General features: G+C 61.1%; 50 protein-coding genes and 2 tRNA genes (2 of these 52 only partly in view). 23 read left to right on the top strand and 29 right to left on the bottom strand.

The annotated features are described in order from the left end of the window. Both JFT58_RS18625 and JFT58_RS18620 read left to right on the top strand, forming a co-directional pair. Positions 1-109: the final stretch of an LTA synthase family protein gene (locus JFT58_RS18625; protein WP_054897667.1), read on the top strand. 1841 nt of this gene lie to the left of the window's left edge; the window shows 109 of its 1950 coding nt (coding positions 1842-1950); the start codon falls outside the window, past its left edge; the stop codon is at positions 107-109. Between the two features lie 50 nt (positions 110-159). Continuing rightward, positions 160-873 (top strand): phosphatase PAP2 family protein, encoded by a 714-nt coding sequence (locus tag JFT58_RS18620; RefSeq protein ID WP_054897668.1) that lies wholly within the window; start codon positions 160-162, stop codon positions 871-873. 174 nt (positions 874-1047) lie between these two features. Here JFT58_RS18620 and groL read toward each other — a convergent pair whose 3' ends face one another. The 5 genes from groL to JFT58_RS18595 form a co-directional block, all read right to left on the bottom strand. Then, on the bottom strand, positions 1048-2694 hold the full coding sequence (gene groL, locus JFT58_RS18615) for a chaperonin GroEL (RefSeq protein WP_034128624.1): 1647 nt from the start codon (positions 2692-2694) through the stop codon (positions 1048-1050). Between the two features lie 50 nt (positions 2695-2744). Then, positions 2745-3041 carry a co-chaperone GroES gene (locus JFT58_RS18610; protein ID WP_017846112.1) on the bottom strand — a complete coding sequence of 99 codons (297 nt, stop codon included), beginning with the start codon at positions 3039-3041 and terminating at the stop codon, positions 2745-2747. Between the two features lie 245 nt (positions 3042-3286). After that, a complete protein-coding gene (locus JFT58_RS18605; protein WP_003193941.1) occupies positions 3287-3763 on the bottom strand; it encodes an FxsA family protein in 477 nt (158 codons plus the stop codon). Between the two features lie 66 nt (positions 3764-3829). Further along, on the bottom strand, positions 3830-4561 hold the full coding sequence (locus tag JFT58_RS18600; RefSeq protein ID WP_054897669.1) for a HugZ family pyridoxamine 5'-phosphate oxidase: 732 nt from the start codon (positions 4559-4561) through the stop codon (positions 3830-3832). A 102-nt stretch (positions 4562-4663) separates the two neighbouring features. Then, positions 4664-5671, bottom strand: coding sequence for a DUF481 domain-containing protein (locus tag JFT58_RS18595; RefSeq protein WP_034128627.1), 1008 nt, complete (start codon positions 5669-5671; stop codon positions 4664-4666). Positions 5672-5865: 194 nt separating this feature from the next. On the opposite strand from JFT58_RS18595, the gene JFT58_RS18590 reads away from it, so the two are divergent. From JFT58_RS18590 to JFT58_RS18575, 4 genes are all read left to right on the top strand, one after another. Then, positions 5866-6180, top strand: a complete 315-nt coding sequence (locus JFT58_RS18590) for an MGMT family protein (RefSeq protein ID WP_054897670.1) — start codon at positions 5866-5868, stop codon at positions 6178-6180. A 43-nt stretch (positions 6181-6223) separates the two neighbouring features. Further along, positions 6224-7756 carry an AmpG family muropeptide MFS transporter gene (locus JFT58_RS18585; protein WP_014719771.1) on the top strand — a complete coding sequence of 511 codons (1533 nt, stop codon included), beginning with the start codon at positions 6224-6226 and terminating at the stop codon, positions 7754-7756. A 185-nt stretch (positions 7757-7941) separates the two neighbouring features. Next, positions 7942-9657 (top strand): proline--tRNA ligase, encoded by a 1716-nt coding sequence (locus JFT58_RS18580; protein WP_034128629.1) that lies wholly within the window; start codon positions 7942-7944, stop codon positions 9655-9657. A 20-nt stretch (positions 9658-9677) separates the two neighbouring features. Further along, the gene (locus tag JFT58_RS18575; protein WP_054897671.1) at positions 9678-10631 is read left to right on the top strand and encodes a hypothetical protein; all 954 of its coding nucleotides are present in this window, start codon (positions 9678-9680) and stop codon (positions 10629-10631) included. Between the two features lie 129 nt (positions 10632-10760). Here JFT58_RS18575 and dinB read toward each other — a convergent pair whose 3' ends face one another. Next, the gene (gene dinB, locus JFT58_RS18570; RefSeq protein ID WP_003193948.1) at positions 10761-11819 is read right to left on the bottom strand and encodes a DNA polymerase IV; all 1059 of its coding nucleotides are present in this window, start codon (positions 11817-11819) and stop codon (positions 10761-10763) included. Between the two features lie 277 nt (positions 11820-12096). Between dinB and JFT58_RS18565 the strand changes: the two genes are divergently transcribed. The 4 genes from JFT58_RS18565 (at position 12097) to JFT58_RS18550 (ending at position 16619) form a co-directional block, all read left to right on the top strand. Then, positions 12097-12173, top strand: a tRNA-Met gene (locus JFT58_RS18565). Between the two features lie 166 nt (positions 12174-12339). Further along, positions 12340-12416, top strand: a tRNA-Met gene (locus JFT58_RS18560). Between the two features lie 280 nt (positions 12417-12696). Further along, entirely contained in the window at positions 12697-15339 is a 2643-nt protein-coding gene (gene mprF / locus JFT58_RS18555) for a bifunctional lysylphosphatidylglycerol flippase/synthetase MprF (protein ID WP_014719775.1), read from the top strand. Next, a complete protein-coding gene (locus tag JFT58_RS18550) occupies positions 15339-16619 on the top strand; it encodes a virulence factor family protein (protein ID WP_103299583.1) in 1281 nt (426 codons plus the stop codon). Before mprF ends, JFT58_RS18550 begins: the two co-directional genes overlap by 1 nt. Before the next feature lie 135 nt (positions 16620-16754). Here the strand turns inward: JFT58_RS18550 and recJ are convergent, their stop codons facing one another. Both recJ and JFT58_RS18540 read right to left on the bottom strand, forming a co-directional pair. Further along, on the bottom strand, positions 16755-18464 hold the full coding sequence (recJ, locus tag JFT58_RS18545; RefSeq protein WP_054897673.1) for a single-stranded-DNA-specific exonuclease RecJ: 1710 nt from the start codon (positions 18462-18464) through the stop codon (positions 16755-16757). 156 nt (positions 18465-18620) lie between these two features. Next, positions 18621-19163 (bottom strand): YaeQ family protein, encoded by a 543-nt coding sequence (locus JFT58_RS18540; RefSeq protein WP_003193952.1) that lies wholly within the window; start codon positions 19161-19163, stop codon positions 18621-18623. A gap of 137 nt (positions 19164-19300) precedes the next feature. Between JFT58_RS18540 and JFT58_RS18535 the strand changes: the two genes are divergently transcribed. Continuing rightward, positions 19301-20500: a CaiB/BaiF CoA transferase family protein gene (locus JFT58_RS18535; protein ID WP_020301356.1), complete on the top strand. Its 1200-nt coding sequence runs from the start codon at positions 19301-19303 to the stop codon at positions 20498-20500. A 172-nt stretch (positions 20501-20672) separates the two neighbouring features. Here the strand turns inward: JFT58_RS18535 and JFT58_RS18530 are convergent, their stop codons facing one another. Next, the gene (locus JFT58_RS18530; RefSeq protein ID WP_020301357.1) at positions 20673-20957 is read right to left on the bottom strand and encodes a DUF3509 domain-containing protein; all 285 of its coding nucleotides are present in this window, start codon (positions 20955-20957) and stop codon (positions 20673-20675) included. A 207-nt stretch (positions 20958-21164) separates the two neighbouring features. On the opposite strand from JFT58_RS18530, the gene JFT58_RS18525 reads away from it, so the two are divergent. Next, complete coding sequence (locus JFT58_RS18525) at positions 21165-21827, top strand: response regulator transcription factor (protein WP_034128635.1); 663 nt, start codon at positions 21165-21167, stop codon at positions 21825-21827. On the opposite strand, the gene JFT58_RS18520 is transcribed toward JFT58_RS18525, so the two are convergent. From JFT58_RS18520 to xerD, 6 genes are all read right to left on the bottom strand, one after another. Continuing rightward, positions 21796-23040: an EAL domain-containing response regulator gene (locus JFT58_RS18520; RefSeq protein ID WP_054897674.1), complete on the bottom strand. Its 1245-nt coding sequence runs from the start codon at positions 23038-23040 to the stop codon at positions 21796-21798. The two genes, JFT58_RS18525 and JFT58_RS18520, sit on opposite strands and share 32 nt — an antisense overlap. 268 nt (positions 23041-23308) lie before the next feature. Continuing rightward, positions 23309-26881 carry a transporter substrate-binding domain-containing protein gene (locus tag JFT58_RS18515; protein WP_054897675.1) on the bottom strand — a complete coding sequence of 1191 codons (3573 nt, stop codon included), beginning with the start codon at positions 26879-26881 and terminating at the stop codon, positions 23309-23311. Positions 26882-27146: 265 nt separating this feature from the next. Beyond that, a complete protein-coding gene (thrC, locus tag JFT58_RS18510) occupies positions 27147-28556 on the bottom strand; it encodes a threonine synthase (protein ID WP_003193958.1) in 1410 nt (469 codons plus the stop codon). 67 nt (positions 28557-28623) lie between these two features. Further along, entirely contained in the window at positions 28624-29928 is a 1305-nt protein-coding gene (locus JFT58_RS18505; protein ID WP_003193959.1) for a homoserine dehydrogenase, read from the bottom strand. Positions 29929-30056: 128 nt separating this feature from the next. Beyond that, complete coding sequence (locus tag JFT58_RS18500; protein WP_005791088.1) at positions 30057-30788, bottom strand: thioredoxin fold domain-containing protein; 732 nt, start codon at positions 30786-30788, stop codon at positions 30057-30059. A 148-nt stretch (positions 30789-30936) separates the two neighbouring features. After that, complete coding sequence (gene xerD, locus JFT58_RS18495) at positions 30937-31833, bottom strand: site-specific tyrosine recombinase XerD (protein ID WP_020301360.1); 897 nt, start codon at positions 31831-31833, stop codon at positions 30937-30939. A 107-nt stretch (positions 31834-31940) separates the two neighbouring features. Between xerD and JFT58_RS18490 the strand changes: the two genes are divergently transcribed. After that, on the top strand, positions 31941-33749 hold the full coding sequence (locus JFT58_RS18490; protein ID WP_034128639.1) for a cation:proton antiporter: 1809 nt from the start codon (positions 31941-31943) through the stop codon (positions 33747-33749). Here JFT58_RS18490 and JFT58_RS18485 read toward each other — a convergent pair whose 3' ends face one another. From JFT58_RS18485 to ffh, 6 genes are all read right to left on the bottom strand, one after another. Then, on the bottom strand, positions 33750-34163 hold the full coding sequence (locus tag JFT58_RS18485) for an acyl-CoA thioesterase (protein ID WP_003193963.1): 414 nt from the start codon (positions 34161-34163) through the stop codon (positions 33750-33752). It lies immediately after the preceding gene. 82 nt (positions 34164-34245) lie between these two features. Continuing rightward, positions 34246-34596 carry a 50S ribosomal protein L19 gene (gene rplS, locus JFT58_RS18480; RefSeq protein ID WP_003175895.1) on the bottom strand — a complete coding sequence of 117 codons (351 nt, stop codon included), beginning with the start codon at positions 34594-34596 and terminating at the stop codon, positions 34246-34248. 45 nt (positions 34597-34641) lie between these two features. Continuing rightward, positions 34642-35415 (bottom strand): tRNA (guanosine(37)-N1)-methyltransferase TrmD, encoded by a 774-nt coding sequence (trmD, locus tag JFT58_RS18475; protein ID WP_169918755.1) that lies wholly within the window; start codon positions 35413-35415, stop codon positions 34642-34644. Then, entirely contained in the window at positions 35397-35933 is a 537-nt protein-coding gene (rimM, locus tag JFT58_RS18470; RefSeq protein WP_003175898.1) for a ribosome maturation factor RimM, read from the bottom strand. Before rimM ends, trmD begins: the two co-directional genes overlap by 19 nt. A gap of 5 nt (positions 35934-35938) precedes the next feature. Beyond that, positions 35939-36190: a 30S ribosomal protein S16 gene (gene rpsP / locus JFT58_RS18465; protein ID WP_003175899.1), complete on the bottom strand. Its 252-nt coding sequence runs from the start codon at positions 36188-36190 to the stop codon at positions 35939-35941. 251 nt (positions 36191-36441) lie between these two features. After that, entirely contained in the window at positions 36442-37818 is a 1377-nt protein-coding gene (gene ffh, locus JFT58_RS18460) for a signal recognition particle protein (RefSeq protein WP_003193965.1), read from the bottom strand. Between the two features lie 232 nt (positions 37819-38050). Between ffh and JFT58_RS18455 the strand changes: the two genes are divergently transcribed. From JFT58_RS18455 to JFT58_RS18445, 3 genes are all read left to right on the top strand, one after another. Next, complete coding sequence (locus tag JFT58_RS18455; protein ID WP_034115853.1) at positions 38051-38863, top strand: cytochrome C assembly family protein; 813 nt, start codon at positions 38051-38053, stop codon at positions 38861-38863. A gap of 12 nt (positions 38864-38875) precedes the next feature. Then, a complete protein-coding gene (locus tag JFT58_RS18450) occupies positions 38876-40114 on the top strand; it encodes a transporter associated domain-containing protein (RefSeq protein ID WP_054898904.1) in 1239 nt (412 codons plus the stop codon). A 365-nt stretch (positions 40115-40479) separates the two neighbouring features. Beyond that, a complete protein-coding gene (locus JFT58_RS18445) occupies positions 40480-41790 on the top strand; it encodes an MFS transporter (protein ID WP_003193968.1) in 1311 nt (436 codons plus the stop codon). Between the two features lie 121 nt (positions 41791-41911). Here JFT58_RS18445 and purT read toward each other — a convergent pair whose 3' ends face one another. The 5 genes from purT to JFT58_RS18420 form a co-directional block, all read right to left on the bottom strand. Next, positions 41912-43093 (bottom strand): formate-dependent phosphoribosylglycinamide formyltransferase, encoded by a 1182-nt coding sequence (gene purT, locus JFT58_RS18440; RefSeq protein WP_054898906.1) that lies wholly within the window; start codon positions 43091-43093, stop codon positions 41912-41914. 70 nt (positions 43094-43163) lie between these two features. Then, positions 43164-43631 carry a preQ0 transporter gene (locus tag JFT58_RS18435; RefSeq protein ID WP_198834488.1) on the bottom strand — a complete coding sequence of 156 codons (468 nt, stop codon included), beginning with the start codon at positions 43629-43631 and terminating at the stop codon, positions 43164-43166. Positions 43632-43779: 148 nt separating this feature from the next. Beyond that, entirely contained in the window at positions 43780-43995 is a 216-nt protein-coding gene (locus tag JFT58_RS18430) for a DUF1289 domain-containing protein (RefSeq protein ID WP_054898907.1), read from the bottom strand. Continuing rightward, the gene (locus tag JFT58_RS18425) at positions 43992-44516 is read right to left on the bottom strand and encodes a gamma carbonic anhydrase family protein (RefSeq protein ID WP_054898908.1); all 525 of its coding nucleotides are present in this window, start codon (positions 44514-44516) and stop codon (positions 43992-43994) included. Before JFT58_RS18425 ends, JFT58_RS18430 begins: the two co-directional genes overlap by 4 nt. Before the next feature lie 35 nt (positions 44517-44551). Continuing rightward, on the bottom strand, positions 44552-45154 hold the full coding sequence (locus JFT58_RS18420; RefSeq protein ID WP_017736785.1) for a CoA pyrophosphatase: 603 nt from the start codon (positions 45152-45154) through the stop codon (positions 44552-44554). A 147-nt stretch (positions 45155-45301) separates the two neighbouring features. Between JFT58_RS18420 and JFT58_RS18415 the strand changes: the two genes are divergently transcribed. The 7 genes from JFT58_RS18415 to nagE all read left to right on the top strand — a co-directional run bounded on the left by JFT58_RS18415 (position 45302) and on the right by nagE (position 53799). Further along, positions 45302-45850 carry an NUDIX hydrolase gene (locus JFT58_RS18415; protein ID WP_034128643.1) on the top strand — a complete coding sequence of 183 codons (549 nt, stop codon included), beginning with the start codon at positions 45302-45304 and terminating at the stop codon, positions 45848-45850. A gap of 36 nt (positions 45851-45886) precedes the next feature. Then, complete coding sequence (locus JFT58_RS18410; protein ID WP_014719790.1) at positions 45887-46390, top strand: L,D-transpeptidase family protein; 504 nt, start codon at positions 45887-45889, stop codon at positions 46388-46390. Between the two features lie 262 nt (positions 46391-46652). Next, positions 46653-47399, top strand: coding sequence for a GntR family transcriptional regulator (locus tag JFT58_RS18405; protein ID WP_032895423.1), 747 nt, complete (start codon positions 46653-46655; stop codon positions 47397-47399). A 22-nt stretch (positions 47400-47421) separates the two neighbouring features. After that, complete coding sequence (gene nagA, locus JFT58_RS18400) at positions 47422-48528, top strand: N-acetylglucosamine-6-phosphate deacetylase (RefSeq protein ID WP_054898909.1); 1107 nt, start codon at positions 47422-47424, stop codon at positions 48526-48528. Beyond that, a complete protein-coding gene (locus JFT58_RS18395) occupies positions 48509-49531 on the top strand; it encodes an SIS domain-containing protein (RefSeq protein WP_087149524.1) in 1023 nt (340 codons plus the stop codon). Before nagA ends, JFT58_RS18395 begins: the two co-directional genes overlap by 20 nt. A gap of 30 nt (positions 49532-49561) precedes the next feature. Next, positions 49562-52075 (top strand): phosphoenolpyruvate--protein phosphotransferase, encoded by a 2514-nt coding sequence (ptsP, locus tag JFT58_RS18390; protein ID WP_054898911.1) that lies wholly within the window; start codon positions 49562-49564, stop codon positions 52073-52075. A 26-nt stretch (positions 52076-52101) separates the two neighbouring features. Further along, positions 52102-53799, top strand: coding sequence for an N-acetylglucosamine-specific PTS transporter subunit IIBC (gene nagE / locus JFT58_RS18385; RefSeq protein WP_054898912.1), 1698 nt, complete (start codon positions 52102-52104; stop codon positions 53797-53799). 115 nt (positions 53800-53914) lie between these two features. Here nagE and JFT58_RS18380 read toward each other — a convergent pair whose 3' ends face one another. The 3 genes from JFT58_RS18380 to purL all read right to left on the bottom strand — a co-directional run. Next, positions 53915-54208, bottom strand: coding sequence for a DUF6124 family protein (locus JFT58_RS18380; RefSeq protein ID WP_229999976.1), 294 nt, complete (start codon positions 54206-54208; stop codon positions 53915-53917). A 309-nt stretch (positions 54209-54517) separates the two neighbouring features. Further along, complete coding sequence (locus tag JFT58_RS18375) at positions 54518-54829, bottom strand: hypothetical protein (protein WP_054897795.1); 312 nt, start codon at positions 54827-54829, stop codon at positions 54518-54520. 4 nt (positions 54830-54833) lie between these two features. Beyond that, positions 54834-57671, bottom strand: partial view of a phosphoribosylformylglycinamidine synthase gene (purL, locus tag JFT58_RS18370; protein WP_054897796.1) — the 3' portion only. It continues 1059 nt past the right edge of the window; the window shows 2838 of its 3897 coding nt (coding positions 1060-3897); its start codon lies beyond the right edge, outside the window — the gene reads right to left on this strand; it ends in the stop codon at positions 54834-54836.

The following is a 57671-nucleotide window of genomic DNA, read 5'->3' as shown; positions in this document are numbered from 1 at the left end:
GATTCAACGGGCGATCACCTACTACCAGGCCGCCAGTTACGACTACAAACAGCAACTGCTGAACTGGAAAGCGCCCAAGGAAGAGGCACCAGTCTTAAGCAAACGCTAATCAAAAAGCCCCGCGCAGGTGAGCGCGGGGCTTTTTTACCAAGGTTCGAGATGAAATCCCCCTCCTCTTTACCGGTTTCCAAACCGCTTGATTTTTGGCTGTGCCTGGGCCTGCCTGCCAGCGCTGCAGTGGCCTTGCTGTTGCTGGAGCTGACGTCACTGGACATGGACCTGGCCAGGCTTTTCTACAGTGCAGAGGCTGGCGGCTTCATTGGCCGCTATAGCTTCTTCCTTGAAGACATCCTGCATGACCGTGCCAAGCAACTGGTGATCCTGTTTTCGGTGCTGGCGATTCTGGGCCTGGTCGGCAGCTTCATGCTGCAGCGACTCAAGCCGTACCGCCGTGAACTGGTGTGCCTGGTGCTGTCGCTGGGAATGGCGACGGCGTTCGTGTCGCCATTGAAAACCATCACCGCCGTGCAATGCCCCTGGAGCCTCAAGGAGTTCGGCGGCCAGGAAACCTACAGTGAACTGCTCAGCCCGCGCCCACCTACCGATAAACCCGGCCGTTGCTGGCCCGGCGGACATGCCGCCACCGGGTTCGCCTTGTTCGCCTGGTTCTTTGCCTTGCGGGATCGACGGCCGCGGCTGGCGCGCTACGCGTTCATCTTTGCAGTCAGCCTGGGCAGCGTGTTTTCAGTCAGCCGTATGCTGCAAGGGGCGCATTTCTTTTCCCACAATGTGTGGACAGCGATCTTTTGCTGGCTGATCTGCCTCGGGCTGTATTGCTTGTTGCTGTACCGGCCTAATCGCATTCTCCTGTAGGAGCGAGCTTGCTCGCGAAAAACGCACAGGCGCCGCGTTTACTCAGCAAGCACGCTTTACCGTTGACGTTTTTCGCGAGCAAGCTCGCTCCTACAGAGGAAGGCAAGCCGTGCATAAAAAAGCCCCGCCTGCATCACTGCAGGCGGGGCTTTTTAAAGCGCCGGGTAGGCTGGCTTACATCATGCCGCCCATGCCACCCATGCCGCCCATGTCTGGCATACCGCCGCCAGCCGAGCCTTCTTTCTTCGGTGCTTCAGCGATCGCAGCTTCGGTGGTCAGGATCAGACCGCCGATGGAGGATGCTGCTTGCAGCGCGGAACGAGTCACCTTGGTTGGATCCAGGATGCCCATTTCGATCATGTCGCCGTACACGCCAGTCGCAGCGTTGTAACCGTAGTTACCTTTGCCGTTCTTGACTTCGTTGACCACAACGCTTGGCTCATCGCCAGAGTTGGCAGCGATCTGGCGCAGCGGTGCTTCAACGGCACGGCGCAGTACAGCGATACCAACGTTCTGGTCAGCGTTGTCGCCGGTCAGGTCAGTCAGGGCTTCCAGAGCACGGATCAGCGCAACGCCACCGCCAGGTACCACGCCTTCTTCAACGGCTGCACGGGTTGCGTGCAGGGCGTCTTCAACGCGGGCCTTCTTCTCTTTCATTTCAACTTCGGAGCCAGCGCCAACCTTGATCACTGCAACACCGCCAGACAGCTTGGCCAGGCGCTCTTGCAGTTTTTCACGGTCGTAGTCCGAGGAAGTCTCGGCAACCTGGGCACGGATCTGAGCGATACGGGACTCGATGTCGCCTTCAACGCCAGCACCGTCAACGATGATGGTGTTTTCCTTGGAGAGGGTCACGCGCTTGGCACTACCCAGGTTTTCCAGGGTGGCGCTTTCCAGGCTCAGGCCGATCTCTTCGGAGATAACGGTACCGCCGGTCAGAACGGCGATGTCCTGCAGCATGGCCTTGCGACGGTCGCCGAAGCCTGGAGCCTTGACGGCTGCAACCTTGACGATGCCACGCATGTTGTTCACAACCAGAGTCGCCAGGGCTTCGCCTTCAACGTCTTCAGCCACGATCAGCAGTGGGCGGCCGGCTTTGGCAACGGCTTCCAGCACTGGCAGCATTTCGCGGATGTTGGAGATCTTTTTGTCGACCAGCAGGATCAGCGGGCTGTCCAGTTCGGCAACCATGGTGTCCGGCTTGTTGACGAAGTACGGGGACAGGTAGCCACGGTCGAACTGCATGCCTTCTACAACCGACAGTTCGTTTTCCAGGCCCGAGCCTTCTTCAACGGTGATCACGCCTTCTTTACCGACTTTTTCCATGGCTTCGGCAATGATGTCGCCGATGGAGCTGTCGGAGTTGGCAGAGATGGTGCCTACCTGAGCGATGGCCTTGGTGTCGGCGCATGGCTTGGACAGGTTCTTCAGCTCTTTGACGATGGCGATGGTCGCCTTGTCGATGCCGCGCTTGAGGTCCATCGGGTTCATGCCGGCAGCAACGGCCTTCAGGCCTTCGTTGACGATCGACTGAGCCAGTACGGTTGCGGTGGTAGTACCGTCACCTGCGTCATCGTTGGCACGGGAGGCAACGTCTTTGACCAGCTGCGCGCCCATGTTTTCGAAACGGTCTTCCAGTTCGATCTCTTTGGCTACGGAAACGCCGTCCTTGGTGATGGTCGGAGCGCCGAAGCTCTTCTCGATGATCACGTTACGGCCTTTCGGGCCCAGGGTCGCTTTTACTGCGTCAGCCAGCACGTTGACGCCAGTGAGCATTTTCTTGCGGGCGGAGTCGCCGAATTTAACTTCTTTAGCAGCCATGATCGATATTCCTTAAATACTTTGTAGTAACGGGAAAATGAGCGGGGAAATCAGCCTTCCAGTACAGCGAGAATTTCGTTCTCAGCCATTACCAGCAGGTCTTCGCCGTCGACTTTCACAGTGTTGCTGCCGGAGTAAGGGCCGAAAACAACCTTGTCACCCACTTTCACGGCCAGCGCACGTACTTCACCGTTTTCCAGGGTCTTGCCTGGGCCAGCAGCGACGATCACACCGTGGTTGGCTTTTTCAGCAGCCGAACCTGGCAGAACGATCCCGCCAGCGGTTTTCTTTTCTTCTTCGCTGCGACGGATGACGACGCGGTCGTGCAGAGGACGAAGCTTGCTCATTGTCGATCTCTCCTAATTGTGTTTTTCATCGGCCGGTTCAATCCGGCGGGTTAAATTCCGGCGGTGCCGGTCGCGGCTCGCTGGGCGAGACGCGGAAGTCTGTCTAGTGTCACCACCAGAAACCTTGCGGTGACCGTTACATAAGGGCGCCCAGGCTTATTACAAGGGGCCGAGGATGAAATTTTTTGTGTCGGCTCAAGGGTAAATGCAACACGGCACCCGAAGGTGCCGTGCCAGTGAAGCGGTTACTTAGGGTCGCGGTGTTCGAACTCGCCTTCGATCACATCACCTTCACGCCCCAGGGGTTGGCGTGGAGCCGGGCCACCACGGGGTTGCAGGTCGTCGGCGAACGCACGCTGGCGCATCGCCGCCTCTTCAGCACGCTGGCGCATTTTGCCGGCCAGCAGCTTGCGGGTGAATGGCAGCAACAGCACCAGGCCAAGCACGTCGCTGATAAAGCCCGGCAGGATCAGCAAGCCACCGGCCAGGGCCATCATCAGGCCCTCAAGCATGGTCTGGGCCGGCAGTTCGCCGCGGTTCAGGCTTTCACGGGCACGCAACGCGGTCGCCAGGCCGGCGACACGCAGCACCAGGACGCCGAGCATGGAGCCTACGATGATCAGCAACAGCGCCGGGAAAAACCCGATCGCACCGCTGACTTTAACGAATACGAACAGCTCCAGCACCGGGAACAGCAGAAAGAGCAATAAAAAAGGGCGCATCAAATGGTTCCTCAACGCAAGAATGCCTTGCCAGTCCACCTTAGATGACGTCGCCGTTGTGTAAATTCAAGCGTCAACCGTGGTTTTTTTCGGCCACACCTCGGCGTGAGCCAATGAAACCAGGGCTTCGCGTACTTGTGTCGGTGTGTTGCAAGGCGTCTCGAAAGGCAACCAGTGCAAGGATTGGCCGATACGCAAGTGCATGCCTTCGCTGTCGATGCCGGCCAGCTGTGCCGGCTCGCTGGTCGGCAAACCGCCGAGGTCGACGTAATGGGCGATGGCCTTGGTGTGATCGCTGTTCATGTGCTTGATCATGCTGCGCTCGGCCTTGCCCGCAAACGGGTTGGCCAAGGTTAACTGGTCGACCCAATGGATCGCGCCAAACCCACCGATGTAACGGTGACGGACGGGGTTGAGCACCCAGAAATCGAAATCGTGGGCCTTGTGGTAGTTGGCCGAATCAGGGAAGTAGCGGTAGTAGCGCTCGGCCGCAGCTTCGATGACGGCCGGGTCTTCCAGCTTCTCGGCTTCGGCCAGGTAGGTCAGGCGCCCCACGGCTTGCACATCATCGGCCTCGCGCTCACCCACCAACAGCGAACACTTGGGATCTCTTTGCAGGTTGTGGGTGTGCTGGGCAATGCGGCTGATCAGGATCAGCGGGCGGCCCTGCTCGTCCAGGCAGTAGGGCACCACCGAGCCAAAGGGAAAGCCGGGCATGGCTTTGGACTGTGTGGCGAGCGCCCCACGGTATTCCTTGAGCAACAGCTCTCGGGCGTTCTTGGCAACCTGCGTGCTCAATAGATGACTCCTCGGGTGTTCCGCCGCCCATGGCATATGGGAATGGATCTCAACACAAGGTAATCAATATCTGCGCAGGTTGCCAGAGTGGCCGACGCCGGTTTACCAGGCCACGCCGAAGCCTGCGGTGTAACGGGTCTTGCTCAAGCTGCTATCGGAGTCGCCGCTGATGACGTCACGCTCGGCCTTGAGATTGAGGGACGCCCATTCGGTGACTTTGTAGCGCAGGCCCATCTCGGCATCCAGGGAGTAATCGGCCGGACCGTCCAGAGGCTTGCCCAATTCGCCGTTGGTGAAGAACTCCACGGTCTTGCCCACCAAGTAGCGGTTGTAGTTCCACTTCATGGCCAGAGAGTAGAAGTTGTCCTTGCCGCCGTCGGCATATTCGTAATCGGTACGGTTGACCAGCGATCCGAGGGAGAACGCGCCCAACTCATCGTCCCAGAACTGGTAGCCCGGGCCGGTACCCACGGTGCGCTGGCGCGCCAGGTCTTCGACCTTGTCGCGCTTATAAGTCAGGCGCCCCTGCCAGAACCAGTGCTCGGTGATAAAACGGTCCAGGTCGTATTCCAGGGCCCAGTTGTCGGTGGTGGTGACGTCGTCCTGGAACTCCCGGTTATATTCGCCCTTGCCCGTATGACGCCACTGGCCGTGACGGGCCGAGGTCTTGAAGTCGATGTCGTAGTCGTTGGTGTCTTTGTCCGCGCGTTTGTAGTCCAGCGCTAGGTCGACATTACCCTTCCAAACCAGGTCTTCGATCACGGGCTTGGGCTTCATGATCTGTTGGATACTTGCCAGTTCCACCGTCTTGGGCGCCTCGCCATTGGCCAGCACCACCTTGCCGTCATCCGATGCCTGCAAGGACTTGGCCTTTTCACCGCTGTAGGCGTCCTGCTTGACCAGCAGCTCCTGGTCACTTTCCAGGGTTTTGACCTGCTTCCAGTCCACCGGAATGGAGCCTGCGTAGTCGGTTTGGATCAGCAACTTGCCACCGTCGAAGACTTTGATCTTGCCGGTGAGCCGGTCACCGTTTTTCAACCAGACGGTATCGGCGAGCAAGGGCGTGGAAGCACTGAAAACAGCAAGGCACAACAGGGTTCTGGACAACATAAGCAAGTACGGGACTCAGGGTTGGCGAAAATAAGGGGCGTTATAGTGTTACATGGCTAGAACTGACTCAAGGATTTATATTGAGTTCAATACTCATCGTCATGTTTACAGACGTTTCTGACAAAACAACGACGATCTCAACGGATATCCCCACAGTGATCCTACCCGCCGATACGCCACAAAGCCCCGCCGAGATGCGCCGCACCGCACTCTACCTGACGTTGTCGCAGGTGCCCGAAGGCTGCGTGGTGAGTTACGGCGAGCTGGCCCACTTGGCCGGTTTGGGGCGGGCTGCCCGCTGGGTCGGGCGCACCCTGAGCCAGTTGCCGCAAGACACGCGGTTGCCCTGGCATCGGGTGCTGGCTGCCGGTGGTCGGATAAGTTTGCCGGTGGGCAGTGCCTCGGGTGACGAACAACGTGCGCGTTTACGTAGCGAAGGCGTCACCATCCTGAACAATCGTGTTGATATTCAGCGTCATGGCTGGCGCCCGGTAGAGCACAGCGGTTAGAGTGCGCGCTTTGTTTCCGCAAATCTGAGGCAGACTCCAGCCCATGCCCCGTAAAACCTGGCGCGCCGCGCTCGCCGCCTATGCCAGCCCTTCGACGTTAGTGCTGTTGTTGCTCGGTTTCGCCGCCGGCATGCCTTACATGTTGGTGTTTTCGACGCTTTCGGTGTGGCTGCGTGAAGCCGGTGTGGCCCGCGAGACCATTGGCTATGCGAGCCTGATCGGCTTGGCCTACGCCTTCAAATGGGTCTGGTCGCCGCTGCTCGACCAATGGCGCCTGCCGTTGCTTGGCAAACTGGGGCGTCGTCGCTCCTGGCTGGTGCTGGCCCAATCGCTGGTGATCCTCGGATTGATCGGCATGGGCTTTTGTGACCCGCAAAAACACCTGTCCTGGTTGATCGCCATTGCGGTGATCGTCGCCTTCGCGTCGGCCACCCAAGATATCGCCGTGGATGCCTACCGCCTGGAAATCGCCGACGACAGCCGTCAGGCCGCCCTGGCGGCAAGCTACATGTCCGGCTATCGCATTGCCGCCCTGCTGGCTACCGCCGGTGCGCTGTTCTTTGCCGAAGGCTTTGGCTCCACCGGCTTCAACTATAAACACTCGGCCTGGACCGGCACCTATGTGCTGTTCGGCGTGTTGATGGTGCCGGCGTTGCTCACCACCTTCCTCATGCGTGAACCTGATGTGCCACTGCGCACCCAGTTGCAGGCCGGACGCTACAGTTTCATGCACCAGTTGGTGTCGGTGTTTGTACTGATCGTGCTGTTGGTCTCGGTACCGGCGATGTTCACCCAGTTGTACAACACCGACTTCGCCAGCGTGCTGTTCCAGGGCGTGAGTTTGTGGGAACTGCTGATGGAAGACCGCGCGTTCCTGCGCGCCATCCTCTATATCATCCTCACTACCCTGTGCCTTTCAGCCATGGGCCGCCGGGGCCTGGCGCCCGTGCTCACGCCGGTCAACGACTTTATCCTGCGCTACCGTTGGCAGGCGCTGCTGCTGCTCGGGCTGATTGCCACCTATCGCATGTCCGACACGGTGATGGGCGTCATGGCCAACGTGTTCTATATCGACCAGGGTTTCACCAAGGACCAGATCGCCGGAGTGAGCAAGATCTTCGGCCTGATCATGACCCTGCTCGGCGCCGGCATGGGCGGCCTATTGATCGTGCGGTTCGGGATACTGCCGATCCTGTTCATCGGCGGCGTGGCCTCGGCCGGTACCAACCTGCTGTTCGTGATGCTCGCCGACATGGGCCCCGACCTGCAGATGTTGATCGTCACCATCTCCCTGGACAACTTCAGTTCGGGCATGGCCACTTCGGCGTTCGTGGCGTACCTGTCGAGCCTCACCAACCTCAAGTTCTCCGCCACCCAATATGCGCTGCTCAGTTCGATCATGCTGTTGCTGCCGCGTTTGATCGGCGGCTATTCAGGGGTGATGGTGGAGAAGTTCGGTTATCACAACTTCTTTATGATCACCTGCCTGCTGGGTGTGCCGACGCTGCTCCTGATTGCGCTGCACTGGTTCCAGGAGAACCGCCGCGCCCGACTGAATCCCCCGCCGGAAGACTGATACATGTGTGTGCGGGCTTGCTCGCGAATGCGGTGGGTCAGTCCAAGACTCGGAGGCTGACACGCCGCATTCGCGAGCAAGCCCGCTCCCACAGACCCCTCTGCATTCTGATACCTGTACTCCAGCACTCTGCGCCCGTACAATCCCAAGTCATTTCAAGTCCAAGCAACCGACAACGGCCTACCATGCGTACCAGTCAATATTTGCTCGCCACACAGAAAGAAACGCCTTCCGACGCGGTTGTGATCAGCCATCAGCTGATGCTGCGCGCCGGTATGATCCGCAAACTGGCCTCGGGCCTGTACACCTGGTTGCCCATGGGCTTGAAGGTGATGCGCAAGGTCGAAGCCATCGTTCGTGAAGAAATGAACGCGGCCGGCTCTCTGGAAGTGTTGATGCCGAGCACCCAACCGGCTGAGTTGTGGCAGGAATCCGGGCGCTGGGAAGAGTACGGCCCTGAGTTGCTGCGTTTTAAAGACCGTCATGGCCGCGATTTCTGCGCCGGCCCGACCCACGAAGAAGTCATCACCGACCTGATGCGCAACGAGCTGAGTAGCTATAAGCAGTTGCCGCTCAACCTGTATCAGATCCAGACCAAGTTTCGTGACGAGATCCGCCCACGCTTCGGCCTGATGCGTGGCCGCGAGTTCATCATGAAGGACGCCTATTCGTTCCACGCCGACCAGGCTTCCCTGCAAGCGACCTACGACCGCATGCACCAGGCCTACTGCAACGTGTTCACGCGCCTGGGCCTGAAGTTCCGCCCGGTTGAAGCGGACAACGGCTCCATCGGCGGTGCCGGCTCCCACGAATTCCACGTGCTGGCCGAGTCCGGCGAAGACGATATCGTGTTCAGCAACGGTTCCGACTACGCGGCGAACATCGAGAAGGCCGAAGCCATACCACGTGAAACCTCGCGCCCTGCTCCCACCGAGGAACTGCGCCTGGTCGACACGCCAGACACCAAGACCATCGCGGCCCTGGTGGAGAAATTCAATCTGCCGATTGAAAAGACTATCAAGACCCTGATCGTGCGCGCCGAAGAAGAAGGCAAGCTGATCGCCCTGGTGATCCGTGGCGACCACGAGCTCAACGAAATCAAGGCTGCCCAGCAACCTGGCGTGGCCAGCCCGCTGGTCATGGCCACCGATGCCGAACTGCGCGACGCCATTGGCGCTGGTGCCGGCTCCCTGGGCCCGCTGAACCTGCCGCTGCCGATCATCATCGACCGTTCGGTCGAGCTGATGAGCGACTTCGGTATCGGCGCGAACATCGACGACAAGCACTACTTCGGCGTGAACTGGGAGCGTGACCTGCCGGTTCCGACCGTGGCCGACCTGCGCAACGTCGTGGCCGGCGACCCGAGCCCGGATGGCAAGGGCACCCTGGAGATCAAGCGCGGCATCGAAGTCGGGCACATCTTCCAGCTGGGCAACAAGTACAGCAAGGCGATGAAGTGCGAAGTACTGGGTGAGAACGGCAAGCCGATCACCCTGGACATGGGCTGCTACGGCATTGGCGTATCCCGCGTGGTTGCCGCTGCCATCGAGCAGAACAACGACGAGAAAGGCATCATCTGGAGTGACGCGCTGGCGCCGTTCCAGGTAGCCCTGGTGCCATTGCGCTATGAAACCGAGCAAGTACGCGAAGCCACCGACAAACTGTATGCGGAACTCACCGCTGCCGGTTTTGAAGTGCTGCTCGATGATCGGGACAAGAAAACCAGCCCGGGCATCAAGTTCGCCGACATGGAGCTGATTGGCATCCCGCACCGGATCGTGGTCAGTGACCGCGGCCTGGCGGATGGCAATCTGGAATACAAGAGCCGGACCGAAGCCGAAGCCCAACCGTTGCCGGTGGCTGACGTGCTGTCTTTCCTCCAGGCGCGTATTCGTCGCTGAAAACCAGATCAAGAGAAGTCATGTTCAAGCGAAACACCAGAGCCCTGGGGGGCGCCGCCTTGTGCGGCGCCCTGCTGGTCAGCGGCTGCGCCAATCAGATGTCGCAACGCAGTGAGCACGAGGAGCGGGTCGAGCGTAAGTTGCTCGGCCACAGCCTGCAGATCGATGTAGGCGAACCCACAGTGCTGGAACTGCCGCAACGCCGGGTTCGCATTCATGAGCAGAAGACCTTCGAGGTCACCGAATTCGAAGTCACCCGTCGTTATGACCGCTACACGCCCTACCAGCCCTGGCGCAAACTCTACGAGATGCCCTTGGGTGCCGTGGCGCTGGTGGCGGGCGTGGGTGCCAACGTGGCGAATATCTTCGCCCTCGGCAACCTGCCCACGAGTGTGACCCATGACTGGTTGAGCTATGGCGTGGACGGCATCAACCCGTTCATGAACGTGCAATCCCACGGCCGTGCGCAACAGAACCTGGCGGCTATCGATGAAGTCCAGCGTGACAAGCGCCTGGAGTATTCGAGCCTGCCCTGGAGCGAGCGCCCGGTGCAAGTCACTGCCGGCAAGCAGACCCATGAGCTGACCACCGACCGTAACGGCATCCTGCGCCTTAACCTGTTGGACAGCCCCTTTGCCGAGCAGGACCTGAACCGCGTCACCACGCTGAAAATCACTGTGGCGGATGGCCAGGACGACGTGCATACCGACTCGACCCTGGCGGTCAGTAACACGCTGCGCAGCAAGCTGCTCGAAGCCCATGCCCTGATCTATGACGACCTGGAAGATGACGAAGTGAACCAGTGGGTACACCGGGTCAAACGCCTGTCGGAGCTGGGCCTGGAAGAAGAAGCCAGCGAGCTGGAACAAAGCCTGATCGAACTGACGCGCAATGATCCGGAGTTGCAGCAGGAGTTTGTGCAGGCGTTGACCAAGGATGGGGGGCGTTTGGTGGCGGATCCCGGCGCACGCTGATCGCTCAATACCTGTGAAGATCAAACTGTGGGAGCTGGCTTGCCTGCGATAGCGGTGTATCAGTTAAAGCATTCGTGACTGACACACGGCTATCGCAGGCAAGCCAGCTCCCACATTTATTTCGGGTTTTTACCAGGAAAACTCGAGCTGTTCGTTGCCGCCGCTCAGGTCCAGCAACCGTACGCCTATCCCCAACAACCGCACCGGCTTGCCCCCGCGATTGAACGCCTGGGTCATCAACTGTTCATAACTCTCCAGATCCCGCCCTGCCCCCGCCTGCTCCAGCGTCGTCTGGGTAAAGTCATGAAACTTCACTTTCACGAACGGCTTGCCCGCCCGGTAGCTACTGTCGATACGCGCCATGCGCCCGGCCAGGGTCTCCATCAACTCCGGCAGTTTCGCCAGGCAACTTGAAAGATCGGGCAAGTCCACGTCGAAGGTATTTTCTACACTGATGGATTGCCGCCGGCTGTCGTTTTGCACTACACGATCATCAATCCCACGGGCCAGGCTCCAGAGGCGCTCTCCAAAACTGCCGAATTCGCGCACCAGCGCCAGTTTGTTCCAGTCGCGCAATTGCAGGCAGTCTTCGATGCCCAGGCGCGCCAGCTTGTCAGCGGTGACCTTGCCCACGCCATGCAGCTTGCTGACACGCAACTGCGAGACAAAGTCTTCAACTTGATCCGGCGTGATCACAAACAGGCCGTTGGGCTTTTTCCAGTCGCTGGCGATCTTGGCCAAAAACTTGTTGGGCGCCACGCCGGCAGACACAGTGATATGCAGCTGGTTGGAGACCCGGCGCCGAATGTCCTGGGCAATACGCGTGGCGCTGCCGCCAAAATGCGGGCTGTCAGACACGTCGAGGTAAGCCTCATCCAGCGACAACGGCTCGATCAAGTCGGTGTAGTCGCGGAAAATCAGCTGGATTTCTTTCGACGCTTCTTTATAGGCATCCATGCGCGGCTTGACGATGGTCAAGTCCGGGCACAGCTTCAGGGCGTGACGTGACGACATCGCCGAACGCACCCCATACGCCCGCGCCTCATAATTGCAGGTGGCGATCACGCCGCGCCGATCTGCCGAGCCACCGACAGCCAAGGGCTTTTGCGCCAGGCTCGGGTCGTCGCGCATCTCGATGGCGGCGTAGAAGCAATCACAGTCGACGTGGATGATTTTGCGCTGCGTCATATAAACGGGGTGTTAACCAACGGGTGGCCAGTATCGCACTCACCCCTGTATATAGCACCAGTAGTTTGAATCTTCTGTCTGAGCGGTAGGAAATTTCGTAGATGAATATATTTTCTCAATCGAACCCCGCATCCCAATAGAGCTGAAAGCCTTGCCCTGCCTGGCTTCAAGCCCTCAAGAAGCCCTCATCAAGCGCTAACCGATTGAAGCAAAAGCGCTTTTCTTCGATTCACAGGTTGACACACTCGCGCTCCTCTGTAGAATGCCGACACACAGACGCGGGATGGAGCAGTCTGGTAGCTCGTCGGGCTCATAACCCGAAGGTCGTCGGTTCAAATCCGGCTCCCGCAACCAAACATCAAAAAAGGCTACTCGAAAGAGTGGCCTTTTTTGTGCGCGCTTGTTTTCCCTTGCAGAATGCGCCCAACACCTTGATTTCAGAATAATTAGCGCTTATTTCAGCGATCGGCTCATTAACGGTTGACACCCCGCCATTGGGCTGTAGAATGCCGCCCACAGACGCGGGATGGAGCAGTCTGGTAGCTCGTCGGGCTCATAACCCGAAGGTCGTCGGTTCAAATCCGGCTCCCGCAACCAAACATCAAAAAAGGCTACTCGAAAGAGTGGCCTTTTTTGTATCTGGCGAAAAAGTTCTTCTGAAACAATGGCATGGCATCTTTCATGAAACCGTAGACGGTTTGCAGAGTCCATCTCATTGCACGCTATGCTCAATGCTCAAGCGCTACCCCTCTACGACCAATGGCCGCAGTCGCCGCGCCCGGTGATCCGCGTTAATATTTGTAATTATTTTGTCCATAGGGATTGGTAACTTGGCTGGATACCTCCATCCTGTCGCGCACAATCCACGAGGTGATTGATGCGCGCCAACTCGTCTGAACCACAAGACACCGTCACAGCAGAACAACCGATCACTCCCACCCGTTTGCGGTGGCTGGACCTGTTGAGCAAGTACCGCCAGCCCATCGGCCTGGCCGTGACGCTCCTGCTGTTTGCAATCGCCCTGATCGCCTGCCGGCACCTGCTGCTAGAGCTGGACCTCTACGCCCTGCACGATTCGATCCTGGAAGTGCCCAAGCCTGCCCTATTGGGGGCCTTTGCGGCGGCAGTCGCCGGTTTTGTGATCCTGCTCGGCTATGAATTCTCCGGCGCGCGTTATGCCGGCGTGCAATTGCCCGCCAAGACCCTGGCCCTGGGTGGTTTCACCGCCTTTGCTATCGGCAACGCCATTGGTTTGTCGATGCTCTCGGGCGGTTCGGTGCGTTACCGTTTATATGCACGCCATGGCATCGGCGCCTCGGAAGTGGCGCACATGACCGTGTTCGCCAGCCTGGCCCTGGGCTGTGCGCTGCCGCCGCTGGCCGCGCTGGCCACGTTGAGCAACTTGCCAGCCGCCTCCACTTACCTGCATTTATCGCAAAGCCTGCTCGGCGGCATTGCCGGCGCCGTGCTGCTGTTGTCGGCCCTGCTGTGCATCGGCATCTATCGCCGCCGCCTGCCGGAACAGCCCTACCCCGACAACCTGCTGGTCAAGGCCGGGCGCCGCACCCTGCGCCTGCCTGGCCGACGCCTGACTTTCCTGCAACTGATCATCACCGCACTGGACGTCGCCGCAGCCGCTACCGTGCTGTATCTGCTGTTGCCCGAAGCGCCGCCCTTCGGCCCGTTCCTGTTGGTGTACCTGCTGGCCCTGGCCGCCGGTGTGCTCAGCCATGTGCCGGGCGGCGTGGGCGTATTCGAAGCGATCCTGCTGGCGGCCTTTGCCGACAAACTCGGTGCCGCGCCCCTGGCTGCTGCCTTGCTGCTGTACCGCATGATCTACGTGGTGCTGCCACTGTTGATCGCTTGTGTATTCCTGCTGGTCAACGAGGCCCAGCGCCTGTTCCAGACCCAGCAAAGCCTGCGGGTAGCGTCGGGGCTGGCAGCGCCAGTATTGGCCGTCCTGGTTTTTTTGTCCGGCGTGGTCCTGCTGTTTTCCGGCGCCACGCCAGAGATCGACTCACGCCTGGAAAACATCGGCTTCCTGATTCCCCATCGTCTGATTGACGCGTCGCACTTCGGTGCCAGCCTGATCGGTGTGTTGTGCCTGTTGCTCGCCCAGGGCCTGCGCCGGCGGTTGTCGGCCGCCTGGATGCTGACTATGGTGTTGCTGCTGGTTGGCGCCCTGCTCTCGCTGCTTAAAGGCTTCGACTGGGAAGAAGCCAGCCTGATGACCATGACCGCAGTGCTGCTGGCCATCTTCCGCCGCTCGTTCTACCGCGCCAGTCGCCTGACCGAGTTGCCGTTTTCGCCGCTGTACCTGGTGGCCAGTGTCTGTGTGCTCGGCGCCTCGATCTGGCTGCTGCTGTTTGCCTATCAGGACGTGCCCTACAGTCACCAACTCTGGTGGCAGTTCACCCTCGACGCCAACGCCCCGCGTGGTTTGCGTTCGCTGCTCGGCGCCGCCGTGTTGCTGGTGATCGTGTCGCTGACCTGGCTGCTGCGCACGGCACGCCCGGTCATCCACCTGCCGACCCCGGAAGAACTGGAGCGCGCCAGCAAGATCCTGATGGCCTCGTCCCAACCTGACGGCGGCCTGGCGCTCACCGGCGACAAGGCGCTGCTGTTTCACCCCAACGATGAAGCCTTCCTGATGTATGCCCGTCGCGGGCGTAGCCTGGTGGCTTTGTACGACCCGATCGGCCCGACCCAACCGCGCGCCGAGATGATCTGGCAGTTCCGCGACCTGTGCGACATCCACCACGCCCGTCCGGTGTTTTACCAGGTACGCGCCGAGAATCTGCCGTATTACATGGACATCGGCCTCACCGCGATCAAACTGGGTGAAGAAGCCCGCGTCGACCTGAAACGCTTTGACCTGGAAGCCAAGGGCAAAGAAATGAAGGATTTGCGCTACACCTGGAACCGTGGCACCCGGGACGGCCTGTCCCTGGAAATCTGCGAACCGGGCAAGGCGCCGATGGATGAATTAAAAGTCATCTCCGATGCCTGGCTTACAGGTAAGAATGTGCGGGAAAAGGGCTTCTCCCTGGGCCGTTTCAGCGATGACTACCTCAAGCACTTTCGTATCGCGATCATTCGCTTCGAAGGGCGCCCGGTGGCCTTCGCCAATTTGCTCGAAACCTACAATCATGATCTGGCCAGCCTCGACCTGATGCGTGCCCACCCGGACGCGCCCAAGTTGACCATGGAGTTCATGATGGTGGGCCTGATTCAACATTATAAGAGCCACGACTACGCGCGCTTCAGCCTCGGCATGGTGCCGTTGTCGGGCTTGCAACCGCGCCGTGGCGCACCGCTGACCCAGCGCCTGGGCTCGATGGTGTTCCGCCGTGGCGAGCAACTGTATAACTTCCAAGGTTTGCGCCGCTTCAAAGACAAGTTCCAGCCCGACTGGGAACCCCGTTACATGGCCGTGCCCGCAGGACTGGATCCGCTGGTGGCATTGGCCGATACCGCCGCCCTGATCGCGGGCGGCTTGACTGGATTGGTGAAACGCTGATGATTCGACGCTCCTGGCGGTATGTATTGGCTTTAGTGGTGCTGCTTGCGCTGATCGCGGCGGGTGGCTTCTGGTACTGGAACCGCCCTGCTCCGCAACCGACCCTGGAGCACTTGCCCCAGGCCGACGGTTCGGTAATGACCCGCGTAACCCCGGCCAGCAACGCAAAAGCCCGCGTGGCCGTGGCGGTGATGGCCGACGAAACCCTGACCGACAGCCAACTGATTGCCCTGAGCCAGGGCGGTTCAGCGCAACTGGTTCAGGTGGTGCTGCCAAAAGATGACTGCGCACTGCAGGAAAAAGCCCTGCAAGGCGCCCTGGCCCAGCTGAAAGGCCCGGCAACCTTGGTCAGCGGCATTGGCCCTGGCGCCGCACTCGCCTGGCGCTGGCTGGCCACCCAGAACGACGACAAGGCCAACGCCATCTCCGTGGGCTTCGCCCTGAAACAGGAAGGCTGCAACGACCCGCTGCCGAAAACCGCCGCCCATGGCAGCTGGCTGGTAGCGTGGAACGATAACCCCGACGATGAAAGCGCCAGTTTCGTACGCGACACACCGCGCGCCGCCACCAGCATCAGCGACTACGACATTCATTACCCACAGGTGCTGAATAACGAACTGCGCAAGCAACTGGTCGGTTCGGACAACGGCGGCCTGGCGATTCCGGTGGTGGAAGTGCCTGCCGGCCAAGCCAAGGACACCGTGACCCTGTTCCTCTCCGGTGACGGCGGCTGGCGCGACCTGGACCGCGACGTGGCGGGCGAGATGGCCAAGATCGGCTACCCGGTGGTGGGCATCGACACCCTGCGCTACTACTGGCAGCACAAGACGCCGGAGCAAAGTGCCAAGGACCTCACCGAGCTGATGCAACACTACCGGCAAAAGTGGGGCACCAAGCGCTTCGTGCTGACCGGTTACTCGTTCGGCGCCGACGTATTGCCGGCGATCTACAACCGTATGCCAGAGAACGAACAGCAACGGGTGGACGCGATCATCCTGCTGGCCTTCGCCCGCACCGGCAGCTTTGAAATCGAAGTGGAAGGCTGGCTGGGCAACGCCGGCAAAGAAGCCGCCACCGGCCCGGAAATGGCCAAGCTGCCACCTGAGAAAGTCGTGTGCATCTACGGCGCCGAAGAAGTCGACGAGAGTGGCTGCACCGACAAGACCGCCGTGGGCGAAGCCATGAAGCTGCCGGGCGGGCATCACTTCGATGAGAACTACCCGGCGCTGGCCAAGCGGTTGGTGGATATTATCGTCAAGCATCAGGCCAAAGCCGAATAATTCCAGCTTAATCCAAGACCCAATGTGGGAGCGGGCTTGCCCGCGATAGCGGTGGCTCAGTCACAGTAGCGTTGACTGACACTCCGTCATCGCGGGCAAGCGCGCTCCCACAGTGGTACGTGGTGTTGATGAAAACTAGCGCGGTTCGATGTGCGCAATCATCAGTTGCACCGTCTCATTGCCACGAAACTCATTCACATCCAGCTTGTAGGCCAATTCCACCCAACGCACCGTCGGGTTTGGCCACACTTCGCGGTCCACACCAAAGGCGATGCCATCGAGCTTCACCGACCCGCATTCGCTCTTGAGCACCACTTTCAAATGCCGCTCACCCACCACCCGCTGCTCCACCAACTGGAATACCCCGTGAAACAACGGCTCGGGAAAGTGCTGCCCCCACGGGCCGGCATGGCGCAGGGCGCGGGCCAGTTCCAGGTGAAACTCTTCCACCGCCAGGGTGCCGTCTGAAAGCAGGCGACCGGTGAGGTCTTCTTCGCGCAGTTGCCGGCGCACTTCGGCATCGAAGGCTTGCGCAAACAACGGGAAGTTGGCCTCGGGCAAGGTCAGCCCCGCCGCCATGGCGTGGCCGCCGTACTTGGTGATCAGGTTGGGGTGCTGGCTGGCGACGACCGCCAGTGCATCGCGGATATGAAAGCCTTGCACCGAGCGTCCAGAGCCCTTGAGCAGGCCATCACCGGCATCGGCGAAGGCGATGGTCGGGCGGAAATAACGCTCCTTCATACGTGACGCGAGGATCCCGATCACCCCTTGGTGCCACTCCGGATCAAACAGGCACAAGCCGTACGGCATCGACTCCACCGGCAGGTCCTTGAGCTGGGCCAGGGCCTCGCGCTGCATGCCTTGCTCGATGGACTTACGGTCCTGGTTCATGCCGTCCAGTTGCGCGGCCATTTCTCGTGCGGCGGCGAAGTCTGTGGTAAGCAGGCATTCAATGCCCAGGCTCATATCATCCAGGCGTCCGGCAGCATTCAGGCGCGGGCCGAGGATAAAACCCAGGTCGGTGGAGGTGATACGCGCATGATCACGCTTGGCCACTTCCAGGATCGCCTTGATCCCCGGCCGCGCCCGACCGGCCCGAATACGCTCCAGCCCCTGATGCACGAGGATGCGGTTGTTGGCGTCCAGCGGCACCACGTCAGCGACGCTGCCCAGAGCCACGAGGTCGAGCAGTTCACCGATGTTCGGCTGGGGCTTGCTGTCATACCAACCCAGGCTGCGCAAGCGCGCGCGCAGGGCCATCAGCACGTAAAAGATCACGCCGACACCGGCCAGGGCCTTGCTGGGAAACCCGCAGCCCGGCTGGTTCGGATTGACGATGGCGTCGGCGGCCGGCAGTTCATCGCCGGGCAAGTGATGGTCGGTGACCAGCACTTGCAACCCTGCCGCTTTCGCCGCCGCCACGCCTTCGACGCTGGAGATACCGTTGTCCACGGTGATCAGCAACTGCGGCTCTCGCTGCAGCGCCACCGCGACGATTTCCGGGGTCAGGCCGTAGCCGTATTCGAAGCGGTTGGGCACCAGGTAGTCGACATGGGCCGCCCCGAGCAAACGCAGGCCCAGGGTGCCTACGGTGCTCGCTGTGGCGCCATCGGCGTCGAAGTCACCGACGATCAGGATGCGCTGACGCTGCTCCAAGGCCGTCACCAGCAAGTCCACCGCGGCGTCGATGCCCTTGAGCTGCTGATAGGGAATCAACCGCGCCAGGCTCTTGTCCAGCTCGGCCTCCGACTGCACCCCGCGTGCGGCGTAAAGGCGGGTCAACAGCGGTGGCAGTTCACCGAGAAAAGGCAGGACGGCGGGCAATGGGCGGGGATCGATACGCATGGGGTGACGGGAGCTTCTCTTCTAATACATCGGTTAAACACAGATAGTGAACGCAACAAGATCAAATGTGGGCGCTGGCTTGCCTGCGATACATACGACTCGGTACATCAGGCACGCCGAGTGGATGCCATCGCAGGCAAGCCAGCTCCCACCTTTTCAACCGCGTTCGCCGACCAGCCATTGCAGTTGCACTTCATGCTGGCCACGGTCATCGGTCACAAAGATCGTGCCTTCGCTGATCATCACGTCCCACTTGATCACCCGCGGCATGTCCTTGGCCAGGGTCTCCAGCACTTCCTGGGGCACGGCAGCGATATGCACGTTTTTCAGGTTGTTGGCCACCGGCACCACCTTGCCTTCCCACACGCGCAGGCTGCCATAGGCCAGCAGGCTGGTGCGCTCGGTGCGGCGCGAGCACCAGGTGAGGCGGTCGGCATCCGGCTGGCCGACTTCGATCCAGTGCAAAACACGATCATCCAGGCTTTTTTCCCACAGGGCCGGTTCGTCTACATCCGACAGGCCACGCCCGAACGCCAATTGCTCGTTGTACCAAAGGGCGTAGGCCAGCAGGCGCACGGTCATGCGCTCTTCGGTTTCCGAAGGGTGGCGGGCGATGGTCTGTTTGACGCTCTCGTACACCGAGCGGTCGAGGTCGGTGAGGTTGAGTTCGAATTTGTAGGTCGTGGACGGCTGGGCCATGAACGGGCTTCTAAAGACAAGGAAAGGCGGCCAGTCTAACCGATGGCGAGGGCATTGAACGAATACTGCGCTGCATCCGCGCGGCTCGCCTATGTTAAAAAGCAGTACATCATCGTCCCGCGCTTGTAAGGATCCCCATGTCGCTCACTGCCAAACCACTTGCCGGCCTGAAAGTCATCGAACTGGGCACCTTGATCGCCGGCCCGTTTGCCTCGCGCATCTGCGCCGAATTCGGCGCCGAGGTGATCAAGGTCGAATCCCCGGACGGCGGCGACCCGCTGCGCAAATGGCGCAAGCTGTATGAAGGCACTTCGCTGTGGTGGTTCGTGCAGGCGCGCAACAAGCAGTCGCTGACCCTCAACCTCAAGCACCCTGAGGGGCTGGCGATCCTCAAGCAACTGTTGGCCGACGCCGACATCCTGATCGAAAACTTCCGCCCAGGCGTGCTGGAGAAACTCGGCCTGAGCTGGGAAACCCTGCACGCCCTCAACCCCAAGTTGGTGATGGTGCGCCTCTCGGGCTTCGGCCAGACGGGCCCGATGAAGGACCAGCCGGGGTTTGGCGCGGTGGGCGAGTCCATGGGCGGCTTGCGCTATATCACCGGCTTCGAGGACCGCCCGCCCGTGCGCACCGGTATCTCCATCGGCGACTCGATTGCCGCGTTGTGGGCAGTGATCGGCGCGCTGATGGCGCTGCGTCACCGCGAAGTCAACGGCGGCCTGGGCCAAGTGGTGGATGTGGCGCTGTATGAAGCCATCTTCGCCATGATGGAAAGCATGATCCCCGAGTTCGATGTGTTCGGGTTTATCCGTGAGCGCACCGGCAACATCATGCCTGGCATCACCCCGTCCTCGATCCACACCACCGCAGACGGCAAGCATGTGCAGATCGGCGCCAATGGCGATGCGATCTTCAAGCGCTTCATGCGGGTGATCGGCCGTGACGACCTGGCGAACGACCCTGCACTGGCCAGCAATGACGGGCGTGACGCTCGCCGCGACGAGCTGTACGGCGTGATTGATCGCTGGGTCAATTCGCTGTCGCTCGACCAGGTGATTGAACATCTGAATAAAGCCGAGGTACCCGCCAGCCGCATCTACAGCGCCGAAGACATGCTGGGCGACCCGCAATTCCTGGCCCGGGAAATGTTCCTCAAGGCGCAGTTGCCGGGCGGCAAGGATTTCAAGATGCCCGGCATCGTGCCCAAGCTCTCGGACACACCGGGCAGTTGCGAATGGGTCGGCCCGCAACTGGGTGAACACAACAGCCTGGTGCTCAATGCCCTGGGCTACGACGCGGCGGCTATCACTCGCCTGCGCGAGGATGGCGCGATCTGACAAATCCCAGGCAAAAAGAAACCCCGAGCAGTGGGGAGACAACTCGGGGTTAAACGTGGTCTACAAAAAGACCCGCACAGCAAGCGACAAACACCGGAGCACAATGCCTGCTCTTGCTGTTACAAACTCTGACTGACCACCTTGTAGGAAGGTTCCGAAGAAAAATAATGTTTCATGCCAGTGCGCCGCCACGGGTTTGGGAGGCGTTGCGCAAGGCAGCGATGACTGAAGGTTCCAGGCGCCCTTCGGCGATTTTCAGGTCGCGGAGCAGGCAATCCACCACATCCACCAGCGCGCGCTTGTCGCTCAATTGCGCACGATCGACTTCACGTTCAACCACGATGGCGCCACCGGGGTTCTTCACGGTTACCAGGCAGTCGTCGCGCATACCGGCAGAGGTCAGCGTAACCTGATAAGGGCTCAGTGCTTGGCTGAGCAATAGGTTGATACTTTCCATCTCGATCACCACTCAATCATTCGAAAAAGGTTCGAAAAACAAAAATGTCACGAAGAGGCTGACATTCAAGTGACCCGTGCTCAAAGCAGAAAGTTCTACCTTTTGTGTAATCCACTGCTTGAGGAAAACGAGCATGCACGGAAAAGATGACAGAGAAAAAACAACGGCGCACAGGCTAGAATCCCTGGATTGTCCCGGGAGCCTGCCTTGAGAGCTGCGTCTGAACCGCCCTTGCGTATCGTGATTGCCGACGATCACCCGATTTTCCTGATTGGCCTGCGCGCCGTGCTCGAACGTGACCCGCACATCAGCATCGTCGGCGAGGCCAATTCCCCCCAGGCCCTCAGTGCGTTGTTGCAACACTGTGCCTGCGATGTGGTGGTGACCGACTTCATGATGCCCGTCGAGCCCCAGGCCGACGGGCTGCGCTTGATCGAGCAACTGCGCCGGCACTATCCGCACCTGCCCATTGTGGTGGTGACCATGCTCAACAATGCCGGGTTGTTTCATTCCATCCTGGCATTGGGTGTGATGGGCCTGCTGAGCAAGGCCAGCCTGGCCGATGAGCTGCCCCAGGCGATCCGCCAGGTGCGCCAACAACGCACCTATGTGGCCCAGACCATCCGCCAGGCGCTGAGCCTGGCCGGGGAAGTCGGCGCTGATCGCCTGCATTCCCAGGAGCACCTGTCACCCCGGGAACTGGAGGTGATTCGCCTGTTGGCCAGTGGCATGACGGTGGGCGAGATCGCCGCGCACCTGCATCGCAGCAAGCAAACCGTCAGCGCGCAAAAAGTCAGCGCCATGCGCAAGCTGGGGCTGGCCAACGATGCAGCCCTGTTTATTTACGTGCAGGAACACGGGCTGGCCTAGCCTGGAACGCGATCCATTGCTTGAGCGCCGCGGCGTCCATCGGCCGGGCGATAAAGCAGCCTTGCAGCCACGCCGCGCCCAGTTCGCCCACAGCGTGATAGTCGGCGGCGGTTTCCACGCCGGTGACCACCACGGCAACGTCCAGGCGCGCTGCCATGCTCATGGCGCCCGCCACCACAGCGGCCTTGCGGTCATCATTGGCCATCCCGCAGGCAAACGCCGGGGGAATTTTCAGCTCGGTAAAAGGCAGTTCCAGCAAATGCTGCAGGCTGGTGCCGCCCGTGCCGAAGTCGCCGATGGACAACTGGCAACCCAACATGCGCAAGCGCAGCAAGCCGGTGACATGGGCGCTGTCGGTTTTCAAGGTCGAGGTTTCCACCAGCTCCAGCGTCAGGCTATGGGCGGGTACACCGTGCAACTGCAGCAGACCTTGCAGCACCTGGGGAAAGTGCTCGCGCTCCAGCATGCGCCCGGGGATGTTCACGGCCACTGGCAGCACCTGGCCGCTTTCGCCCATCACCTGGTTCGCCAGGCCAAGCGCCTGCTCCAGCACGTGCCAGGTAAACGCCTCTTCCATGCCGGCAAACTCCAGTACCGGCAGAAACTCGTCAGGCAGCAACAGCTCACCGTCCGGCAACTGCCAACGCGCCAGCGCCTCCACCCCTTGCAACACACCGGCCTGACTGACGATGGGCTGGTACCAGACCCTGCCACAGGCTGCGATAGTCGCCTGACTGACGTCCGCCGAGGGCGGCAGTTGTTCTCGCTCGCTCAAGCCCAACAGTTGGCGCACGCGCTCCCAGGACAGCACCGGTGGCCCCGGGCGAAAATGAACCTGGCAATCGCTCAGTAGTTGCCCGATCAACTTGGCCGAAGCCGGCTTGGGCAAACACGCCAAGACCTTGAGCCCCAATTGGCAGGCCATGTTCGCCACACCTTCCAGCACGTCGGGCTCGGCGTTGCTGAGCAGGATCAATACTTGGGCCAGGCGGCGTTCCGCCAACTCGCGGATCAATTCCAGGCCATCGCCCTGCTCCAGGTACAAATCGCAGATGGCGATATCCACCGGGCCTTTGCTGTCCAGAGACTGGCGGGCGGTTTCGACCGTTTCCGCGGCCCGTACATTGAACACGCCGTTGGCATTGAGCATCTGGTGCAGAGCCATCAGTTGAAACGGGTTGTCTTCGAGGATCAGGACGTTCAGGGATCGCATGGGTAGGGATGTCGGTACAGGGAAAGTGCTGCACAGTAGCCACATGCTGTGGTGTACCCCATAGGACGTGTCCTAAAAGCTTGCTTAAATGTGGGAGGGGCAAGCCTTGTCGGTCAAGCGCAGATCTCCTGTGGGGCTTGCCTGCGAAGGCGGTGTGTCAGTCACTACATCTGTTACTGCACTACCGCTATCGCAGGCAAGCCAGCTCCCACATTTGATCGTCGTTGCCTTGAGCATTGCGTTCGCTTAGCTGATCGGCATTAAGGTGTCAGGCATCCAGATAGGGTTGCAGGTCGCGACGAAACGCCTTGAGCACCTCGGACAAGCGCAACCAGGGTTCTTCAAGCTCGGCGCCGCGCTGCTCTCGGGCGCATTGCTCAAGGGCGACACAGGCCTTGGCCAGTGGCAGTGCGTCCACCAGCGAGCAAATGCCCTTGAGCCGGTGCAGCGATGCATTCAAGCGTGCCACGTCGCGCTCGGCCAGGGCTCCCGCCAATACCTCGTGTTCGTGGTCCAGGCTCTTGGCCAGTTCCTGCAACATGCTTTGCAGCACCGGGCCATCGGCCTGGGTCATGGTGCGCAGGGCCTGGATATCGAACGAACGCTGGGGCGCCACGCGGGCCAGCACTTGGGTCCAGTGTTCCAGGGTCACCGGCTTGACCAGCAGCTCATCCATACCGGCGTCCTCGCAGCGGCGTTGTTCATCTTTCATGGCGTTCGCGGTGCAACCCACCAGCGCGCTACGAGGCCGTTGCTCCTCGGCTTCGAGGCGCCGTATCGCCGCACTCAAGGCATAACCGGACATGCCGGGCATCTGGCAATCGGTGACCAACACGTCAAAACGCTGCTCACGCCAGCATTGCAACGCGGCCTCGGCCGACTCCAGAGCGACCACTTGATGACCGAGGAACTGCAACTGCTGCGCCAGCACCAGGCGGTTGGCCGCCAAATCATCCACCACCAGTACCGACAGGCTACGCCCCGTCGGTGACAACGTCGCGGTGGGCGTTGCCGGCACATCATCGGTGCTGACCCGGTCCAAGCGCAGGTCAATGCACACCACCGTCCCCTCGCCCACCACGCTGTCGAGGTGAATGCTCCCGCCCATCAATTCCACCAGTTGCTTGCAGATACTCAGGCCCAGACCGGTGCCGCCGTGTTGCGCAGCGGTCAGGGCGCTCACTTGGGTAAACGGCTTGAACACCCGCGGCTGTTGCTCGGCGCTGATGCCTGGGCCGCTGTCCTTGACGCACAGGTGCAGGTATTCGCTATCGGTCTCATCCCGTTGGCAGGTCACGCTGAGGTGAACCCCGCCCCGCTCGGTAAACTTGAGCGCATTGCCCAACAGGTTGTGCATCACCTGGCGTAACCGCAGCGGGTCGAACCAGTAATAACCCTGAGCAGCCGGATCAAACGCCAGGGTCAGATGCAGGCCTTTCTTTTGCGCCGTGGCTTCGAACAGGCTCTGGATACCCTCGAAAAAGCGCTTCAACTCAGTGGTCTGTGGCGCCAGTTGCAGGTGGCCGGCTTCGATCTTGGCCAAGTCCAGGCTGTCGCCCATCAGCGCAATCAGCTCGCGCGCCGAACGATGGGCCACCTGCAGCGCCTCGGAAACCGGCTGGCCGCTTGCCAGACAACGCTCTTGCTCCAGTTCGAGCAAGCCAATGATGGCAGTCATGGGGGTGCGAATCTCGTGGCTCAAGGCCGAGAGAAATGCACTTTTGGCGTAGTTCGCTTCGTCGGCGGCCTGGCGAGCGTCCATCAACTGGCGCTCCAGGTCTTTGCGTTCGTTGATATCGATCCAACCGCCCAACAATCCCTGCAGACGGCCCTGGGCATCAAAAAAAGGCACGGTCCACTGGTAGACGTGATAACTGCCGCCGTTGAGCTCCAATTGCCGGTCGACAAACAACGGCTGCTGCGTGGCCAATTGCTCCATGTGGCCTTCGTGCAGCCGCGCCGCTGTGGCGTCGGGCACGACCTTGCTCTCCATCAGCGTCAGGCCCTGGATCAGCTCCAGCCGGGTCGCCAATTGCTGTTCATAACTTTTATTGCAGGTCACCAGGCGCCCGTCCAGGTCGCGGACGAACAGCGGGTTGGGCATGCCGTCGAGCAGTGCGCGCTTGAACGCCAACTGGTCATTGAGCCGTTGCTCGGCCTCCAGCCGTTGGTGAATCTGGCGCTTGAGCCGGCTGTTCCACACCAGCGACACCAACACAAACAGCAGCGCCGTGGCCACCGTCCAATAGGCCCATGCCGGTACCCGTTGCCAGGCCGGCAGAGGAATCGCCACGGCACCGATCCAACGCAAGCGCAAGGCACTCAACTCAGCCACCGGCAGCGCCTCCAGGGCCTTGTTCAGAATGCTCAGCAGCTCAGGCTGGTCCTTGCGCACCGACAGGCAGTTGGACGACCACTTGCCATCGACACTGCGTCCGATACGCAGGCCATCTTCCGGGTAACTCTGCACTTCCACTTCAGTTTGAATGGTAGCGGCCGCCTCGCCCCGTCGTACCAGCTCACGGGCCTGGTTGTAATTGTCCACCAGGCGCAACGTGATGTTCGGATGCGCATGGCGAATATCATTTTCCAATACATGACGTGCCGGCAGCGCCAGCACCTTGCCGTCCAACTGCTTCAAGCCGGTGAGCGGCGCGGCATCGGCACGCTCGACAAACACCCAGCCGGACCCGCCATACCCATGGCTGAAGTTGAGCACTGTGCTGCGCTCGCGGTTAACGGCCAGGGTCGTGTTCATCTGCGCCCTGCCTGTTTCCAGCCATTCCAGGGTTTGCGCGGTGGAGTGCACCTCTTCAAAGATAAATTGCAAACCGGTCATGCGCGTGATGCGATGCAACAAATCCACATTCAAGCCAACCCAGTGGCCATCCTTATCCTTGAATATGTACGGAGACATCTGCTGGGCCACCACCACGACATGGGGATGCTCGCGCACCCAGGCCTGTTCCGACGCCGACAACGCAATGCGCTCACCACTGATACCGACGCCGAGCCCGGTGGTCCAGCGCGCGAGAATTTCGCGCTGCACCGACTCGTCGAGGCTCGCCAGCGCGCGATTCATCATGGCCCCCAACAACGGATCTGCCTGGCGGGTGGCGAAGGCAAAACCGATGGGCGCCAGCCGGCTCTGCTCCTTGATCTGCAACCCCAGGTAAGGCCGCAGCGATTTATAGGCGCGCACAATCACTTCGTTGCCGATAAACGCATCGACGTCACCTTGCTTCAAGGCTTCGAGGCCGCTGTAGAGGTTGGGGGCGAGCATGATGTGGCTGTCGGGATACGCCGCGTGCACCTTCTGCACGTTGGCGTAGCCGTCGAGCAACACCAGCTTCTTGCCGGCCAGATCGTCGCCTTGGGTATCGTCGCGACGCAGCACCACCACCGAGCGGTCGGGCATGTAGTCCGGGGTGAATTGCAGGCCGGGTACGTCACGCTCGTAACCATTGGCACTGGTGAGAATGTCGATGGTGCCGTTGCGCAGGGCTTCAACCGCCTGGGCGCGCTCGGAAAAGCCCAGCACTTGCATGGGCACACCCAGCCGCGCGCCAACCAGGCTCAAATAATCGGCGCTGATGCCCTGGTAGCGATTGCGGTCGCGGGTGATATCGATCGGCTGGTAGTCATCTATCGAGATGCCCACTTTGAGTGTCCGATGCGCCGCCAACCACTGCTGCTCCGTCGGCGCCAGCGGCATAGGTTCAAGCGGGATAAACGCCGGCACCAGTTTGAACGGCAGGCTGACGGCGGCCAGGCTCATGGGCACCTGGATGAGCCACAACAGGCACACCAGCTTCAACGTCCATTGGATCAAAACCTGCACCGGTTGGGTTTCCTTGATTGGGCGACTGGGCAAGTATGGCTCGCCAGAATGAAAAAGCCCGTCACGAGGACGGGCTTGGCCGACTGCAAAAAAGCTGAATGCATACCTGTAGCAGCCTGATATCCGCCTCATGGTCAGCGGGTGAGTTAGCTGAATGTGGGAGCCGGGCTTGCCCGCGATGCAGACGCCTCGGTATTCAGTCGTACCGAGGCGCCTGCATCGCAGGCAAGCCAGCTCCCACACAAACCCGCTACCCCATTCTTGATTAGAGCGGCTTGCCGCGGTTACCGTGCTGGCTGACAAACGCCTGCACCGCCTTCAGGTCATTGGCCAACACGGTGCAGCGCTCTTCGCGCTCGAACAGGTCGGTCAAATGCTCCGGCAGTTCCAGCGCCTTGCCAATGCCGGCTTTCTCGACCGCTTCCGGGAACTTGACCGGGTGCGCGGTACCGAGGATCACCATTGGAATATCCAGGCTGCGGCGGCATTCGCGGGCGGCTTTCACGCCGATAGCCGTGTGCGGGTCGAGCACTTCGCCGGTCTCGGCATAGACCTGCGCGATGGTTTCGCAGGTCTGCGCATCGTCCACGGCCAGGGAATCGAACAGCTTGCGGGTTTCGGTCCAGCGCTCTTGCTCGACGCTGAAACCGCCACCTTGCTTGAAGCTGTTCATCAACTCGGCCAGGGCTGCGCCGTTACGACCGTGCATGTCGAACAGCAGGCGCTCGAAGTTCGACGACACCATGATGTCCATGGACGGCGACAGCGTGGCGTGCAGGGTTTCCTTCACATACTGGTTGCCGCTCATGAAGCGATGCAGGATGTCGTTGCGGTTGGTGGCGACGATCAACTGGTTGATCGGCAGGCCCATGTTGCGCGCCAGGTAACCGGCAAAAATGTCGCCGAAGTTGCCGGTAGGCACCGAGAACGACACCGAACGCGCCGGGCCGCCCAACTGCAGGGATGCGTGGAAGTAGTAGACGATCTGGGCCATGATCCGCGCCCAGTTGATCGAGTTGACCGCCACCAGGCGCGTACCCTTGAGGAAGCTCTGGTCAGCGAAGCTGTTCTTGACCATTTCCTGGCAGTCATCGAAGTTGCCTTCGATGGCGATGTTATGAATGTTCTCACCAAAGATGGTGGTCATCTGCCGACGTTGCACTTCCGACACGCGCTTGTGCGGGTGCAGGATGAAGATGTCGACGTTTTCGCAGTGCTTGCACCCTTCGATGGCCGCCGAGCCGGTATCGCCGGAGGTAGCACCGATGATCACCACGCGCTCGCCACGTTTTTCCAGCACGTAGTCGAGCAGGCGACCGAGCAGTTGCAGGGCGAAGTCCTTGAACGCCAGGGTCGGGCCGTGGAACAACTCCAGTACCCACTCATTGCCGTTCAGTTGGCGCAGGGGCGCGATGGCGTTGTGGGAAAACACGCCATAGGTTTCTTCCAGAATCTTCTTGAAGTCCGCATCCGGAATGCTGCCGGTCACGAACGGGCGCATCACTCGGAAAGCCAGCTCGTGATACGGCAGGCCGGCCCAGGAGGCGATTTCTTCCTGGGTGAAGCGTGGCAGGTTTTCCGGCACATACAGGCCGCCGTCGGTGGCAAGGCCTGCCAGCAGAACGTCTTCGAAATTCAGGGCCGGTGCCTGGCCGCGGGTGCTGATGTAACGCATGACTGGCTCCTCTAAAACATTCTCGAACAGGGGCCGCCGAATGGACGGGGCCCCTGGAACAAATCGGTTAGTTCAAGTGCTCGACGCGAATGCGCACCACCGGGCCGACCACGCCTTGCAGGGCTTCGAGGGCATGGATGGCATCGTTGATGTGCTGTTCGAGCACGCGGTGGGTCAGCAGGATCATCGGCACCTGGCCGTTTTGCTCCTCGACTTCCTTCTGCATGATCGACTCGATGTTGATACCGCGCTCCGACAGGATGCTGGCTACCTGGGCCAACACGCCTGGATGGTCCTGGGCCTGGATGCGCAGGTAGTAGGCACTTTCGCAGGCTTCGATCGGCAGGATCGGGTGGGCCGACAGCGAGTCCGGCTGAAAGGCCAGGTGCGGCACGCGATTTTCCGGGTCGCTGGTCATGGCGCGAACCACGTCCACCAAGTCGGCGATCACCGACGACGCGGTCGGCTCCATGCCGGCACCGGCGCCGTAGAACAAGGTAGAACCGGCGGCGTCGCCGTTGACCATCACCGCGTTCATCACACCATTGACGTTGGCGATCAGGCGGTCGGCCGGGATCAGCGTCGGGTGAACCCGCAACTCGATGCCCGCCGGGGTGCTGCGCGCCACGCCCAGGTGCTTGATACGGTAGCCCAGGGCTTCGGCGTAGTTGACGTCGGCGGTGGTCAGCTTGGTGATGCCTTCGGTGTAGGCCTTGTCGAACTGCAGCGGGATACCAAAGGCGATGGAGGCCAGGATGGTCAGCTTGTGGGCGGCGTCGATGCCTTCCACGTCGAACGTCGGGTCGGCTTCGGCGTAACCCAGGGCCTGGGCTTCGGCCAGCACGTCTTCGAAGGTACGGCCCTTCTCGCGCATTTCAGTGAGGATGAAGTTACCGGTGCCGTTGATGATGCCGGCTACCCAGTTGATGCGGTTGGCGGACAGGCCTTCACGGATCGCCTTGATCACCGGGATACCACCGGCCACCGCGGCTTCGAACGCTACGATCACGCCCTTCTCGCGGGCCTTGGCGAAGATCTCGTTGCCGTGCACGGCGATCAGCGCCTTGTTGGCGGTGACCACGTGCTTGCCGTTCTCGATGGCCTTGAGCACCAGCTCGCGGGCCACGGTGTAGCCGCCTACCAGCTCGATAACGATATCGATCTCAGGGTTGGTGGCTACGGCGAACACATCGTTGGTAATCGCAATACCGGTCGTTTCGAACTGAGGCTTTGGCGAACGCGTGGCAATCTGCGCCACTTCAATCCCGCGACCTGCGCGGCGGGAAATTTCTTCAGCGTTACGCTGAAGTACGTTGAAGGTACCGCCACCGACGGTCCCTAACCCACAGATGCCTACTTTGACCGGTTTCACTGAAGAACTCCCCATGAAACGGCCGACGCTAGGTCGGCCGTGAAAACAGCCGCACAACTGCGGCTCTCAATTAATGACTCGCCGACGGTTCGGCGGGCCATGATCGTCAAAGGCTCAACGATAAATGCTTACTTGGCACCCAGTGCCAGTTTGGCAACTTGCGGCGCCGGCTGGTAGCCCGGAATCACCTGGCCGTCGGCCAAAACGATGGCCGGTGTACCGTTCACACCAATGGACTGGCCCAGGGCGAACTGCTTGGAAACCGGGTTGGCGCATTTGGCCGATTTGATTTCCTTGCCGTCGACCATCTTGTCCATGGCCGCTTTCTTGTCGGCCGAGCACCACACCGCCTGCAACTGCTCGTCACCCGGCGAACCCAGGCCCTGGCGCGGGAAGGCGACGTAGCGCACTTCCACGCCCAACTTGTTCAGTGCCGGGATTTCAGCGTGCAGCTTGTGGCAGTACGGGCACGTGGTGTCGGTGAACACGGTGATGTGGGTCTTGGTCTCGCCAATGGCGGGGTACACCACGGTTTCCGCCACCGGGATACCGTTGATCAGCTTCGACACGCCCAGGCGCTCGGCCTTCTCGGTCAGGTTGACCGGCTTGCCGTCCTTGAGCTGGAACAGGTAGCCCTGCACGATGTACTGGCCATCGGCGCTGGCGTACAGCACACGGCTGCCCTTGAGCTTGACTTCATACAGGCCGGCCATGGGGCTGGCGCTGATGCTTTCGATAGGCGTGTCGAGCGCCAGGTTGGCCAGGCTCTTGCGAATGGTTTGCTCGGCCGCATCATCGGCGACCGCAAAGGTGGAAACCAACGCAATGGCTGCGGCGGCAATAATCTGGGTCAAGCGCATGGGAACTCCTGAAGGCAGAGGCAGGGACGGGAGCAGAATACTGATCTGGAACACAACGGGTGCCGTCCCCTTTGCGAACCGGCAAAGCCTACCACAGTTGGGCGGGAGGGCAGACCGCGACAGCTAAAATGGGCCATTTCTGACGGTTTTATCCGCGCGGGTGGTGCTTGGCGTGCATGTCCTGCAAACGTGCGCGTGCCACATGGGTGTAGATCTGGGTTGTGGATAAGTCGCTGTGCCCAAGCAGCATTTGCACCACGCGCAAATCCGCACCGTGGTTGAGCAAATGGGTGGCGAACGCATGGCGCAAGGTGTGGGGTGACAGCGCTTTGCCGATCCCGGCCACCTTGGCCTGGTGCTTGATGCGGTGCCAGAAGGTCTGGCGGGTCATCTGCTCGCCGCGCTGGCTGGGGAACAGCACGTCGCTGGGGCGCCCACCCAGCAGTTCGTGGCGCGCATCGCGCATGTAGCGCTCGACCCACACAATCGCCTCCTCACCCATGGGCACCAGCCGCTCCTTGCTGCCCTTGCCCATCACGCGCAACACGCCCTGACGCAGGTTGACCTGTTCCAGGGTCAGGCTGATCAGTTCGGTGACGCGCAGGCCGCAGGCATACAGCACCTCCAGCATGGCACGGTCGCGCTGGCCGATGGCTTCGCTCAGGTCCGGGGCCGCGAGCAAGGCATCGACGTCGGCTTCAGACAAGGATTTGGGCAACGGCCTGCCGAGTTGCGGCATGTCGATTTGCAGGGTCGGGTCGACGGCAATGAGTTTTTCCCGCAGCAGGTAGCGATAAAAGCCACGCACGCCGGAGAGGAATCGCGCAGTGGAGCGCGGTTTGTAGTTCTGCTCCAGGCGCCAGGCCAGGTGATCGAGGATCAACTCGCGCCCGGCATTGATCAGTTCGAGGTTTTTCTCCTGCAGCCAGCCGTTGAACAGCGCCAGGTCGCTGCGGTACGCCTGGCGTGTGTTGTCCGACAGGCCTTTTTCCAACCAGAGGGCGTCGAGGAAGCGGTCGATCAGGGGATGGTCAATGGCAGGCATGGGCACTCAAGCGACTTAGCACAAGGCAATACGCGTATTATTTAAGGAACTGTGACAAGAGCCATTAGTCTTTCATAGCCCGCTATTTCAAGGAACAGGAAGCTTTAATGAACGAACAACAGATTTTGTTGGCTTTTGGCGGCATTGGCGTGGCCGCACTCGGCTGCCAGTGGCTGGCCTGGCGCCTGAAACTGCCGGCGATTCTGTTTCTTCTGCTGAGCGGGATTCTGGCAGGGCCGATACTCGGATGGCTCGACCCGCAAGAAATGTTCGGCCCTCTGTTGATGCCGTTGGTGTCGTTGGCAGTGGCGCTGATCCTGTTTGAGGGCAGCCTGACCCTGCACCTGTCGGAATGGAAGGAAATCGGCAGCGTCGTCCACCGACTGGTCACCGTCGGCGCCCTCTCGACCTGGGCGGTGATCACCCTGGCCACCCACTGGCTGCTGGGTTTTGACTGGATGCTCGCGCTGCTGTTCGGCACGCTGACTCTGGTGACCGGCCCGACGGTGATCGTGCCCATGCTGCGCGTGGTACGCCCCAAAGCCTCCATCGCCAATATCCTGCGCTGGGAAGGCATCGTCATCGACCCGATTGGCGCACTGCTGGCGGTAGTGGTGTATAGCTTCATCATCGCCAGTGCGTCGGGCGATGGTTTGAGCCACAGCCTGCTGACCTTCGGCGGCGTCATCCTCTGCGGCAGCCTGTTCGGCATCGCCGGTGGCTGGGTACTGGGGCAGATCATGCGCCGCCAGTGGTTGCCGGAATACCTGCACAACCTGGCGACACTGGCGGGCGTGCTGGGCATCTTCATTGCCTCCAACCAAGTGATGCATGAGTCCGGCCTGCTGGCGGTCACGCTGATGGGCATGTGGATGGCGAATATGAAGGGCGTGGATGTACGGCACATCCTGCACTTCAAGGAAAACCTCAGTGTGTTGCTGATTTCCGGGCTGTTTATCCTGCTGGCGGCACGCCTGGACCTGAACGCCATGATCGCCCTGGGCCCGTTCGTGTTGATCCTGCTGTTGATCATCCAATTCATTGCACGCCCGTTGAACGTGGCGCTTTCGACCTTTGGCTCGGGGTTGAACTGGCGCGAGCGCGCACTGCTGGCCTGGATCGCCCCACGGGGCATTGTGGCGGCGGCGGTGTCAGCGATCTTTGCGATCCGTCTGGATGAGGCTGGCCACGAAGGCGCGTTGTTGCTCGTTCCGCTGACCTTCGCGGTGATCATCGGCACCGTGGTGCTGCAAAGCGCCACGGCACGCCCCTTGGCCCGCCTGCTGAAAGTCGCCGAGCCGGCGCCCAGCGGCTTCCTGATCGTGGGTGCGAACGGCCCGGCGCGGGCACTCGGTAAAGCGTTGCAGCAATTGGGCAGCCGCGTGTTACTGACGGATTCCAGCTGGGAAAACATCCGCGCCAGTCGTATGGAAGGCTTGCCTACGTACTTCGGCAACCCGGCTTCCCAGCATGCCGAGTCCCATCTGGACCTGGTCGGCCTGGGACATCTGCTCGCGCTCTCGCCTTCTGGCGAACTGAATGCCTTGGCCACCATGCGTTTTCGCCATGACTTCGGCCATCGCCTGTTCGCCCTGGCCAGCAGCCAGGAAAACCGTCGCACCGACAAGCACAAGGCCAGCCATGAACACCGTGGCCATTTGCTGGGCAGCCAACCTTTGAGCTACACCAAACTGGCCAGCCTGTTGGGCCAGGGCGCCGAACTGTATAGCACCAACCTCACCGACGGCTTTGGCTGGGAGCAGTACCAGGCGTTGCACGGCGAGCGGGCTACCTTGCTGTTTGCCCGGGACACCAGCGGCTGGGTGCATGTGGTCTCGCCCGAGAGCAATTTGAAGCCTGTAGCGGGCTGGACCTTGCTGGCGGTCATTCAACCGCAGGCCAGCACCACCGAGTAGTCAGTCAACAAAGCCAGGCAGTACCGGGACAGGGCGTTTATCTGCGTCAATCGCGACGAAGCTGAACACGCCCTGGATCGCCTTTTCACGGCCATCAGCGCTCATGCTCTCGACGAACACTTCAACCTCGACCTTGAGGCTGGTGTTGCCGACCTTGATCACCCGACCGATCAGCTCAACGATAGAGCCGGCCGGGATCGCGTGGTTGAAGTCGATACGGTCGGTGGAGACCGTCACCAAAGGCAAGCGACAGAAACGCGTGGCGGTGATGAACGACACTTCGTCCATCCATGCCAGGGCGGTGCCGCCGAACAGGGTGTTGTGGTGGTTGGTGGTGGGCGGGAACACGGCCTTGGTCACGTGAGTGACGGACAGGTCGGTACGGCGTTGGATTTCTTCGAGGCGGGTGGTCATGGGTCAATACCGGCGTATAGGCAAATTTCAGGCACAAAAAAGCAGCCCGTAGGCTGCTTTTTTCTGCATCGGGAAGCTGGACTTAAGCCAGTTTTTCCTTGATGCGAGCTGCTTTACCGGACAGGTCACGCAGGTAGTACAGCTTGGCTTTACGTACGTCACCGCGACGCTTGACGGCCATGCTGTCGATTTGCGGGCTGTAGGTCTGGAAAGTACGCTCTACGCCAACACCGTTAGAGATTTTACGAACAGTGAAAGCACTGTTCACACCACGGTTACGCTTGGCGATTACCACGCCTTCGAACGCTTGCAGACGCGAACGGTCGCCTTCCTTCACTTTCACCTGAACGACAATGGTGTCGCCCGGGGCAAAGGTAGGGATCTCTTTGGTCATCTGCTCTGCTTCGAGTGCAAGGATGATTTTGTTAGTCATGCTGTGCTCCTAAGGTAAGTCAATGGACCTACCATCGATACGTTGTTAACTATCGTCCCGCGCGAGGATGTATTCCTCGAGCAGCTTCTTCTCTTCTCCAGAAAGCGAGCGGCTTTCCAGAAGATCGGCGCGTCGTTCATAGGTCCGACCAAGGGACTGCTGTAAACGCCAACGCCGGATGTGTGCGTGATTGCCACTTAGCAATACGTCGGGAACACGCTGATCCACATACACCTCCGGACGGGTGTAGTGCGGGCAATCCAGCAAACCATCCGTGAAGGAATCTTCCTCCGCGGAGTCCGCATGCCCTAAAGCTCCGGGCAGCAGTCGTGTAACCGCATCTATCAGGACCATCGCCGGCAGCTCGCCGCCAGACAGGACATAGTCCCCAATCGACCACTCTTCATCGACATGAGCTTCAATAAAACGCTCGTCAATGCCTTCATAGCGACCGGCAATCAGGATCAAACTTTCCTCATTCGCCAGTTCGCGTACCGCCGCCTGTTTCAGCTGACGGCCTTGAGGGGACAGGTAAATTACCTTCGCCTTCTCCCCGGCGGCTGCCTTGGCCTGAACCAACGCGTCTTCCAGGGGCTTGATCTTCATCACCATGCCCGGGCCACCGCCAAATGGGCGATCGTCCACAGTGTGATGTCGATCCGTCGTGTAGTCTCGCGGGTTCCAACAGGTGAGCTGCAACAGCCCCTGTTTCACCGCCCGACTGGTGATGCCGTACTCGCTGATGGCGGAAAACATCTCGGGAAACAAACTGATCACTTCAATGCGCAAATTAGTCACGCTTAGAAGTCCGCGTCCCATTCCACCTTCATCTCGCCCGCGGCCAGGTCGACGGCCAACACGCATTGCTCGGTATAGGGCAATAGGCGTTCGCGATCATCCAGGCTGCCAGCGCAAGGCTTGACCACCATTACATCATTGGCGCCGGTTTCCAGAAGATGATCGATTTTCCCCAGCAATTGCCCGAGTTGATCAATAACCTTCAGACCTTCCAGCTGGTACCAGTAGTACTCGCCGTCGGTCAATTCAGGGAACAGGTTGCGCGGCACGCAGATCTCATAACCGGCCAGAAGACGAGCTTCTTCACGATCATCAAGACCCTTGAGCTTTGCGACCAGGAACTTGTCGCTCCCGCGTCCACTGACCAGCTCAACCTGCTTCACACTACCCTCGCGCTTGAGCGTCCAGGTTTTGTACTGCAACAGGTTTTCAGTCGGATCCGTAAAGGAATACACCTTCACTTCGCCGCGAACGCCATGAACAGAGTAAATCTTGCCGATAACGATCAAATCATCAGCAACAGCTGGCGTCGCGTTCATATTGCTCAGGCTGCGGCCTTAGCCGAGTCCTTCAACAGTTTTGCAACGCGCTCGGATGGCTGTGCGCCAACGCTCAGCCAGTAGGCTACGCGCTCTTGGTTCACGGACAGACGAACTTCTTGACCACGAGCAACAGGGTTGAAGAAACCAACCTGTTCCTTGTGCGAACCGTCACGCGGGTTGCGGCTGTCGGTTACGGTCAAGTGGTAAAACGGGCGCTTTTTGGAGCCGCCAAGGGCAAGACGGATTGTTAGCATGTGAACATCGTTCCTGTAGTCGGTGCTGCAAATCTAAATGCACAGCGGGCATAGGTGCCCGAAAGGCCGCATATTCTAAGGAATATCCGGACTTTTGCAAATGTCTTTTTCTGGCGCCTATCAGCGTGCCATTCAGATCTGCTATAGAGCCGTCGGTTAAAACGGCGAGTCAGCGCCCGCCAACGGCGGGTTTGCTGGAGATCCCACATCCTTGTGGGGCGGAGCGCAAGCAAGGCTTGCGCTCGAATACTTTACATTTTAGGCATGCCGCCGCCGGGCAACATACCGCCCATGCCGCGCATCATCTTGGCCATACCGCCCTTGGCGGAGAATTTCTTCATCATCTTCTGCATCTGCTTGTGCTGCTTGATCAAGCGACCGATGTCCTGCACCTGGGTGCCGGAACCCATGGCGATCCGGCGCTTGCGCGAACCGCTGATCAGCTCAGGGTCGCGGCGCTCGGCCGGGGTCATGGAATTGATGATGGCTTCCATCTGCTTGAACTGTTTCTCTGCCGCGCCCTGGGCGTTGCCCATTTGCGCCAGGTTCACACCGCCGATGTTGGGCAGCTTGTCCATCAGGCCGCCGAGGCCGCCCATGTTCTTCATCTGTTGCAGCTGGTCGCGGAAGTCTTCGAGATCGAAGCCCTTGCCCTTCTTCAGCTTCTTGGCCAGTTTGTCGGCCTTGTCCTTGTCGAGCGTGGCTTCGGCCTGCTCGATCAGGCTGAGCACGTCACCCATGCCGAGGATGCGCGAGGCGATACGCTCAGGGTGGAACGGCTCGAGCGCTTCGCTCTTCTCGCCCATGCCGATGAACTTGATCGGCTTGCCAGTAATGGCACGTACCGACAGCGCGGCACCGCCACGGGCGTCGCCGTCGACCTTGGTGAGGATCACGCCGGTCAGCGGCAGTGCGTCACCAAAAGCCTTGGCGGTGTTGGCCGCATCCTGGCCGGTCATGGCGTCGACCACGAACAGGGTCTCGACCGGGTTGATCGCGGCATGCAGCGCCTTGATCTCGCCCATCATCTCTTCGTCGATGTGCAGGCGACCGGCGGTATCGACGATAACCACGTCGATGAACTTGAGCTTGGCTTCTTTAATAGCCGCGTTGGCGATGTCGACCGGCTTCTGGCTCAGGTCGGACGGGAAGAAGGTCACGCCCACTTCGCCCGCGAGCATTTCCAACTGCTTGATGGCCGCCGGACGGTACACGTCGGCCGATACCACCATCACGGATTTCTTCTTGCGCTCTTTGAGGAAGCGCGCCAGTTTGCCGGCGGTGGTGGTTTTACCCGCACCTTGCAGACCCGCCATCAGCACGACGGCTGGCGGCACGGCACTGAGGTTCAGGTCTTCGTTGGCCGCGCCCATCAGGCTTTCGAGTTCGGCCTGGACGATCTTCACAAAGGCCTGGCCCGGGGTCAGGCTGCGGGACACTTCGGTGCCGACCGCACGCTCCTTGACCGAGTTGACGAAGTCCTTCACCACCGGCAAAGCCACGTCGGCTTCCAGCAACGCCATGCGCACTTCACGCAGGGTGTCTTTAATATTGTCCTCGGTCAGCTTGGCCTTGCCGGTAACGTGGCGCAGCGTCTGCGAGAGACGGTCAGTCAAGTTTTCAAACATGCGCGATCCTTTCAGGCCCTATTCATCGAAATGCAGGTAGACCGAGGTAATGGCGGCCCAGGCTGGGGGAAATCGCTATTAAAAACAGCGTTCGCCGAGCCTGCGGCGTGGGCAGGTCGCGGATTATAGCGAAGACTGCGCCCATGCACACCCGCTGTCTGGCCCGGGAGTCTTTCTTGCAGCGCAGGTGTGTGCCAAACTCAACGCCTTTCGGGCTTGCCTACCAGGATTTATGCTCCCCTTGTCACCCAGTTTGCTACCCAGCCTCGCCGCCGCCATTTTGTATGCCGCTGCGACCCTCTATCAGGGCACTCGTCTGGCCCAAGGCACCAAAGCGGACAAACGTCTGCTCGTCGGCCTTGGCGTGCTGGCCCTGCTGGCCCATGCCGCCAGCCTGTTCACCCACCTGATGACCCCGGTCGGCCTGGGCCTGGACTTTTTCAGCGCCGCCAGCCTGATCGCCGCGGCCGTCATCGCGCTGACGCTGCTGGCCTGCTACCGGATTCCGGTGGAGAACCTGCTGGTGCTGCTATTCCCCCTGGGAATGCTCACGGTGCTGCTGGCGCAGTTCACCCCCACCGGCACCGTACAGGTGATCGACGAGGAGCCGGGCATCCTCGCCCACATCCTGCTGTCGATCCTCGCCTACGGCATGTTCACCATCGCGGTGTTCCAGGCCCTGCTCCTGCTGCTGCAGGATCACCAGCTCAAGCACAAGCACCCGTCCGGGCTGATCAAGAACTTCCCGCCGCTGCAAACCATGGAAAGCCTGCTGTTCGGGTTCCTGTGGGCCGGCTGGACCCTGCTGTCACTGTCGCTGATCTCCGGCTGGCTGTTCGTCGAAAACCTGTTTGCCCAGCACCTGGTCCATAAAACCTTGCTGGCGTGCCTGGCGTGGGTCGTGTTCAGCGTGCTGCTGTGGGGGCGCAACCGCCTCGGCTGGCGCGGGCACAAGGCCATCCGCTGGACCCTGGCCGGTTTCTGCCTGTTGATGCTGGCCTATTTCGGCAGCAAGCTGGTTCGCGAATACATCCTGCATATCTGACGGGCAGTGATCATGGACAACTTGCCCTTAGGGCCGATGCTCGCCGTAATTGCCCTGCTGATTTTGTGGGCGGCGCTGTTTACTGCCATAGAAGCTGCGCAACAACACCTGCTGGCCCTGCGCCCTGGCACCCGCCAGGGCGACAAGGCGGCCGCACGCCTGAGCTTCCCGCGCCATAGCCTGATCCTGTGTAACAGCCTGTGCCGCGCCGCCGTGGTGATTCTCTGCACCCTGCTGGCGATCTATGCCTGGGCAGAGAACGGGCCCTGGCTAGGCTGGCTGATTTCCTGCGCAGGGCTGCTGGTGCTGGCCGACTACCTGCCCCGCACCCTGGCTACCCGTCACCCCCAAGCAGTGCTGGGCTTTGGCAATACATTGCTGGGCGTGCCGCTGAAAATCCTTTACCCGCTGGCCTGGCTGCTCAATGGCATCAGCCAGCTGTTATTGCGCCCGTTTGCACGCAAATCCGGCGTGGTGAAAAACAGCGACGAGCCCCTGCCCGACCATGATGACGACCCAGAGCCCGACACCGACGCCGACCGCACTCCCGGCCTGCCAGGTATCCATGCCCTGGACAACATCACGGTCAACGACATCCTGGTGCCGCGCAGCGAAGTGGACGGCATCAACCTTGATGAGTCGATAGAAGACATCATCGAACAGTTGCGCACCTCACCGCGCACCCGCCTGCCCGTGTTCCACAGCGACATCAACCAGGTGCAGGCCGTGCTCAATACCCGGCAGGTCCAACACCTGCTGCCCGACGCCAGCCTGACCAAAGAGGCCCTGCTCGCCGCCTGCCACGAGCCTTACTTCGTGCCGGAAAGCACGCCGTTGCAGCTGCAACTGCTGAATTTCCACAAACAGCAGCGGCGCCTGGGCATGGTGGTGGACGAGTACGGTGAAGTGCTGGGCATCGTCACCCTGGAAGATATCCTGGAAGAAATCGTCGGCGAATTCGAAAGCGATCAGGCTGTGGATAACCCGCACATCGAAGCCCAGCCCGATGGCCGCTACATCATCGATGGCGCCGCTTCGATCCGCGAACTGAACAAGAGCCTGGGCTGGCACCTGCCCAGCGACGGCCCCAAAACCCTCAACGGCCTGGTGACCGAAGCGCTGGAAACCATCCCCGATTGCGCGGTCTGCCTGAAAGTCGGCCGCTATCGCCTGGAAATCCTCGAGACCGAAGACAACCGGGTGAGCAAAGTATTGATCTGGCATACCAGCCACGTGCCAGTCGCTGCCTGACCTCAGCAGGCTCAACCCGGTCAATGTGGGAGCTGGCTTGCCTGCGATGCAGGCGACTCGGTCCTTCAGTTGAACCGAGGTGATGCTATCGCAGGCAAGCCAGCTCCCACATTGATCCAGTTCCAGGCCATAGATCCTCACCAGCCCCTTGTTGGATCCTTAGCCCCCTTCCTATAATCCCAGCGGCTTACCCAAGCCCCGCCCGACCGCGTGCTACCCGCACCCAGCGTGTCCTGGCACCGCCTTACCATGTCCGACCGGTGTTTGCTCCCATCCCGAGCCGCCCCGCGCACAGCCCTGATCCATGGGTGTTCGACCAATAATAATCCGCGTCCAAACGCGCAATAACCGTCAGGGATAACGTCATGAGCACCACCTACCAAGAGGCTGCGAGCGCCGCACCTGCCAACTCGACCGCCCGCGTCGCCACCGCGAGCATCGTCGGCACCGCCATTGAGTTCTACGATTTCTACATCTACGCCACGGCTGCCGCCCTGGTGATCGGCCCGGTGTTCTTCCCACAGACCTCCGGCACCGCGCAGATGCTGGCATCGTTCCTGACCTTCGGTATCGCTTTTATCGCCCGCCCTCTGGGGTCGGCGTTGTTCGGTCACTTCGGTGACCGTATCGGCCGTAAATCAACCCTCGTGGCTTCACTGCTACTGATGGGTGTATGTACTACCCTGATCGGCTTGCTGCCGGGCTACGACAGCATCGGTGCCTGGGCGCCGATTCTCTTGTGTGTCTTGCGTTTCGGCCAAGGCCTCGGCCTGGGTGGGGAATGGGGCGGCGCGGCCTTGCTGGCGACCGAGAATGCCCCCAAGGGCAAGCGCGCCTGGTTCGGCATGTTCCCGCAACTGGGCCCGTCGATAGGCTTCCTGGCGGCCAACGGTTTGTTCCTGATTTTGGCCATGAGCCTGAATGACGAGCAATTTCGCAGCTGGGGCTGGCGCATTCCGTTCATCCTCAGCGCCGCACTGGTGATGGTGGGCCTGTATGCACGCCTCAAGTTGCATGAGACGCCGGTGTTCGCCAATGCAGTGGCCAAGGAAAAACCAGTGAAAGTGCCGCTGGTAGAACTGTTCAGCCAGCATTGGCTGCCGGTACTGCTGGGCGCCGCGTCGATGGTGGTGTGCTATGCGCTGTTCTATATCACCACGGCGTTTTCGTTGAGCTACGGTGTTTCCACCTTGGGCTACAGCCGTGAAACCTTCCTCGGCCTGCTGTGTTTCGCGGTGCTGTTCATGGGGCTGGCGACACCACTGGCCGCCCTGGCCAGTGATCGCTACGGGCGCAAGCCGGTGCTGATTGTAGGCGCGGTCCTGGCGATTCTGTCGGGCTTTACCATGGAGCCGCTGCTGACCCATGGCTCGACCTGGGCCGTGGCGCTGTTTCTGGCGTTGGAGCTGTTTTTGATGGGCGTGACCTTCGCACCGATGGGCGCGCTGCTGCCAGAACTGTTCCCGACCCGCGTGCGTTATACCGGTGCATCGGCAGCGTATAACCTGGGTGGGATCGTGGGGGCCTCGGCGGCGCCGTTCTTCGCGACCAAGCTGGTGGCGATGGGTGGTTTGAGTTATGTCGGAGGATATGTATCGGCGGCCGCGTTGCTGAGCTTGATTGCGGTGCTGTGCCTGAAAGAGACGCGGGATAACGACTTGAACAAGGTCGCCTGACCCCATGCTCGTTCCCACGCTCTGCGTGGGAATGCAGTTAGGGACGCTCTGCGTCCCCAAGCGCGACGCAGCGCGTCACAAGAGGCATTCCCACGCAAAGCGTGGGAACGAGCGTGGCGGCTTAGAGCTCTACAACAACTGCTTGGGAAGCACGTGTCGCCTTGGCACGAGCCGCTTCAATCGACTCGTCCCGCGCCAGCGCCACGCCCATACGGCGCTGGCCATTCACTTCAGGCTTGCCAAACAGACGCAACGCCGTATCCGGCTCGCTCAACGCAGCGCCGAGGTTGGCAAACGCCGTCTGGGTCGACTGCCCTTCCACCAGGATCACCGCCGACGCCGAAGGCCCGAACTGACGGATCAATGGGATCGGCAGGCCGAGAATGGCGCGTGCGTGCAAGGCAAACTGCGACAGGTCTTGGGAAATCAGGGTCACCAGGCCAGTGTCATGGGGGCGCGGCGACACTTCGCTGAACCACACCTGATCGCCCTTGATGAACAATTCCACGCCAAACAAGCCACGGCCACCCAAGGCTTCGGTCACGGCTTTGGCAACGCGCTGGGACTCTGCCAAGGCAATCGGGCTCATGGCCTGTGGCTGCCAGGATTCCTGATAGTCGCCCTTCTCCTGACGATGGCCCACCGGCGCGCAGAACGTGGTGCCGCCGATGTGGCGCACGGTCAGCAGGGTGATTTCGTAGTCGAAGTCGATAAAGCCTTCGATGATCACCCGACCCTTGCCGGCACGCCCGCCCTCTTGGGCGTAGTCCCAGGCTTTCTGCACGTCGTCGGCGCTGCGCAACAGGCTCTGGCCCTTGCCCGACGAACTCATCACCGGCTTGACCACGCACGGAAAGCCCAGGTCCTGGACGGCCTTGCTGTAATCTTCGAAGGTATCGGCGAAGTGGTACGGCGAGGTCGGCAGGTCCAGCTCTTCGGCGGCCAGGCGACGGATGCCTTCACGGTTCATGGTCAGCGACGTGGCGCGGGCGGTGGGGATCACGGTGAAACCTTCGGCCTCCAGCTCAACCAGGGTCGCGGTGGCGATGGCTTCGATTTCCGGCACGATGAAATGCGGCTTCTCCGCCTCGATCACCGCACGCAATGCGGCGCCGTCGAGCATGTTGATCACATGGCTACGGTGCGCCACCTGCATGGCCGGCGCGTTGGCGTAGCGATCCACGGCAATCACTTCAACGCCCAGGCGTTGCAGTTCGATTACCACTTCCTTGCCCAGCTCACCGCAGCCACACAGCAAAACGCGGGTCGCGGTTGGCGACAATGGAGTTCCGATTCGGGTCATCTCAGGTCCTCAGGGGAGCGGATCATGGGGGAGAAAGGCGGGCATTTTACATGAACTGTAAAAATTGGCCTCAGTTGGCGACTGCCCGCCGGCGGATGCGCCAGGCCATGATCAGCCAGACCACGGTGACACCGGCGAACTTGGACACCAACGCCGTGCCCGCCACCGCTGGGGTCAGTGCGCCGATCAGGCCGAAAAAGATAAAGGTATCGAGGGGAATGCTCAGCGCCGAACTTATCCACAGGCGGTCATGCAGCGGGCGCTTGGTGATGGTGAAAACCAGCCAGTCGATGCACTCGGACACCGCAAACGCCGTGGCACTGGCCAGGGCAATGGACGGGTCGGAGGTGATATAGGAGAGCACCAGCGCCGCGAGCATGGCGATGATTGCGCCATGGCCGAAGCGGGTTTGCACCATGTCGCGCAGGATAAATACCAGGCCACCCCAGGCGGACCAGATGACGTCCAGGTGTGGGGCGGTGGAGAAGGCGAAGTTGATCAGTACGACGCTGCTGATATAGGCGATCAGGAAAAACATGGAGGATGGACCTGTGGGCAATGCCGCACAGGGTACACAATTACAAGGATGTCGTCTGGCAGGGCCTCATCGCAGGCAAGCCAGCTCCCACATTTGAAGGTACTCACACATCAAGGGTGGGAGCTGGCTTGCCTGCGATGGCGGCCTGTCAGGCGCCAGATTTCCCAGGGGTCATCCACACTATCCCACTCGCCACCGCCCGCTCATGGCACAACCCCAGCACCAGCCGGCGCTCGGCGTTGTCCATGCGGCTCCAGCGCGTAATCTCATCCACATTGCGCTGACAGCCGGTGCAGATATCGTCGTCGTCCAGTGCGCAAATACTCACGCACGGCGAGGCAACAGGCCGTTCAACCGTACTCATTCTTCCTGCTCAACCAGATCCCGCGCGTAACGCTGCGAGTTATGCACATAGTGCGCAGCGCTGGCTTCGAGCATCCGCTTCTGCGCCTCGGTCAGCTCACGCACCACTTTGCCTGGCGAGCCCATGACCAGCGAGCCATCGGGGATTTCCTTGCCTTCACCGATCAGCGAGTTGGCGCCGATGATGCAATGCTTGCCAATCTTGGCGCCGTTGAGCACCACTGCGTTAATACCGATCAGGCTGTAGTCGTCAACGGTGCAGCCGTGCAGCATGGCGTTATGGCCGATGGTCACGCCGGTGCCGAGGGTCAGCGGGTAACCCATGTCGGTGTGCATCACGCTGCCGTCCTGCACGTTGCTGTTCTTGCCGATCAGGATCAGCTCGTTATCGCCGCGCAACACCGCGTTGAACCAGACGTTGGCGCCCTCCTCCAGCTTGACCTTGCCTACCAGCGTGGCATTGGGTGCGACCCAACTGTTGGGATGCGTCTCGACGCGGGCGTCGCCCAGGCGGTATTTCATGGTTTTCCCTCACGGCTTGCCATTCATGCGATGGCTTAGATATTGATAAAACTTTTGGGCGGCTGGTGCAGGCTGATCTTGGCATCGTCATAGAGCAGGTTGATCAGCTCGACAATCATGATCGCCGTCAGCCCCCAGATCTTGTATTCGCCGAACCTGTAGCTTGGCACATACCAACTGCGGCCCTGGTAATCGATGCGGTGGGTATGTTCGCGCGGGTCCTGGCGGAAAAACTCCAGGGGCACACTGAAGACAGCGGCGATTTCAGCGTCGTTGGCCAGGTATTCAACGTAATCGGGGATCACGCCCACATACGGCGTTACGCGGATGCCGTGCAGGGAAATCAGCGGGCTCAACGGGCCGATGACTTCAACCAGTCCCGGCGGCAGGCCTATTTCTTCTTCGGCTTCGCGCAAGGCGGTAAAGATCAGGTCCGGGTCTTCAGGGTCGCGGCGCCCGCCGGGAAAGGCCACTTCGCCACCATGGGTCGACAGGCCGCTGGCGCGCAGGGTCAGGATCAGCTCGGGTTCGTCACTGCGGGTAATCGGCACCAGCACCGCAGCCTCGGGGAAACGCCCGTCGGTTTCCAGGGTGTGGGGGGTGTGGTTGCTTACCCGTCGAAGTAGCTCGTCCAGCATGAGTCATCTCGGTCTGTTGGCTACCTTGCATCATGCACCAAAGCGTGCACGCGCCCAACCCCAAAACCGCAGGGCTGTCGCTAAACGACAACTTGCAGGAACGCCCGGCACCAAGCCAAGATGTGCCCATTCTCCAGGAACCCCAGCATGAATTTCTGCAGCCAGTGCGGCAAACCGGTGACCCAACGCATTCCCGAAGGCGACGCACGCCTGCGCTATGTATGCGACCACTGCTCGACCATTCATTACCAGAACCCCAATATTGTCGCCGGTACCCTGCCGGTATGGGGCGACCAAGTGCTGTTGTGCCGCCGCGCCATCGAGCCACGCCTGGGTTACTGGACCCTGCCCGCAGGCTTTATGGAAAACGGCGAAACCGTCGAGCAGGCGGCCATGCGTGAAACCCTGGAAGAAGCCTGCGCCCGGGTGCGCAACCTGAGCCTCTATACCCTGATCAATGTGCCGCACATCAGCCAGGTGCATATCTTCTACCGCGCCGAACTGATCGACCTGGACTTTGCCGCTGGCCAGGAAAGCCTGGAAGTGAGGTTGTTCGACGAAGCCGATATCCCTTGGTCCGAGCTGGCTTTCCGCACGGTCGGGCGTACCTTAGAATGCTTCTTCGCTGACCGTCGCCAACAGGCATACCCGGTACGTAGCGAATCTGTGCCACCGCTGTCCAAGCCCGCCCAATAACAAGCCGGCCAATGTCGCCAAAGGGATACCGTTTCAATGCGTTGGTTGCTTGCTCTGATCTGCCTGTCGTTCGCCACGCTGTCCCCGGCCTCCACGGTGCAAACCCTTGGCGGTAAAACGGTCGAGAAAGTCCTGGTGCTCAAGTCCGCCCACCAGCTGCAGCTGATCAACGACGGCAAGCCGTTCAAGACCTATCGCATCTCCCTGGGCAAGAACCCCAAGGGCCACAAGCTGATCGAAGGTGACCGCCGCACGCCCGAAGGCCTCTACTGGATCGACTGGCGCAAGACCAGCGACCGCTTCAACCTGGCCATGCACATTTCCTACCCGAACATCAGCGACGCCGCCCGCGCCCGCCGCGAAGGCGTAAAGCCGGGCAGCATGATCATGATCCACGGCACCCCCGACACCGAAGACTACCCGGAACAGTGGTTCCACACCCTGGACTGGACCGACGGCTGCATCGGCATGCGCAATGTGGATATGCGCGAAGTGTGGAACCTGGTCAAAGACGGCACCCTCATCGAGATTCGGCCGTAATCGCGTGCCGTTCGTAAAATAATTCGAAAATAATTCCTGCCCCAGGCAGCGCCTGCCGGTGAATACCAGTTCACCGCGCGGGACCCTGCACTTGTGCGCGCCACAAAGACCTCTCTAATACCACTTGATACCAAGCCCCATAAAAGCGCCCTGAAACCGGGATTTTCACCGTTTTGGCAGCATTGACATGGTATTTAAGTGGTATTAGTTTTCGGCCATTACCGGGCGACAACATTCCAATAACGCATCGGAAACCTGACAGATGAATCCCATCCTGGCCCTGCGCCCCGACGACAAGCAATCCACGCCGCTGTACCTGCAACTGGCCCGCAGCCTTGAAGCAGCGATCCATGCCGGCCAGTGGAAATCCGAACAGGCCCTGCCTTCGGAACGCGCCCTCAGCGAGCAATTGAGCATCTCGCGGGTCACCGCCCGTAAAGCGCTGGAAGTGTTGCTGGCTCAAGGGCTGATCCGTCGCAGCCAAGGCTCCGGCACTTTCATCACGCCGCGCCTGGAACAACCCTTGTCGCGCCTGTCGGGGTTCAGCGAGATGCTGCGGCTCAAGGGGTTTGTGCCGACGTCTCAGTGGCTGGAGCGCGACATCACCCCGCCGACCCATGAAGAACTGATCCGCCTGGGCCTGTCGCCCACCGACAAAGTGGCGCGCCTCAAGCGCCTGCGCAAAGCCGACGACACGGTGATGGCGATTGAAATGACCGCCATGCCGGCCTCGGTGCTGCCCCATCCCCAGGCCATCGGCAATTCGTTGTACGAATACTTGGAAAGCATCGGCAAGCCCATCGTGCGCGCCTTGCAGCATATCCAGGCGATCAATGCCTCGGATGAGTTCGCCGCGCTGGTCGGCATCGCCCCCGGCACCGCCATGCTGCTGATGACCCGCGTGGGCTACACCGCCGACAACACGCCGATTGAGATCACCGACACCTACTGCCGCAACGACTACTACGACTTTGTCGCAGAGCTGCGCCGCCATGACTACTCCGCCTGAATGCGAACTTAGAGAACTGCCCATGACTGAAGACAATATCCTCACGCCCAGCGGCTGGATGCGTGGTCGCTTGGTGCATGAGCACGGCAAGGTTGTCGCCATTGACGGCACGCCGTGCGACCCGGCCGACAACGACCTGCCCTACCTGTTGCCGGGCTTTATCGACCTGCATGTGCATGGCGGTGGCGGCGCCGACATCATGGAAGGTGCGAGCGCCTTCGAGACCATTACCCGTACCCACGTGCGTTTTGGCACCACCTCGCTGCTGGCCACCACCATGACGGCGCCGGTGGAGGAAATTTCCCGCGTGCTCGGTGAGCTCGGCACGTTCTGCGAACAGCGGCCAGCCGGCAGCGCCCGCGTACTCGGCGTGCACCTGGAAGGCCCCTACATCAATCCGGGAAAACTCGGCGCCCAACCCAACTTCGCCCACACCGCGTTGATGCAAGAAGTGGAAGCCTACCTGCGCCTGGCGCCAATCCGGGTGATCACCATCGCCCCGGAAATCGCCGGCCACGACGGCCTGATTCGCGCCCTCAGCCAACGCGGCGTGCGCATGCAGATCGGCCACACCCTGGGCAGCTATGAAGAAGGCGTTGCCGCCCTGGCCGCTGGCGCCACCAGTTTCACCCATTTGTACAACGCCATGAGCCCGCTGCATCACCGCGAACCCGGCATCGTCGGCGCCGCGCTGGCCCACGCCCAGTACGCCGAGCTGATCCCGGACTTGCTGCACGTGCACCCCGGCGCCATGCGCGTAGCCCTGCGCTCGATCCCGTGCCTGTATTGCGTCACCGACTCCACCGCCGCCGCCGGCATGCCCGACGGAGAGTACAAGCTGGGCAGCCACACCGTGACCAAATGCCTGGGCGGCGTGCGCCTGGCCGACGGCACCCTGGCCGGCAGCACGCTGACCATGGATCAGGCGCTGCGCAACCTGGTGAAAATCGGCCTGCCCATCAGTGAAGCCTCGCAACGCCTGTCGCAATTTCCTGCGGACTACCTGGGCCTGGAAGAACGCGGCCGCCTGCAACCGGGCAGCTTTGCCGACTGCGTGCGCCTGGACCGCTCCCTGACACTCACCGACGTAATGGTCGAAGGAGACACCATTGACTTCAAAAATGCTTGAAGAGGCCCTGGCCTCCTGCGACGCCGTCGCGGCCCAACTGCAGCGCCTGGACCCGATGCTGGAAGAAGTCGCCGGCCGCCTGCGCCGCCAGCCGCCGCAAGTGGCGATGACCATCGCCCGCGGCAGCTCCGACCACGCCGCCAGTTACTTCGCCTACCTGGCCATGCAACACGTGGGCATTCCGGTGGCGTCGCTGCCGATGTCGGTGGTGACCCTGTTGCAGGCGCCGATGAAAGTCAGCGGCCAGGTAGCGTTTGGTTTCTCCCAATCGGGGCAGAGCCCGGACCTGGTCAACAGTCTGCGCTTGTTGCGCAAGCGTGGTGCCTTGAGCATCTCCCTGGTCAATGCCGAAGACTCACCGCTGGAAGCCGCCTGTGAATTTCATGTGCCGCTGTGCGCCGGGCCGGAACTCAGCGTGGCCGCCACCAAGAGTTTTATCGCCACCCTGAGCGCCAGTGCACAGTTGATCGGCCACTGGAATCAAGAAGCCGACTTGCTGCAAGCCTGCCAGGCCCTGCCCGAGGGACTGCGTGACGCCGCCAGACAGGATTGGCGCCTGGCAGTCGACGCCCTCAAAGGCAGCCAGCGCTTGATGGTGATCGGCCGAGGCGCCGGGTTTGCCATCGCCCAGGAAGCCGCGCTCAAGCTCAAGGAAACCTCGGCGATCCAGGCCGAAGCCTTCAGCAGCGCCGAAGTGCGCCACGGGCCGATGGCCTTGATCGACGAGAACTACCCCCTACTGGTGTTCGCCCCCCGCGGCGCCGAGCAGGCCGGCCTGTTGAGCCTGGCCGCCGATATGCGCCAACGCGGCGCACGCGTGCTGCTGGCTGCGCCGGACGATATCGCCGAACGCGACCTGACGCTGAGCCGCGCCGAACACCCGAGCCTGGACCCGATCCTGGCTATCCAGAGCTTCTACGTGATGGCCGCAGGCCTTGCTGAGGCACGGGGCATGGACCCGGACCAGCCGCGCCACCTGAGCAAAGTCACCCGCACGCACTAAAGCGGCGTTTTCCTGATGAGTACCGTGCCCATGCCCAACAACAATAATCCATTGACCCTTAGCGCCCCCTTGAGTGGGCCGGTGCTGGCCCTGAACCGCGTCCCCGACGAAGTGTTCGCCAGCGGCGCCATGGGCGACGGTCTCGCTATCGACCCGTTGAACGACTGCCTGCACGCGCCCTGTGACGGCGTGATCATCCACGTCGCGCGCACCGGCCATGCGCTGACCATCCGCGCCGATAACGGTGCAGAAGTATTGATGCACGTGGGCATCGACACCGTGGAACTCAATGGCGAAGGCTTTGCCTTGCTGGTGAAGGACGGCGCACGGGTGAGCGAGGGTCAGCCGTTAGTGCAGTTTGATCTGGACCGCATCGCACGCCAGTGCAAGAGCCTGGTGAGCCTGATCATCCTGACCAACAGTGACCGCTTTGAGCTGACGCCCGTGACGCTGAAGACGGTCAAGATCGGTGAGCCGTTGTTGCAGATTGCTGCGCGCACCACCGCCACCGCCCAAGCAGCTGTGGATAACTCCAGCTTCGAGGCCAGCGCCAGCGTACGCATTACCCATCGAGGCGGTTTGCATGCACGCCCTGCCGCCCTGATCCGCAAGACCGCCCAGGGTTTCAGCAGCCAGTCGCACCTGCACTTCGCTGATAAATCGGCGTCGTGCGACAGCCTGATTGGCTTGATGGGACTGGGCATCGGCGAAGGCGACGAAGTGCGGGTGAGTTGCCGTGGCCAAGACGCAGAGGCGGCGTTGCAAGGGCTGGTCGCGGCGCTATCCGTGGCGGTCAGCGAAGCCCATCACGCCCCGGTAGCCACTGCTGCGCCACGTCGCGCCAGTGTGGAAGCCGATGTGCTGCAAGGCGTGTGTGCAGCACCCGGCCTGGTGTGCGGGCCACTGTTCCGCCTGTCCGGCATCGAGCTGCCCGAAGACACCGGTAACCATAGCGCCGACGAACAACAGCAGCGCCTCGACACGGCACTGGAGCAGGTGCGTGACGAAATCCGCAGCACCCTCGAGCATGCCCGCCAACGCAAGAATGTCGAGGAAGAAGACATCTTCGCCGCTCACCTTGCACTGCTCGAAGACCCGGCGCTGCTGGAAGCGGCCACCGACGCCATCGCCCACGGCAGCGCTGCCACCCACGCCTGGCGTGATGCGATCCAGGCCCAGTGCGCCGTGCTGTTGGCGTTGGGCAAGCCGTTGTTTGCCGAGCGCGCCAACGATCTTCGCGACCTGCAACAACGCGTATTGCGGGCCTTGCTGGGTGAGGCCTGGCACTTTGAGTTACCCGCCGGATCGATTGTCAGCGCCCATGAACTGACCCCGTCAGACTTGCTGCAACTGAGTGAACAGCAGGCCGCCGGTATCTGCATGGCCGAAGGCGGCGCCACCTCCCACGTCGCGATACTTGCTCGGGGGAAAGGCTTACCCTGCGTGGTCGCCCTCGGTGCCGAGGTATTGGATGTGCCTCAGGGCCAGCGCGTGGTGCTGGACGCCATCAATGGCCGCCTGGAACTGGCCCCTACCGATGCGCGCCATGCTGAAGTGCACCAGATACGCGACGCGCAAAAACTGCGTCGCCAGCAGCAACAGGCCCAGGCGCAACAACCGGCACGCACCCGCGACGGTGTGAACATTGAAATCGCCGCCAATGTTGCCTCCAGCAGCGAGGCCCAAGTGGCGTTTGAAAACGGTGCCGATGGCGTCGGCCTTCTACGCACCGAATTCCTCTTCGTCGACCGCCGTACCGCGCCGGATGAGCAGGAACAGCGTCAGGCTTATCAGGCCGTATTGGATGCCATGGGCGACAAGTCGGTGATCATCCGCACCATCGACGTGGGCGGCGACAAGCAGCTCGACTATTTGCCGCTGCCGATCGAGGCCAACCCGGTGTTGGGCCTGCGCGGCATTCGCATGGCCCAAGTGCGTCCGGAATTGCTCGACCAGCAACTGCGTGCCCTGCTGCAAGTCTCGCCGCTGGCGCGTTGTCGCATCCTGTTGCCGATGGTCAGCGAGGTGGATGAACTGCTGCAGATTCGCCAGCGCCTGGATGAACTGTGCGCCGAGTTGGGTTTGAGCCAGCGCCCCGAACTGGGGGTGATGATCGAAGTGCCCGCCGCTGCGCTGATGGCTGAACAGCTGGCCGAACATGCGGACTTTTTGTCCATCGGCACCAATGACCTGTCCCAGTACACCCTGGCCATGGACCGCGACCACGCAGGCTTGGCCGCGCGCGTCGATGCGCTGCACCCGGCCTTGCTGCGACTGATCGCGCACACCTGCGCCGGTGCGGCGAAGCACGGGCGTTGGGTCGGCGTGTGCGGTGCGTTGGCTTCTGACCCGCTGGCCACGCCGGTACTGGTCGGCCTGGGCGTCACCGAGCTGTCGGTGAGCCCGCCGCAGGTCGGAGAGATCAAGGACCGCGTTCGCCATCTGGACGCGGCGCAATGCCGGCAGCTGAGCCAGGAACTGCTCAACCTGAGCAGCGCCAAGGCCGTTCGCCAAGCCTGTCAACACCACTGGCCGCTGAGCTGAAAACAACAAGAATAGGGAGACACGCCATGTACCAACACTTTATCGAAGGCCTGCAACGCCTGGGCCGCGCCTTGATGCTGCCGATCGCGATCCTGCCGATCGCCGGCCTGCTGCTGCGCCTGGGCGACACCGACTTGCTCAACATCGCGGTGATGCACGACGCTGGCCAGGCGATCTTCGCCAACCTGGCGCTGATCTTCTCCATCGGCATTGCCGTGGGTTTTGCCCGTGACAACAACGGCACTGCGGGCCTGGCCGGGGCGATTGGTTACCTGGTGATGATCTCCACGCTCAAGGTGATGGACACCACCATCAACATGGGCATGCTCGCCGGTATCGCCAGCGGCTTGATGGCCGGTGGGCTGTACAACCGCTTCAAGGACATCAAGTTGCCGGAGTACCTGGCGTTCTTCGGTGGGCGGCGGTTTGTGCCGATTGTCACCGGGTTCAGCGCGGTGGGCCTGGGCGTGATTTTCGGCCTGATCTGGCCCCCGATCCAGCACGGCATCAACAGCTTCGGCGTGCTGTTGATGGAAAGCGGCAGCCTCGGTGCGTTCGTGTTTGGCGTGTTCAACCGCCTGCTGATCGTCACTGGCTTGCATCACATCCTCAACAATATGGCGTGGTTCGTGTTCGGCAGCTTCACCGACCCGGTAACCGGCGCGGTGGTCACGGGCGACCTGACCCGCTACTTTGCCGGCGACCCCAAAGGCGGCCAGTTCATGACCGGCATGTTCCCGGTGATGCTGTTCGGACTGCCCGCGGCGTGTCTGGCGATGTACCGCAATGCTTTGCCTGAGCGGCGCAAAGTGATGGGCGGGATCTTCCTGTCGATGGCGCTGACCTCGTTCCTCACCGGGGTGACCGAGCCGATTGAATTTGCCTTCATGTTCCTGGCGCCCTTCCTGTACCTGATTCACGCGCTGCTCACCGGCCTGTCGATGGCGGTCACCGACCTGCTGAATATCCACCTGGGCTTTACCTTCTCCGGTGGGTTTATCGACATGGTGCTGGGCTGGGGCAAGTCCACCAATGGCTGGTTGGTGGTACCGGTAGGCCTGGCCTACTCGGTGATCTACTACACGGTGTTCAGCTACTGCATCCGCCGCTTCAACCTGAAGACGCCGGGCCGTGAAGACATCCAGGTGGTGCAGGCTGAAGCGATGAGTGATAACCAGCGTGCGACGGCTTATATCCAGGCGTTGGGAGGCGCCGAGAACTTGCTGAGTGTGGGTGCTTGTACCACGCGGCTTCGCTTGGACATGGTGGATCGCAACAAGGCGGTGGATGCAGAGTTGAAAGCGCTGGGTGCCATGGCTGTGGTGCGGCCGGGGAATGGTGGGAGTTTGCAGGTGGTGGTCGGGCCGATGGCCGATAGCATTGCTGATGAAATCCGCTTGGCGATGCCGGGGTTTGTTGCCGCAAAGCCTGCAGCGGTTGCGCCTGTGGATAAGCCGGTGACGGTGAATGTGCAGGAGGCCGAGAAATGGCTGAATGCGCTGGGTGGCCGGGGGAATGTACGGCATCTGGAAGCGGTGGCGATGACCCGGCTGCGGGTGGAATTGGGGGATGATTCGCGGTTGTCTGAGGCTCAGCTCACTGCGCTCGGTTGCCAGGGTGTGAGTCAGCTTGAGAGCGGTGTTTGGCACCTGTTGATGGGTGACAAGGCGTCGGGGTTGGGTGAAGCGTTGGAGCGGTTGGTGACTCGCCGGATCAACGCCTGATTTCCCCTGTGGCGAGGGAGCTTGCTCCCGCTGGGCTGCGCAGCGGTCCCAAAAATCCTGGGAGCGCTTCGCACTCCAGCGGGAGCAAGCTCCCTCGCCACAGAGTGTGGTGTATTCAGTTACTGGTGGGTACTTCGTGTAGATCCAGTACTCGATCCACCATCAACTGAATACCCTCTACCATCCGATGAATCCCCAGCACCGCATCACGGTGCGGGCCGTCGATTTCAAAAGCCAGATTACCCGCCAGTGCCTGTACGGATGCCAGGTCTTGGGAGGCATTGGCGAGCAGGGTTTCGGTGTTCAGACTGGGTAGTACGGTGAAGATCTGGTCGGACGGTGAATCACCAGCTTGGCGGGACTCGGCTTGAGATGAGATTGAACCAGTTAGCAAGTTGTCGCTGATCATCATTAAACTCCATATGGAATAGGCTCCTAGTGACTTTTCAGGCTTGCAGTCCCGGTCACTGAATTGGCAGCGACTCGAGAAGGTTAGTTGTGCGAGTTCCGACGGACAACCTGAAAGGCTTGTCGGAAAGTTCTGAGGCGCTTGCGCCGACGCCATCGCAGGCAAGCCAGCTCCCACATGGGATTGATGTACGGTCTGACAACGGGGTCAAATGTGGGAGCTGGCTTGCCTGCGATTGGCACTTAAAACCAACAAAAAACCCGCTGACCAAACGGGCCCAGCGGGTTTCTTGTTTATACAGCCCACGAATCAAAAATCCGCCAACTGCCACACCTCATACGCCGGAGTCTCATACGGGTGACTGAGTTTCAAAGCAGCCACAGCGGCCACGATCAATTCATCTGCCACCACCAACTCAACCTTCCACTCTTCAACCACTTCAACCTGGCCCACCTGCCCGATAAACGGCTGACTGCCGTCCAACGCGCGGAATTGGCCCTGGCCCAGCACTTGCCAGGCGCAGCTGTCGTAGTCGCCGATGCGCCCGCCGCCGGCTGCGAAGACGGCGGTTTTTACCGTCTCCACATGGCTGTCGGGCACGAAGAAGGCGAGCTTGTACACGGCCTTAGTTCACCCACACGCGAGCGTTGCGGAACATGCGCATCCAGGCGCCGTCTTCGCTCCACTCTTCCGGGCGCCACGAGTTTTGCACGGCGCGGAATACGCGTTCCGGGTGCGGCATCATGATGGTCACGCGACCGTCGCGGCTGGTAAGGCCGGTGATCCCGCGTGGCGAGCCGTTCGGGTTGGCCGGGTAGCTTTCGGTGACCTTGCCGTGGTTGTCGACGAAACGCAGGGCTACAGTGCCGGACAGGTCGGCTTCAAGCAGCGCTTCTTCGCTGCTGAATTCGGCGTGGCCTTCACCGTGGGCGATGGCGATTGGCATGCGCGAACCGGCCATGCCCTGCAGGAAGATCGAGTTGGACTCCTGCACCTGCACCATGGCGACACGGGCTTCGAACTGCTCGGAACGGTTACGCACAAAGTGCGGCCAGAACTCGCTGCCCGGGATCAGTTCGCTGAGGTTGGACATCATCTGGCAACCGTTGCACACACCCAGGGTGAAGCTGTCGTTGCGTTCGAAGAAGCCCTGGAACGCGTCGCGGGCACGGCTGTTGAACAGGGCCGACTTGGCCCAGCCTTCACCGGCACCCAGCACGTCGCCGTAGGAGAAACCACCGCAGGCAACCAGGCCTTTGAACTCGTTGAGGTCAACGCGACCGGCGAGGATGTCGCTCATGTGCACGTCGATCGCATTGAAGCCGGCGCGGTCGAACGCTGCTGCCATTTCCACCTGGCCGTTGACGCCCTGCTCACGCAGTACGGCAACCTGTGGGCGAATGCCCTTCTTGATGTAAGGCGCGGCGATGTCCTGGTTGACGTCGAAGCTGAGCATGGTGCTCAGGCCCGGGTTGTCTTCTTCCAGGATCACGTCGAATTCCTGCTCGGCGCAGTCGGCGTTGTCGCGCAGACGCTGGATCTGGTAGCTGGTCTCGGCCCACTGGCGTTGCAGCAAGCGGCGCTGACCGGTAAAGACCGTGTCGCCGTTGAAGGAGATATTGACTTCGCCGTTGTTGATCGGCTGGCCAATCACCGCCACGCACTCGGCCAGGCCAGCGGCGCTGAACTGCGCGAGCACGTCTGGGGTAGCGTCCTGACGCACCTGAATCACAGCACCCAACTCTTCGTTGAACAGGATGCCGTTGATTTCGGCAGCATCCTCGGCAACGCTGTCGAGCACGATGTTCAGGCCGCAGTGACCGGCGAAGGCCATTTCGACAACACTGGTCAGCAAACCACCGTCGGAACGGTCGTGGTAAGCCAACAGGTGGCCGTCGGCGTTCAGGCCCTGGATCACGGCGAAGAAGGCTTTGAGGTCTTCGGCGTCATCGACGTCCGGGGCCTGCTTGCCGAGCTTGCCGTGGGTTTGCGCCAGGATCGAAGCGCCCATGCGGTTCTGACCACGGCCCAGGTCGATCAGGATCAGGTCGGTGGTGCCCTTGTCCATGCGCAGTTGCGGGGTCAGGGTCTGGCGGATGTCAGTGACCGGCGCAAAACCGGTGACGATCAGCGACAGCGGCGAAGTGACGCTCTTGTCGGTGCCGTCTTCGTTCCAGCGGGTGGCCATGGACATGGAGTCCTTGCCCACCGGAATGGTGATACCCAGTTCCGGGCACAGCTCCATGCCGACAGCTTTGACCGTGTCGTACAGGCGCGCATCTTCACCTGGGTGGCCGGCAGCGGACATCCAGTTGGCCGACAACTTGATGTCGGACAGCTTGCCGATACGCGAGGCCGCAATGTTGGTGAGGGTTTCACCAATGGCCATGCGGCCCGACGCCGGAGCGTCCAGCAGGGCCAGCGGTGTGCGCTCGCCCATGGCCATGGCTTCACCGGTGTACACGTCGAAGCTGGTGGCGGTGACGGCAACGTCGGCCACCGGCACCTGCCATGGACCGACCATTTGGTCACGGGCAACCAGGCCGGTGATGGTGCGGTCGCCGATGGTGATCAAAAAGCTTTTGCTCGCCACGGCCGGGTGGTGCAGCACGCGTTCGATGCTGTTGGCCAGGTCCAGCGTGCTTGGGTCGAAATCATCGCCCAGCTCGCTTTCACGTACCGCCGAACGGTGCATGCGCGGGGCTTTGCCCAGCAGCACTTCCAACGGCATGTCCACCGGGCTGTTGCCGAAGTGGCTATCTGTAACCGTCAACTGCGGCTCGGCAGTGGCTTCGCCGACCACGGCAAACGGGCAACGCTCGCGTTCGCAGATGGCCTGGAAGCGTGCGAAGTCTTCAGGGCCAACAGCCAGTACGTAGCGTTCCTGGGATTCGTTGCTCCAGATTTCGTGCGGGGCCATGCCCGGCTCGTCGTTTGGAATGTTGCGCAGTTCGAAACGGCCACCACGGTCGCCATCGTTGACCAGTTCCGGGAAGGCGTTGGACAAACCACCGGCGCCGACGTCGTGGATGAAGCTGATCGGGTTCTTGTCACCCAACTGCCAGCAACGGTCGATGACTTCCTGGCAGCGGCGCTCCATCTCAGGGTTTTCGCGCTGTACGGAAGCGAAGTCCAGGTCGGCCGAGCTGGTGCCGGTGGCCATGGAAGAGGCCGCACCGCCGCCCAGGCCGATCAGCATCGCCGGGCCGCCGAGCACGATCAGCTTGGAGCCGACCAGAATCTCGCCTTTCTTGACGTGTTCTTCACGGATGTTGCCCATACCGCCAGCCAACATGATCGGCTTGTGGTAGCCGCGCACTTCATCGCCACGCGGGGTGGTGATGGACTGCTCGAAGGTCCGGAAGTAACCGGTGAGCGCCGGGCGCCCGAATTCGTTGTTGAACGCGGCGCCGCCCAGCGGGCCTTCGATCATGATGTCCAGCGCGGTGACGATGCGCTCAGG

The sequence above is a fragment of the Pseudomonas sp. MF6767 genome, from assembly GCF_016405475.1.
Classification (GTDB): domain Bacteria; phylum Pseudomonadota; class Gammaproteobacteria; order Pseudomonadales; family Pseudomonadaceae; genus Aquipseudomonas; species Aquipseudomonas paracarnis.
This window is presented reverse-complemented; position numbering and strand designations above follow the sequence as displayed.

Coding starts and splice junctions, on each gene's coding strand:
- JFT58_RS18490 (WP_034128639.1), top strand. CDS start 31,941: ATGAACGAACAACAGATTTTGTTGGCTTTTGGCGGCATTGGCGTGGCC.
- thrC (WP_003193958.1), bottom strand. CDS start 28,556: ATGCGTTACATCAGCACCCGCGGCCAGGCACCGGCCCTGAATTTCGAA.
- JFT58_RS18540 (WP_003193952.1), bottom strand. CDS start 19,163: ATGGCCCAGCCGTCCACGACCTACAAATTCGAACTCAACCTCACCGAC.
- JFT58_RS18580 (WP_034128629.1), top strand. CDS start 7,942: ATGCGTACCAGTCAATATTTGCTCGCCACACAGAAAGAAACGCCTTCC.
- rplS (WP_003175895.1), bottom strand. CDS start 34,596: ATGACTAACAAAATCATCCTTGCACTCGAAGCAGAGCAGATGACCAAA.
- JFT58_RS18430 (WP_054898907.1), bottom strand. CDS start 43,995: ATGAGTACGGTTGAACGGCCTGTTGCCTCGCCGTGCGTGAGTATTTGC.
- JFT58_RS18500 (WP_005791088.1), bottom strand. CDS start 30,788: ATGCGCTTGACCCAGATTATTGCCGCCGCAGCCATTGCGTTGGTTTCC.
- JFT58_RS18535 (WP_020301356.1), top strand. CDS start 19,301: ATGTCGCTCACTGCCAAACCACTTGCCGGCCTGAAAGTCATCGAACTG.
- nagA (WP_054898909.1), top strand. CDS start 47,422: ATGACTGAAGACAATATCCTCACGCCCAGCGGCTGGATGCGTGGTCGC.
- JFT58_RS18620 (WP_054897668.1), top strand. CDS start 160: ATGAAATCCCCCTCCTCTTTACCGGTTTCCAAACCGCTTGATTTTTGG.
- purT (WP_054898906.1), bottom strand. CDS start 43,093: ATGACCCGAATCGGAACTCCATTGTCGCCAACCGCGACCCGCGTTTTG.
- JFT58_RS18550 (WP_103299583.1), top strand. CDS start 15,339: ATGATTCGACGCTCCTGGCGGTATGTATTGGCTTTAGTGGTGCTGCTT.
- dinB (WP_003193948.1), bottom strand. CDS start 11,819: ATGACGCAGCGCAAAATCATCCACGTCGACTGTGATTGCTTCTACGCC.
- rimM (WP_003175898.1), bottom strand. CDS start 35,933: ATGAACGCGACGCCAGCTGTTGCTGATGATTTGATCGTTATCGGCAAG.
- nagE (WP_054898912.1), top strand. CDS start 52,102: ATGTACCAACACTTTATCGAAGGCCTGCAACGCCTGGGCCGCGCCTTG.
- JFT58_RS18530 (WP_020301357.1), bottom strand. CDS start 20,957: ATGGAAAGTATCAACCTATTGCTCAGCCAAGCACTGAGCCCTTATCAG.
- JFT58_RS18425 (WP_054898908.1), bottom strand. CDS start 44,516: ATGAAATACCGCCTGGGCGACGCCCGCGTCGAGACGCATCCCAACAGT.
- groL (WP_034128624.1), bottom strand. CDS start 2,694: ATGGCTGCTAAAGAAGTTAAATTCGGCGACTCCGCCCGCAAGAAAATG.
- JFT58_RS18585 (WP_014719771.1), top strand. CDS start 6,224: ATGCCCCGTAAAACCTGGCGCGCCGCGCTCGCCGCCTATGCCAGCCCT.
- recJ (WP_054897673.1), bottom strand. CDS start 18,464: ATGCGTATCGATCCCCGCCCATTGCCCGCCGTCCTGCCTTTTCTCGGT.
- JFT58_RS18405 (WP_032895423.1), top strand. CDS start 46,653: ATGAATCCCATCCTGGCCCTGCGCCCCGACGACAAGCAATCCACGCCG.
- JFT58_RS18575 (WP_054897671.1), top strand. CDS start 9,678: ATGTTCAAGCGAAACACCAGAGCCCTGGGGGGCGCCGCCTTGTGCGGC.
- trmD (WP_169918755.1), bottom strand. CDS start 35,415: ATGGGACGCGGACTTCTAAGCGTGACTAATTTGCGCATTGAAGTGATC.
- JFT58_RS18610 (WP_017846112.1), bottom strand. CDS start 3,041: ATGAGCAAGCTTCGTCCTCTGCACGACCGCGTCGTCATCCGTCGCAGC.
- JFT58_RS18415 (WP_034128643.1), top strand. CDS start 45,302: ATGAATTTCTGCAGCCAGTGCGGCAAACCGGTGACCCAACGCATTCCC.
- JFT58_RS18450 (WP_054898904.1), top strand. CDS start 38,876: ATGGACAACTTGCCCTTAGGGCCGATGCTCGCCGTAATTGCCCTGCTG.
- JFT58_RS18485 (WP_003193963.1), bottom strand. CDS start 34,163: ATGACCACCCGCCTCGAAGAAATCCAACGCCGTACCGACCTGTCCGTC.
- JFT58_RS18590 (WP_054897670.1), top strand. CDS start 5,866: ATGCGCCGCACCGCACTCTACCTGACGTTGTCGCAGGTGCCCGAAGGC.
- JFT58_RS18595 (WP_034128627.1), bottom strand. CDS start 5,671: ATGTTGTCCAGAACCCTGTTGTGCCTTGCTGTTTTCAGTGCTTCCACG.
- JFT58_RS18455 (WP_034115853.1), top strand. CDS start 38,051: ATGCTCCCCTTGTCACCCAGTTTGCTACCCAGCCTCGCCGCCGCCATT.
- JFT58_RS18520 (WP_054897674.1), bottom strand. CDS start 23,040: ATGCGATCCCTGAACGTCCTGATCCTCGAAGACAACCCGTTTCAACTG.
- JFT58_RS18605 (WP_003193941.1), bottom strand. CDS start 3,763: ATGCGCCCTTTTTTATTGCTCTTTCTGCTGTTCCCGGTGCTGGAGCTG.
- JFT58_RS18445 (WP_003193968.1), top strand. CDS start 40,480: ATGAGCACCACCTACCAAGAGGCTGCGAGCGCCGCACCTGCCAACTCG.
- mprF (WP_014719775.1), top strand. CDS start 12,697: ATGCGCGCCAACTCGTCTGAACCACAAGACACCGTCACAGCAGAACAA.
- ffh (WP_003193965.1), bottom strand. CDS start 37,818: ATGTTTGAAAACTTGACTGACCGTCTCTCGCAGACGCTGCGCCACGTT.
- ptsP (WP_054898911.1), top strand. CDS start 49,562: ATGCCCAACAACAATAATCCATTGACCCTTAGCGCCCCCTTGAGTGGG.
- JFT58_RS18410 (WP_014719790.1), top strand. CDS start 45,887: ATGCGTTGGTTGCTTGCTCTGATCTGCCTGTCGTTCGCCACGCTGTCC.
- xerD (WP_020301360.1), bottom strand. CDS start 31,833: ATGCCTGCCATTGACCATCCCCTGATCGACCGCTTCCTCGACGCCCTC.
- JFT58_RS18435 (WP_198834488.1), bottom strand. CDS start 43,631: ATGTTTTTCCTGATCGCCTATATCAGCAGCGTCGTACTGATCAACTTC.
- JFT58_RS18380 (WP_229999976.1), bottom strand. CDS start 54,208: ATGATCAGCGACAACTTGCTAACTGGTTCAATCTCATCTCAAGCCGAG.
- rpsP (WP_003175899.1), bottom strand. CDS start 36,190: ATGCTAACAATCCGTCTTGCCCTTGGCGGCTCCAAAAAGCGCCCGTTT.
- JFT58_RS18420 (WP_017736785.1), bottom strand. CDS start 45,154: ATGCTGGACGAGCTACTTCGACGGGTAAGCAACCACACCCCCCACACC.